We start from the raw sequence: 57,671 nt of genomic DNA, 5'->3' as shown, positions 1-57,671 counted from the left end.
CCGCAGCCGGGCTCGCCGAGCTGGCGGCCGCGGCCGAGCGGTACGTGCCCGCGGCGGTGCGCACCTACGTCGAGCTGCCGTGGGCGGACGTCACCGCCGCGACGACGGCCACCCTCGCCGCGGCCGGTCTGCGACTCAAGATCCGTACCGGTGGGGTGGCCGCCACCGCCTTCCCCGACGAGCGGCAACTGGCCGCGGTCCTGGACGCCGCGGTACGCGGCGGTGTCGCGTTCAAACTCACCGCGGGTCTGCACGACCCGGTCCGGCACCGCGACCCCGCCACCGGCTTCGAACACCACGGCTACCTCAACGTGCTGCTCGCGACCGCCTGCGCCGTTGAGGGAGCAGACGTCGCCGCCGCGCTGGCCGACCAGGACGGCGTACGCGTAGCCACCGCGATCGCCGGCCTCGACGGCTCCCTGGCCGGACGGATCCGGCAGCACTTCATCAGTTTCGGCACGTGCAGCATCATCGAGCCGGTCGACGGCCTGCTGCGCCACGGACTTCTCCCGGAGGACCCGCGTTGAGCACCGTCTCCACCCCGTTCGGCGTCGCGACCCTGCCCTACGGGGTGTTCAGCACGGCGCCGGGCAGCCGGGCCCGGGTGGGCGTGGCGATCGACGACCTGATCCTGGACCTGGCCGCCGCCGTGCAGCAGGTCGCCCCGGAGCTGGCCCCCGTCGTGGCGGGCCCGTCCCTGGACACCCTGCTGGCCGCCGGACCCGAGGCCTGGTCACGGGTGCGCGCCCTGGTGACCGGCTGGGTCGCCGACGACGCCTTCGCTGAGCGTTTCGGCCCGCATCTCGTGCCGGCGCGGGACGCCGTCATGCACCTGCCGTTCACGGTGGCCGACTACGTCGACTTCTACGCCTCGGAACAGCACGCGACCAACCTCGGCCGGATGTTCCGGCCCGGCCAGGACCCGCTGACCCCCAACTGGAAGCACCTGCCGATCGGCTACCACGGGCGTGCCGGCACCGTGATCGCCTCGGGCACCGACGTCGTCCGCCCCTGCGGCCAGCGCCGCGGCAGCGACGGCGAGATCACCTTCGGGCCGTCCCGGCGCCTCGACATCGAGGCCGAGCTGGGCTTCGTCGTCGGCACCCCGTCGGCCCTGGGCCGGCCGGTGCCGCAGACCGCCTTCGCGGCGCACGTCTTCGGGATCTGCCTGGTCAACGACTGGTCCGCCCGCGACATCCAGGCCTGGGAGTACGTGCCGCTGGGCCCGTTCCTGGGCAAGTCCTTCGCCACCTCGATCTCACCGTGGGTCGTACCGCTGGCCGCGCTCGCCTCCGCCCGGGTGGCACCGCCGGCCCGGACCGTGCCACTGCTGCCGTACCTGGACGACTCGCGGACGCCGCCGTGGGGGCTGGACGTCCGGCTCGAGGTCCGGCTGAACGGCCATGTCGTGTCCCGCCCCGGGTCCGGCGGCATGTACTGGACCGGCGCGCAGATGCTGGCCCACCTGACGGCTAACGGGGCGTCGCTGCGCACCGGCGACCTCTACGCCTCCGGCACCATCAGCGGCGAAAGGCCGGACCAGCGGGGCTCACTCATCGAGCTCTCCTGGGGCGGCGCGGAGCCGCTGCGGCTCCCGGACGGCAGCACCCGGACCTTCCTCGAGGACGGCGACGAGATCGTGATCAGCGCGAGCGCGCCCGGCGCGGACGGTGCCGTCATCGGGCTCGGCGAGGTGCGCGGCCGCATCCTGCCCGCCCTGGATCCATCCCGGTAGGCCCCTGTCCGGGCCCCGGCAGCCGTGCCGGATCATCTTCGGCATGGCTGTTCTGGTGGAGATCCACATTCCGATGACCGCTGACGGTGAGTGGATCGACGACGTCGGTGACTTCATGATCGATCTCGAGGACGAGCTCGGCATCGAGGAGCACGACGACGGCGAGGAGTACGGCGACGTCTACATCTTCTTCATCGCCGGCGCGAGCGAGCGGACGCTGCTGGCCGCGGCCTCCCGGGTGGCGACGCGGGAAGGTGTGCCCGCCGGTGCCTTCGCCATGGTGACCGACACCAACGCTCCGCAGTTCGGTCTGGGCCGCCGGGTGAACCTTCCGGTGCGGTGACCTCCTCATCCGAACGGGGGACCCCGGGCCGCCGATGATCGACTCTCCGTCATCATTCTGGTAACTACTCTGTGTAGTCGGCCACTGGTGGCCGGCCGGGCGAGATGCGGTAATTGACCCTGAAATCAGCGTGACGAAAAACCGTGCGTTACTCGCGGCTCTCACTCGCTGTGTCGGCGGCTCGTTCGCCCTTCAGGAGGCTCCCGTATGTCGCTCACCGCTCGCCTGCTCGGCGCCGGGCTCGCCGCTTCGCTGCTCGCCGGCGTCGTCGTCGCGCCGGCCCGCCCCGCCCAGGCCGCCCCGGCCACCGACGTGACCAGCCGGCAGGAGGCCGAACGCGTCGACCGGGTCCCGACCCCCGAGCTCAAGTGGTACACCTGCTACGGCAGCGCCCAGTGCGCCACCGTCCGGTTGCCGCTGGACTACGACGAGCCGGACGGCGCCACGGTGCAGATCGCCCTGCTCCGCGTGAAGGCGCGCAAGCAGGCGCAGCGGATCGGCAGCCTGTTCGTCAACCCCGGCGGACCGGGCGGATCCGGCACCGACATGGCCGCGCTGGCTCCCGCCTTCCTCAGCGACAGCGTCCTGGACCGCTTCGACGTGGTCGGCTTCGACCCGCGCGGCATCGGCGCCAGCGACAACCTCAAGTGCTTCCCCTCGACCCGCGAGCAGGTGCTGACCCAGGCGCCGCTGAACAAGTTCTTCCCGTACGGCGCGGCCGAGGAGGAGAGCTACACCAAGGCCGCCCGCGCGGTCGGTCAGGCCTGCTCCACCACCGGGGCCACGCTGGCCGGGGCGATGTCCACGGCCGAGGCCGCCCGGGACATGGACGTGCTGCGCCGCGCGGTCGGCGACCCGAAGCTGACCTACCTCGGGTTCAGCTACGGGACCCTGCTCGGCCAGTACTACGCGAACATGTTCCCCGACCGGGTCCGCGCGCTCGCCCTCGACGGGGTCGTCAACCCGAAGTCCTGGACCGGTGTCCCGGCGCAGGGCTCGCTGCAGGACAGCAGGCTGCGCTCGGCTGACGCCGCGTACCGGGCGTTGCGCACTCTGCTCACCCGTTGTGACCACGCCGGGAAGAAGCGCTGCGTGTTCGCCGCCGGTAACCCCGAGCGGCACTTCGCCGCCATCGCTCGCTCTCTGCGCACCAAGCCGCTGCTGCTCGGCCGGGACGAGAACGGCAAGGCGGTACGGCTGACCTACGCGGACTTCATCGGCCTCACGCTGTCGGGCCTGTACTCCGCCGACGCCGGCGAGTTCGTCACCTCCATCGCCGCCGCGGTCGAGACCTTGCGCGCCGCCCCCGCGGGCAAGAGCGCGAAGAAGCGGTCCGTCGCGCGGGCCGAGCTGCGTGCCCACCTCTCCCGTGTACGCACACCGGCCCGCGACTTCCCGTACGACAACACGCTGGACGCGTTCAGCGGTGTCATCTGCACCGACGCCGACCACCCCCGCGACACGAGCATGTGGCCCGCACTGACCGCCGCCGAGGACGCCCGCGCCCCGTACTTCGGCCGCGCCTGGGGCTGGGGCACCGTCCCCTGCGCCGCCGACACCTGGACCGTGCGGGACGAGGACGCCTATCGCGGACCGTTCAACCGGACCACCAGCGCGCCGGTGCTGTTCGTGGGCAACTACTGGGACCCGGCGACGAGCTACCGGCAGGCCGAGTCGGCGACCAAGCTGCTACCGGGCAGCCGCCTGCTGTCCAGCGACAACTGGGGCCACACCGCGTACGGCACCTCGGCCTGCGTGACCAAGGCCATGGACCGCTACCTGCTCGGTGGGGCTCTGCCCGCGGCCGGCACCGTCTGCCACTCGCCGATGCAGCCCTTCAAGCGCCGGGTGTCCACGGCAAGTGCCACGGCCCAGGCCGAAGCGAAGCAGCTTCCGCCGGTCGACGGCCCCTACGCTGCTTCGTCCCCACTGCCTCTGGAGTACCGACCGTGAGCCCCGACCACCGCGACGTCAGCGTCGTCATCCCGACCCACTCCGAACGGCGCTGGCAATCCCTGGTCCGTACGGTGCGATCCGCCCGTACTCAGCGGCACACCCCGGCCGAGGTGGTCGTCGTGGTCGACCACAACCCGGCACTGTTCCGCCGCGTCCGGCGCGAGCTGCCCGGCGTCACCGTGCTGGAGAACGTCTACGCCCGGGGCGCCTCCGGCACCCGCAACACCGGCGCGTTCCACACGGGCACGCCACTGATCGCGTTCCTCGACGACGACACCGTGGCCGCCCCGGACTGGCTCGGCCGGCTCATGGGACCGTTCGCCGACCCGGCCGTGGTCGGTGCCGGCGGCGGCATCCTCCCGGCCTGGTCCGGCGAACGGCCCCGGTGGATGCCCGACGAGCTGCTGTGGACCGTCGGCGTCTCCTACACCGGTATGCCGACGGCCACCGCGCCGATCCGCAACGTCTGGTCGGCCAGCATGATGGTCCGGCGCGACGCCTTCACCGCCGTCGGCGGCTTCCGGACCGGTTTCGGCAAACTGGGCGACCGCAACCGGCCCGAGGACACCGAGCTGTGCCTGCGGATGAGCGCCGCGGGCGGCGGGCGCTGGATGTACGTGCCGGGCGCGCTGATCGACCACGAGGTGCCCGCCGAACGCGCCACGTTCCGGTTCCTGATGCGCCGCTGCTACGCCGAGGGCCGTGGCAAGGTCCAGATGGCGCGGCTGCTGCCCCGCGTGCAGAAACTGGGCGTCGAACGCGACTACGTCCGCCGTACGCTGCCGCGGGCGGTGGTCCGTGGCTTCGTCGCGGCCGGCAACGGCCGAGGGGTCGCGCACGCGTTGCAGGCCGTCACCGTCGTGGCGGCGGTGGCCGCGGCCGGAGTGGGTGGCGGCCTGGAGACCCTGGCCGAGCTCGTGCAGACCGACTTGAGCGACAGCCGCAACTGATCGGGCACAGCCCGGCCCGAGATCCACTGATTGACAATCCCGAAACATGGGGATACATCTATGTGACCGTTAACAACGATGTCGTGTCCTCGCAGCGTCCGGTACGCGCTGCGGCCGCAGCCACGCGAAAGGCACATCATGCGTTCCTGGTCACCGCGCTTCTCCCTGCTCAAGATCCGTACCGTCGCCGTCGCCGCCGCCGCGGCGCTCGTCGCCGCGACCTTGTTCGGCCTGCCCGGGCCCGCCCGGGCGGCCGGCACCCTGCCCTGCGACATCTACGCCGGGGGCGGCACGCCGTGCGTCGCGGCGCACAGCACCACCCGCGCCCTGTCCGGTTCCTACAACGGCGCGCTCTACCAGGTGCGTCGCTGGTCGGACGGCGCCACCACCAACGTCGGTGTGCTCAGTGCCGGCGGCTACGCGAACGCGTCCACCCAGGACTCGTTCTGCTCGGGCACCTACTGCACGATCGTGCGCATCTACGACCAGACGACCCGGCACAACGACCTGACGATCGCTCCCGGCGGCGGCGCCAATCCGACGGCGGACCAGGGCGCGAACGCCGCGGCCCTGCCCGTCACGGCGGGCGGGCACAAGGTCTACGGCGTCTACATCTCCGCCGGCAACGGCTACCGCAACAACGCGACCAACGGTGTCGCCACCGGCAGCCAGCCCGAGGGCATGTACATGGTCACCGAGGGCACCCATGTCAACGACCGGTGCTGCTTCGACTACGGCAACGCCGAGACCAACAACCTGGACACCGGCAACGGTGACATGGACGCGATCTACTTCGGCACGCTGTGCTGGTTCTCGCCGTGCGCCGGTGGCCCCCGGGTGGCCGCGGACCTGGAGAACGGGTTGTTCGCCGGGGGCAACGGCTCCTGGACGGCGAACACCGGGCGCAGTTCCCCCTTCGTGACGGCGGTGCTGAAGAACAACGGCACGTCCACGTACGCCATCAAGGACGGCAACGCGCAGTCCGGCGGCCTGGCGACCCGGTACGACGGAGCGCTGCCGAGCCAGGCGGGCTACCGGCCGATGACCAAGCAGGGCGCGATCATCCTCGGCATCGGCGGGGACAACAGCAACGGCTCCGTCGGATCCTTCTTCGAGGGCGTCATGACCAGCGGCTATCCGAGCGACGCCACCGAGAACGCCGTGCAGGCGAACATCGTCTCCGTCGGCTACGGCAAGAACGTCAGCTTCCCGGCCAACGGCGGCACCTACCGCCTCACCAACCTGGCGAGCGGCAAGGTGCTCGACGCGGTGAACTGCGGCACGGCCAACGGCACGGCGGTCGACCAGTGGCAGCCACTGGGCAACACGTGCCAGCAGTGGCGCTTCACCAACGTCGGCGCCAACAAGTGGACGATCACGAACGTCAACGCCGGCAAGGTGCTCGACGCGGTGAACTGCGGCCAGGCGCTCGGCACCGCCGTCAACCTGTGGCAGTCGCTCGGCAACCTGTGCCAGCAATGGGCGGTCATCCCGGCGGGCAACGGCCGCTATGAACTCGTGGTCGAGAACAGCGGCATGGTGCTCGACGACGTCAACTGCGGCACGGCCAACGGCACCAGAGCCGACCTGTGGATGTGGCTGAACAACACGTGCCAGCTCTGGTCCATCGCGCCCTAGGCGGGGCTGTCCGGGCCAGGGTGCGGTGCGGGCCGGCGGCTGCTGAAGCCACGACGAAGCCGTGGTGAAGCCGCCGGCCCGCACTCTCTTCTGGTCGTGGCCGATCGGCGCCACGGTGACCGGAGGAGGGACATGGCCGGCATCGCACCCAGCCCGGCGATCGCGGTGAGCGGGCTCCGCAAGTCGTTCGGCGGCACCGCCGTGCTCGCCGGCGTCGACCTCGAGGTCCCGGCGGGCACGACCTTCGCCCTGCTGGGACCGAACGGCGCGGGCAAGACCACCGCCGTGCGGATCCTGTCCACGCTGATCGGATTCGACGGTGGCAGCGCGTCGGTCGGGGGACACGACGTGGCCCGGCACCCCGACGCGGTCCGGGCCGTGATCGGGGTGACCGGCCAGTTCTCGGCGGTGGACAACCTGCTGACCGGGGCGGAGAACCTGACCCTCATGGCCGACCTGCATCACCTGGGCCGGACCGAGGGGCAGCGCCGGGTCACCGCGCTGCTGGACCGCTTCGATCTCGCCCCGGCCGCCCGGAAGGCGGCGCTGACGTACTCGGGTGGGATGCGCCGCCGGCTGGATCTCGCGATGACGCTGGTCGGCCGGCCGCGGGTGATCTTCCTGGACGAGCCGACCACCGGTCTCGACCCCCGCAGCCGGCAGCTGATGTGGCAGATCGTGCGGGAGCTGGTGGCCGACGGCGTCACCATCTTCCTGACCACTCAGTACCTGGACGAGGCCGACGAACTCGCCGATCGGATAGCCGTGCTCGATCACGGCGAAGTCGTCGCGGCCGGGACGCCGGACCGGCTCAAACGCAGTGTCCCGGGAGGCCACGTGCGCCTGCGGTTCAGTGACGCGGCGAGCCTGGAGGCGGCGTTCCGCTCACTCGGGGGAGCGACCCGCGACGATGAGGCGCTGAGTCTGCAGGTGCCCGGTGACGGTGGAGTGCCGGCGCTACGGCAGTTGCTGGCCCGGCTGGATCAGCACGGCATCGAGGTCGACGAGCTCACCGTGCACACCCCTGATCTCGACGATGTGTTCTTCGCCCTCACCGGCCGCCCGGCCGGGACCGCGGAGGTGACCCGATGAGAGACGCGACGACCATGCTGCGCCGCAACGTGCGGCACACCCTGCGCAACCCCGGCGCGATGATCATGACGATCGGGCTGCCGGTCGCCCTGCTGCTGCTGTTCGTCGGCGTGTTCGGCGACGCCCTGAACGCGGGCCTGGCCCTCACCCCGCGCGACGGTGACTACATCGACTACGTCCTGGCCGGAATCATCCTGATGGCCGTCGGCTACGGGGCCACGACGACGGCGCTGGCCGTCAACCGCGACATGACCGAGGGCGTCATCTCCCGGTTCCGCACCATGGCGATCTCCCGCGCGTCGGTGCTGACCGGGCACGTCATCGGATCCGTGGCCCGCACGCTGGTGGGCGTGGCCCTGGTGATCGGTGTCGCGCTGCTGCTCGGATTCCGGTCCGGCGCCGGCCCGGCCCGGTGGCTGGCCGCGTTCGGCCTGATCGCCCTCGTGTCCCTCGCTCTCACCTGGCTGGGCGTCGCGGTCGGCCTGGCCGCTCGAACGGCGGAGGGCACCGGCCCGTTCACCCTGGTCGTGCAGCTGCTGCCGTTCCTGAGCAGCGCATTCGTCACCCCGGGAGCCATGTCCGGATCGGTCCGCTGGTTCGCGGCCCACGAACCCTTCACCCCGGTCATCGACACGCTCCGGGGGCTGATGCTGAACCTGCCGGTCGGCGACACCGCCGTGCTCGCCGTGGGCTGGTGCCTGACCCTGACGGCGGCGGGCTACCTGTGGGCGCGGCTGCTGTTCCGGCGTGATCCGGTGCGGTGAAAGGGCCTAATCCGCGTACGGGATGACGGTCTCGAAGGCCGGGTGCTGTTCGACATCGATGAGCAGCGCCCGGTTCTGCCGCGGCATCCACTGCGGCAGGGAGTGCTGGATCCGGTCCGGGCCGACCCGTGGGACGTCGCCGCCGGCCACCACGACCGACGAGACCAGCTCGTGCCGGGCGCGCAGGCCGAGGGCCTGCTGGAACCGGCTCGCCGACCGCCACCAGCCGATGACGTGCGTGCCCTGTCGCGGCCCCCGGTCGAGGACCCGGCGGAACTCGGCCAGATCACCGACCTCATCGGAAGGGTCGGGCCATATCTCGTCGACGGCGTAGAGGACGAGAAAGTGGGGCGTCGTCCCGCCCAGGGCGAGATCGAGGAAGAGGCCGAGATCCGCTGCGCCGCAGATGGCGATGTCCGGCCGGTCGGCGTCGCGCCGCAGGCGAATCGCTTCGGCATGCGAGACGTTGTCCGGGCACACCAGCGTGATGTGCGCTTCCCCGGCGGGAAACTGCCGGGTGAGCGAGCGTACCGCCGACCTGATGACAGCTCGGGCGATGTCGTCCCGGTTGCCCACCACGGCGAGGTTGCGACCGGAGCGCCGGTCGAGCCGCACGAAGGCCGGCCGATCGGCGACGTCGATCGCGTGGCCCACGGCGACCGCCGGCGCCATCCTCGATGCCGTGGTCAGCCGGCGGAACGCGGCCACCTCGTCGAGCCGCGGCACCACGTCGCCGTCGAAGACGACCGGTGGTTCCGCGTCGGGCGATCGCATCTGCCACAGCCGGTGGCGCAGGTCCGACCAGTCCTCGATGCCACTGGCGTACGGCACCCGGGTGACCCGGCTCGCCTCGGCCGCCCCGGATTCCTCGTTGAACGCGGCGTGATCCCGCGGGATGCGCTCCGCGAGCTGGTTCATCTCGGAGAGCACCCGTTGCGCCCTGGGCAACGCGATCCGCAGGCTGAGCTGTTGCACCAGCGCCGGTCGGCCCCACAGGGACTCGGTCCCCGCGATGTCCTGGCTGGCCAGCAGCAGATGGACACCCATGGCCCGCCCCCGCCGTGCTACGTCCTCGAGCAGTTCAGCGCACTCGCTCGCGTAGCCGTTACGGCCGGCCAGCATGACCTGGAACTCATCGACCACCGCGAGGATGCGTGGCCAGTGTCCCGTGGGGTCGTGCAGCCTGAGCTCCCGGATGGTGGTCGCGTCGAACTTCTTCGCCGCGGCCGCGCGTCGCCGCATCTCCCAGTGCAGGTGCCGGAGCATGGCGAGACCGAACTCCTGGTCGGAGTTGATGTTGATGCCGACCAGCCGGGCGTGCGGTAGCCACGGCTTGGTGCGGATGTCGGGGGCGAGCCGGTTGAAGGAGACACCCTCCTTGAAATCGAGCAGGTAGAGCTCCAGCTCGCTGGGCGAGTACTTCGTGCACAGGCCGGCCAGCAGCGCGAAGATCACGTTCGTCTTGCCGGAGCCGGAGGGCCCGCCGATGAGCCCGTGCGGCGGTCGGTCGCCGAGGCGTACGTCGACCGGGGCACCCAGCGCGTCGACGCCGACCCGCATGCTGAGCCCGTCGGCGGACGAGGCCGACCACCAGGTGCCGGCCACGAGGTCGGTGAACCTCAGGGCCTGGGCGACCGGTCCGTCCGGGACGGGTGCGGACGGATCGACCATCTGTCTGAGCCGGTCCAGGTAGCGCTCCAGCTGGTAGATCTGCCCGGACATCCGCCGGATCTCGCCACGGGCGTCGCCCAGCAGCTGGAGCATCACGTCCTGTGACTCGTCGGCGGGCACGTCCTGAGCCGGCATCTCGACCGGAGGCGGTGGCATGGCAGCCCGGGGCGGCGATGCGGGGGTTTCGTAGTAGCGCGGGGCGAGCCGGGTCCAGGCGCGTTCCCACTCCAGGTGGTCGTCGACCCCGACGCCACAGCAGGTCAGGAAGGCGATGAGAAAACCGCGTCGCGGGAATACGTTGCCATTCAGGAGCTGCCCGATCGTCGTTTTCGACAGCGGCAGGCCATGGTTCCGGGCTCGCGTGCTGAGTTCGCGATAGGACGGTTTGTCGGCGAGGATCCACAGTTTCTTGAGGCACCGGGCGAGGTCTTCCTTGCCGCTCACGGCATTGAGGGCCGCCGAGATCTCGTCCGTGAGCTCCACACCGTTCGATCCTAGCCGAGCCGCGGACCGGGGACCAGTGACGTCCGCGGTTGTCCCGAGGCGTCCGCGGACAGTTCCTTTCTGTCCGTCCCGGTGCCGAGAATGGCCGCGACAGCCCATTTCGCGGCGGCGGTTGCTTCACTTTTCGCAATGCCATTCATGCGAAGGGAGATGTCATGGTCGCGCCACTGACAATCGTCTGGATCGCCCTGTCGATCCTGGCCGCCACCATGGTCGGTGTCCTCGCCGGCGTGCTGGCCTGGTTGGATGACCGGCGGCCGGCCCGCGCGGTGCTCGTCGGCGGCGGCGCGGCGGGTGGGGTGCTGGTCTTCGCGGTGGCCGCGGGCGCCTTCCTGACCGACCTCAGCTAGCCCCGCAGTGCGGCCGATGCGGCGGCTCTCAGCCCGTCGTGGTCCAGGCCCGCGTACGACGACACCGCGTCGGTGTACGCGAGCAGGTCCGCGTTCCGGGCGACCTCCCTGATGCGGGCGGGGGACATGGTGGGCTGGAAGCCTCGCTGCCAGCCCAGCCGCTCGGCCAGCGCGATCAGCCGTACGCCGGAGACGGTGGCACCGGCGTCGAGGTCGGCCATCGCCAGCGCCAGCAGAAGCGAACCACAGGCGGGCAGGTCGACGGCGGTGGCCGAGGCGAGCGTGGCCGACATGATGTCCGGCAGCGTGGCGGTGAGGTCCTCGACCAGGGCGAGCCGGCCGTACCGGGCGTGGACGATCACGGCGACGGCCCGGACCTCCGACGCCCACGGTCCCGCCCCGGAAGGGTCGTCGGCGGCGAGCCCTTCGGCGGCTCGCCGCCAGAGGTGCAGGCCGCCGTCGATGTCGCCCCGTCCGAGCCGGATCTCCGCGCGGGCACAGACGTCGAACATCGCCAGATCGGCCGCCGCGGTGCCACCGATGAGCGCGATCTGCTCCAGCCCGCGCTCGGCGTCGGCGTACGCGCCGCGCTGCAGGTTCGCCAGCACGATCGCCCAGCGCGCCCGGTTCGCGCTGCCCCGGGCCCCGTGTTTCTCGACGATGGACAGCGCGGCGCTCAGGTGCCGGAAGGCCTCCTCGCCCGGTTCGACCTGCAGGCAGAACTCGCCGATGCGGGCGTGGGCGACGGCACGCATCCAGCCGTCGGATTCGTCGGCCAGGCAGTCGAGCATCCGCCGGGCCGCCCGCAGCGCACCGTCGAGGTCGTTGGCGCTCTCCAGCGCGGAGGTGAGCGCGTAGTTGGCGACGGCGGCAGTCATCGGGTCGTCATCGACGCACAGCTGACCCAGGGCACTGGCATCCGGGGCGGTCAGAGCGGCCTGGACCGCTCCGACGAAAGTGCCCGGTGCGGGCTGGGGCAGCCGGCGCAACGTCACCAGGGCCCGCAGCGGGCGGGGACCGCGCAGCAGAAAAGCACTCAGCGCGCAGAAGGCCGCCGCCGTACGGGTCACCTCGACCAGCGCGGGCTCCGGGCGGAGTCGTGACAGCACCGGCGGCACCTGCTCGGCCAGCACCGTCAGGCGGGTGAAGTTCGATTCGGTGAACCACACGATGCTCAGCACCGCCGCGGTGGCCGCGACCGTCGAGCCGTCGCCGCGATCCACGGCGGAGCGCCAGGCGTGCAGCAGGTTGTCCTGCTCGGCGCGGATCTCGTCCACGGACGCGCCGAAGTCCGCCGCGAAGGCCGCCTGCTGGTGCCGGATCCCGAAGTCGCGAGCCCACGCGAGGAAGTCGCCGACGACCCGTTCCTGCTCGCCGGCCGCCCGCAGGCGCGCCAGGCTGAACTCGCGCACGGTCTGCGCCATGGTGAAGCGCGTGCCCGGCCCACTGTCGGTCGCTCGCAGGAGCGACTGCTCGACCAGCCGCTCCAGGACAGCGTCGTCGCCGATCAGGTGAACCGCGGCGGCTGCGGTGAAGCCACCGGGAAAGACCGACAACGCGCGCATCGCCTGCTGCGCGGACGGCTCCAGGAGCTGCCAGCTCCAGTCGACGACGGCGTGCAGCGTGCGGTGCCGTGGTGGCGCGTCGCGGGCGTGACCGCGCAGCAGGCCGAACCGGTCGTCCAGCCGGTCGGTGATCTCGGCGACGGACATCGCCCGCACCCGGGCCGCGGCGAGCTCCACCGCGAGCGGGAGACCGTCCAGGGACCGGCACAGCCGCTCGACGGCTGCCGGGGGCAGGCCGATGTCGGGACGGGCCGCTCGGGCCCGCAGGCGGAACAACTCGACGGTCGTCGGCAGATCCAGCTCCCGCAGCTGGTACACCGATTCGGCGGACACATCGAGCGGGGCCCGGCCGGTCGTGAGCACCCGCAGGTCCGGCAGCGCCGACACCAGGGACTGCGCCAGCTCGGCGGCCGCGTCCACGACGTGCTCGCAGTTGTCCAGCACGAGCAGTGCGGGGCCGGGGACCAGGGCGTCGGCGATCAACGTGAGCACATCGGCCGGGCGGGCGCTCCGGCCGGCCGGATCAGGTCCGGAGTCGCGCGCGGACAGCGCCGAAGCGACCTCGCCGGCCACGTCCCCGCCGGCGTTGAGCCCGGCGAGCTCGACGAAGTGCACCGTCCGGTGCGACGCCTGCCGGCTGACCGCCTGCGCGAGCCGGGTCTTGCCCAGGCCGCCGGCACCGACGATCGAGGTGATCCGGGACGTCCGCAGCAGTTCCGCGACTGCGGCGATGTCCTCGTCCCGGCCGAGCAGCGGGTTGGGCTCGTGCCGGATGCCGCCGCGCACCCGGGGCGCGTCGGCCAGCAGCAGCTCACGGTGCACCTGCTGCAGGTCAGGCCCGGGGTCACTGCCCAGCTCGGCCCGCACCGCCTGCCGGTACGCGTCGTACCGGGACAGGGCCGCGGCCGGGCCGTGCGCCGCCATTTCCCCGCGCAGCACCTGCGCCAGGATCTCCTCGTCCCACGGGCATTCCGCAGCGAGCTCGTGGAGGGGCCCCGCCGCCTCGGCATGGTGTCCCAGCCGGGCCAACGCCAGCGCCCGGGCGCGTCTGAGCTGCCGCCAGGCCGGCAACCGGGCGACGCGCAGCATGGTCAGCGGATCAGCCGGCCCGCTGTCCCAGCCGGGGGCGCCTTCGCACAGCGCGAGACCGGCCTCGGCGTGGTGCAGGGCTGCCGCGTGGTCGCCGTCCCGGGTGCAGCGCCGGCTCGCGGCCGCGCTGAGCAGGACGGCGGAGGCGTCGACCTGATCGTCGCCCAGCGCGAGCCGGTAGCCGGCCGGCGTACTGGCGATGACGCCGGGGCCGAGCCGGGCGCGGGCCCGCGTCACCAGCACCTGCAGGGCCTTGACCGGGTGCTCGGGCGGCCCGTCCGGCCACAGCGCGTCCGCCATCCGCGCGGTGCTGCAGCCGGCGCGAAGGTCCTCGGCGAGCAGCGCGAGCAGAGCTCCCGTCCGGGCACCGGCGATCTCCTGGCCGCGATGACTCACCCTCGTCAGCAAGGTGAGCTCGATGTCCACAGTCGTACGGTAACGGAACCGGTCATCACCACGACGCCGGCGAAGGTGCCTTTCAGCGGGGGAACGGCGGCAGCGCCCGGCTGTCGAGCCAGGCGGCGAACAGGCCGTCCAGCGGCTCGCGGGCGAAGCGCTGCGCGTGCGCCCGGAACTGCTCGGTCGTCACAGTCGCGTGCCGGTGCTCGGCGACCCACGCGCGCAGCATCGTGAAGAACGGCTCCTCGCCGATCCGCTTGCGGAGGGCGTGCACCGTGAGGGCCCCGCGCTTGTAGACCAGCGGGTCGAACATCCGGTCGATGCCCGGGTCGGCCACGACGACGTCCCGCGGGCGGGCCGCGATGCGCTCGTACCACTGCGCCGCCAGGGCTTCGGCCGGCAGGTCGCCGGCGACGCCGGACCAGAGCCATTCCGCGTACGTGGCGAAGCCCTCGTTGAGCCAGATGTGGCGCCAGTCGGCCACCGTGAGGCTGTTGCCGAACCACTGGTGGGCCAGCTCGTGCGCGACGAGCCGCTCGTGCGTGCGCCGCCCGTCGAGGTGGTTGCGGCCGAAGATCGCCATGCCCTGCGCCTCGACCGGGTCGTCGAGGTCGTCGTCGGCGACCACGACGACGTACTCGCGGAACGGGTACGGCCCGAACAGCCGCTGCATCGCCGCCATGATCTCGCCGTGCCGGCCGAGATCGTGGGCGGCGTTCGCGCGCAGCGTGGGCGGGATCGCGGCGCGCTGCACCACGTCGCCGGCCGCCAGCTCGAGCAGCTCGTAGCGGCCGATCTGGACACTCATCAGGTACGGCGAGGTCGGCTCGGACCGCTCGTACACCCAGGTGGTGCTGCCCGCGCCGCGCCGCCGGGACACGGGATCGCCGGTCACCAGCACCGTGTACGGCGAAGGGGCCGTGACCGCCACCCGGAAGGTGGCCTTGGCGCCGGGCTGGTCGTCGCACGGGAACCAGGACGGCGAGCCGTTGGGCTGACTCGCCACGAGGACCCCGTCGGTGAGCTCGTCCCAGCCGAGGTCACCCCAGCGGCCGGAGATCGGCACCGGCTTGCCCGCGTACCGGATCTCCACCCGGAAGGTGTCCCAGGCGCCGATCGGGCGCTCCGGCCTGACCTGCAGCTTGTCCGGCCGGTGGGTGTACTTGACCCGGCGGCCGTCGACCCGGACGTCCTGCACCTGGAGGCGGCCGAGGTCGAGGGTGAACCGCGACAACGGCTGCTCGGCGATCGCGGTGACGACCGCCCGGCCGGCGAGCCGGTTGGACACCACCCGGTAGTCGAGGTCGAGGTCGTAGTGCAGGACCCGGTAGCCGCCGTTGCCGTGCCCGGGCAGGTACGAGTCGCCGGAGCGGTCGGCGCCGGGCGTGGCACCACGGGATCCCGGCGCCGGGGTCACGGCCGGCGGGGGGCCGGGGCCGGCCAGGTCGCGATCGGGTTGCCCCGCCACCGGCTGTCGTCCGGCACGGCGTCGCCGCGGGTCACCAGCGAACCGGGGCCGATGGTGGTGCGGGCGCCGATGCTGGCGCCGGGCAGCACGATGCCGTGCGGGCCCAGGGCGGCTCCCGCGCCCAGTGTCACCTCGTCCATGCTCATCACCCGATCATGGAACAGGTGGGTCTGCACGACGCAGCCGCGGTTCACCGTGGCGCCGTCACCCAGGGTGACCAGGTCGTACTCGGGCAGCCAGTAGGTCTCCAGCCAGACGCCGCGGCCGATCCTCGCCCCGAGGGTGCGCAGCCACGCGGTGAGCAGCGGCGTGCCGGTCGCGAAGCGGACCAGCCAGGGCGCGGCGAGGACCTCGACGAACGTGTCGGCGAGCTCGTTGCGCCACACGAAGGAGGTCCACAGTGCGCGCTCGGCGACCCGGAACCGCCCGACCAGCAGCCACTTCGCGGCCGTCGCGGTCGCGGCGGCGACGATCGCCGCACCGAGCAGCACCGGGCCGGCGGCGAGCGCGGCGACCCCCAGGCCGCAGCTCTGCCACACGAAGGCGAGCGCGGCCAGCACGCCCACCGCCAGGGCGGCGGCGCACATCACCGGGACGATGCGGCACAGCTCGATCGCGGCCCGGGCCAGCTTGAGCCGGAGCGGCGGGTCGAAGGTGCGGCTGGTGTCGGCCGCCTCGACGGTACGGCGCAACGGCATCGGCGGCGCACCGAGCCACGACGTGCCCTTCTTCGCCTTGCGCGGGGCCGACGACAGCACGCCGACGAGTCCCCGCTTGGGCACCGAACGGCCGGGTGCGGCCATCCCGGAGTTGCCCAGGAACGCCTGCTTGCCGATCCGGGCCGGGGCGACCCGCAGCCACCCGTGGCTCAGCTCGTACGTGGCCACCATGGTGTCGTCGGCCAGGAAGGCCCCGTCGGCCACCGTGGTCATCGCCGGCAGCGCGAGCACGGTGGAGGCTTCCACGCCGCGCCCCACCTTCGCGCCCAGCAGTCGCAGCCACACCGGCGTGAACAGGCTGGCGTAGAGCGGGAACAGCCCGACCCGGGCCATCCCCATCAGCCGCTCGGTCGTCCACACCTGCCACGCCACCCGGCCCTGCACGGGGTGGTATCCGGCGCGCAGGCCGATGCTGAGCGCCCGGACGGCGACGAGCACCACAAGCGCATAGCCCACGACGTAGGCGACCGTGCCCACCGCGACGGCGGCCAGCATCGTGCCGACGGCCGGGCGGACGGTCGCCGTCCAGCCGAGCAGGACGAGCCCCGGCAGGGCGGCCGCGACGGGCACCAGGCCCAGCAACTGCGCGGTGATGCCGTACGCGGCGGTCCAGAACCGGGACGCCACCCGGGAGCGCGGCGGACGCTGGGCCGGCCAGGCGGCCGCGTCCTTGGCGGCGGGGGCCGCCGGCGAGCCGGCCCAGCGCTGGTTCGCCGGTACGGCACCGGCCACGGTCGAGCCCGCGGCGATCCGCGCACCCTTGCCGATCCGGGCGCCGGGCATCAACGTGCTGCGGGACCCGACCCGGGCGCCCGCCCCCACGCGCACCTTGCCGATGTGGACGACATCGCCGTCGATCCAGTGGCCCGACAGGTCGACCTCCGGCTCGATCGCCGCGCCCCGCCCGAGCTTCAGCAGGCCGGTGACCGGCGGCGCGGAGTGCAGGTCGACGTCGGGACCGAGCTGCGCGCCGAGCGCCCGGGCGTACGTGACCATCCAGGAGGCTCCGGCCACGCTGGTGGCGCCGGACAGCTCCGCGAGCCGTTCGGCGGCCCACAGCCGCAGGTGCACGCGGCCACCGCGCGGATAGCTGCCCGGGCGTACGCCGCGCAGCAGCAGCCGGGCTCCCGCGGCGGCCACGGCGATCCGGCCGAGCGGGCTGAACAGCAGCGCCCAGCCCAGCGCCACCCACCACCAGGACACGACCGGCGTCCAGGACGCCGGGGCCAGCAGCGCCAGGACGTTGCCGAGGGCGGCCAGCACGGTCAGCCAGCGCAGCCCGATCAGCGCCAGCATCGGGACCATCAGCACGGCCTGGACGAGCCCGGCGCGCCGCGGCGTCGGCCGGACCTCCCGGCGGGTCGCCGCCGTGGTGTCGAGCGCGTCCAGCACCGCCGCCAGCCGCGACAGCCTCGGGTGCAGGTAGATGTCGGCCACCGAGACCCGCGGGTGCCGCCGGCGGATCCACGCCACCAGCTGCGCCGCGTTCAGGCTGCCGCCGCCGTGGTTGAAGAAGTCGGCGTCCGCCTCGGTGGGGCGCACACCGAGGATCTCGGCCCAGCCGCCGGCGAGCCACTCCTCGGTCGCGGTCAGCTCACCAGCCGCGTCCTCGGCGACGGCCAGCGGCCAGGGCAGCGCGGCCCGGTCCACCTTGCCGGACGTACGGGTCGGCAGCGCGTCCACCACGGCCAGCAGCGGCACGAGCGCGGCCGGCAGCTGCTCACGGATGCGCAACGCCGCCGCGGCGGCATCGAAGGTGACACCGTCGGCGGGCACCACGTACCCGACCAGCAGTTGATTGCCCGCGGCGGTCCGCTGCACCGCGGCGGCCGCCCCGGCGACCCCGGGCAACGCCTGCAGGGCGGCGTCGACCTCGCCCAGCTCGATCCGGCGCCCGCCCAGCTTGACCTGCTCGTCACCCCGGCCGACGAACAGCAGCCCCTCGGGCTCGGCCCGGACGATGTCCCCGCTGCGGTACGCCCGCGACCAGCCCAGCGACGGCAGGGGCGCGAACTTCTCGGCGTCCTTGGCGGCGTCCAGGTAGCGGGCCAGACCCACCCCGCCGATCACCAGCTCGCCGGTCTCACCCAGCGCCACCGGGTCGCCGGCGCTGTCGACCACCGCGAGCTCCCAGCCGGCCAGCGGCAGCCCGATGCGCACGGGACCGTCGCCGGTCATCCGCGCGGCGCAGGCCACCACGGTGGCCTCGGTCGGCCCGTACGTGTTCCAGACCTCGCGTCCCTCGACGGCCAGGCGCTGCGCGAGCTCGGGCGGGCAGGCCTCCCCGCCGAAGATCAGCAGCCGTACCTCCTCCAGCGCCTCGACCGGCCACAGCGCGGCGAGCGTCGGCACCGTCGACACCACGGTGATGCGCTGCTCGGCGAGCCACGGGCCGAGGTCGACGCCGCTGCGCACCAGCGACCGCTCGGCCGGCACCAGGCAGGCGCCGTGGCGCCAGGCCAGCCACATCTCCTCGCAGGACGCGTCGAACGCCACCGACAGCCCGGCCAGTACCCGGTCCCGCGGGCCGATCGCCTCACTGGCCTCGTCGGCGAGGAACAACCGGGCCTCCGCGTCGACGAAGGCCGCCGCGGCGCCGTGGCTGACCGCGACCCCCTTCGGGGTGCCGGTCGAGCCCGAGGTGAAGATGATCCAGGCGTCGTCGTCCGGCCCGGGCCGGGCGGACCGGCCCTCGGGGGTACGGCGCAGCGAGACGCTCAGCCCGTCACCGAGCACCGCGACGACCCCCGCCTCGCCGAAGACGAGCTCGGCCCGTTCAGCGGGATCGTCGGCGTCGACCGGCACGTAGGCGGCACCGGCCGCGAGCACGCCGAGGATCGCCAGGTACAGCTCGGCCGTGCCGGACGAGATCCGGACGCCGACCCGGTCGCCGGCGCCGATCCCGTGCCCGGCCAGCGTCGCCCGGATGGCCTCGACCTCGTCGGCGAGCTCGCGGTAGGTCAGCGCGGTGGTGCCGTTGTCGAGCGCCTGGGCGCCCGGGTGGGTGCGTACGGTGTCGTCGAAGATGTCGACCAGGGTGCAGGTGGCCGGCGCCGACGGGGAGCGGAACACCGCCGGGGGCACGGGTGCGGCGACGAACGGAGGGAGCGTGACCAGTTGCGGTTCAGTCGTCACGGTCACCGGGCGTGCACCATCTTCACCTCGAGGGTCGGCGTCAACCAGGCGTGCGGCATACGGACCCGCCCTGGGCAGCCCTCAACGTTACGTCGCCGTAACCCGGAATAACGGGCATACCAGCGACTTCGTGTCCACCACCACATCCGCGACCGCGCCGCGGCGCACCGCACGGCCCGGCGATGTTTTTCGCGCCGGGTGCCGGTACCGCCGGGCCGGGACCGTGGGCGTGACCTCGGCGGGGCGCAGTTCGCGGAGTATCGTCCAGCGCGATGAAGGCGCCGCTTCGATCCACTGACCCCCAGTTTCTCGGTGGCTACCGTCTGCTGGCCCGGCTCGGGCAGGGCGGCATGGGCACCGTCTATCTCGCCGAGGACCGGCACGAGCGGCTGGTGGCGATCAAGACCGTCAAGCCCGAGCTGGCGTACGAGGAGGAGTTCCGCGCCCGCTTCCGCAGTGAGGTCAACCGGGCCCGCCAGGTGCCGCCGTTCTGCACCGCCGAGCTGCTCGACGCCGACGCCGACCACGAGACGCCGTACCTGGTCGTCGAGTACGTGGACGGTCCCAGCCTGGCCGAGGTGGTCGCCGAGCAGGGCCCGCTGACCGGCGGCAGCCTGTACAGCGTGGCGGTCGGTGTGGCCACCGCGCTGGCCGCCATCCACGGCGCCGGCGTCATCCACCGCGACCTCAAACCGGCCAATGTGCTCTTCGCGCTGGGCACCCCGAAGGTCATCGACTTCGGCATCGCCCGGGCCTTCGAGGCGACCAGCCAGCACACGGGCACCGATCAGATGGTCGGCACGGTCGCGTACATGGCGCCGGAGCGCTTCGACAGCGACTCGCGGCGGATCGGGCCGGCCGCGGACGTCTTCGCGTGGGGCGTGGTCGTCACGTTCGCGGGCACCGGTCGTACGCCCTTCGGCGGCGACAGCGCGGCCGCGACGGCCGGCGCGATCCTGACCCGGCCGCCGCACCTGGAGGGTCTGCCCGCACCGCTGCGCGCCCTGGTCGCGCGGACCCTGGAGAAGGAGCCGGAGCTGCGGCCGACGGCGTTCGAGCTGCTCGACGAACTGGTCGCGGTGGGCGCACCGACGACCGTCAACCTGGCCGGCCGGCCGGCGTTGGCCCAGGCGGCCGAAGCGGCCCGGCAGGCGGGCCCTGACAACAGGTCATCGGTACGGCGGTGGCGGCGCACCGCGCCCGTCCTGGCGGCCGCGGCTGTCGTCGCGCTCGGCGCACTGGCCTTCAGCCCGGTCCGGCAGCTCCTGCCCGGTCAGGCGGCGGAGGACTCGGCGGCCGGCCCCTCGTCGGTCCTCGACCCGGGCGTGACGGCTCCGCCCACGCCGAGCGAGAGCACGCCGTCCCGTACCGATGCCGCTCCCAGTGCGGGCCCGGCGCCCGCCACCGGTCCGACCGCTCGCGGCGCTGACGGCGGCGCGGGCGGCCCCGCCGACGAACCGCAGGTGGCACCGACCCTGCGCAAGACGCCGCAGACCGGCCGGTGCGCCGACGGCGACCTGGAGATCGCGGTCACCGCGCAGAGCGACGACCCGACCGCGGTCGGACCCCAGCGCGGGCTCGTCACGATCGCCAACAACTCCGATGCCGCCTGCCGGGTCGACGGCCGCGTGTTCGTCAGCCTCTACAACGCCGCCGACGAACGCGTGCAGCTGCCGACCGCCGCGGTCGACGAGCCGGGGGAGTCCGTCGACATCCTGCTGCGGCCGGGCACCGGGGCGTTCCAGGGCATCAAGTGGGAGGCCTGCGACCGGGACGACTCGGACTGCCCGACCGGCAACACGCTGCGCGGCAGTCTCACCTCGTCGAAGCGGGGCGTGGTGATGACCCAGGAGAACTTCCCCGATCCCAGCCGCAGCCTCATCACCATGAAGTCGCTGAAGCTCGGCACCATCCAGCCGAGCACCCAGGGCGTCGTCGCCTGGTAGCTCCGGCCCGCCTGAGTGGTCAGCGGGCGAGCTCGTGGAGCGGCACGGCGGCGAACTGATCGCCGACATCCTGGCCGAGGCGGCGAGCGACGACCGGCGTCCGGCCGAGGTCGCGTACATCACCGGGATGCTCGCCGGCCTGGGCCGGGTCGCCGAGCCACGCCTGGCTCCCCGCCCCGGAGCGTGCTGCGTCGTGGTGCCCGATCCCGCCGCTCGCTGATCTCGATCTTTCCGCTTCCGGTCCGCCTTCTTGTGCTGACTTCGGCGTGTAGCCCGACGTAACAGTTATTCAGCACCGGGGAATCGCACTATTCGCACGGGGTCGCCGAGCGTTTCCGGGTAGCCCGCGCGACAGCGGAACAGCAGGTCAACCGAGTTCTGGAAGTTTCGACAACAAGCCGGTCGTTGCGGCCGGAAGGTTTCCGAGAAGCGTCGGCCGGGCCGGGTGAACCCGGTCCGGGATTGGTCTTGACCGGCTGGATACGAACTCGTAACGTGCCGAATTAGTTTCCGATTTATATCGATCAATCTATGAAAGTTTCGCGGCTGGGCTACCCGGCCGCCGGTCCACCGTGCGCCGGGAATGGCGCGCCGAAGGGGGAGTTGACCGTGAGAGATTCAGTGCGGTTCAGCCGCAGATCGGTACTCGGACTGGCCGCCGCGGCCTCGGCCGGCGCCGTCCTGGCCGGGTGCAGCGGCGACGAGGGCGGGTCGGGCTCGGGCAAGAAGATCCGGTGGTGGCACATCGCCAACGCCGATCCGATGCTGTCGGAGTGGGCCAAGATGGCCCGCCAGTTCGAGGCCGCGCACCCCGGCGTGAAGTTCGAGATCACGCCGCTGGAGAACGAGGCCTTCAAGACCAAGCTCACCACCGTCGTCCAGGCCGGCGACCCGCCGGACATCTTCCACACCTGGGGCGGCGGCGTTCTCGCCCAGCAGGCCGACGCGGGCATGGTCAAGGACCTGTCCGCGGACGTCGGCCAGTGGAAGGACACGCTGATCCCGACCGCGCTCGACGCGTACACGATCGAGGGCAAGACGTACGCGTCCGCGGTCGACACCGGCATGGTCGGCTTCTGGTACAACAAGGAGCTCTTCGAGCGGGCCGGGGTGAGCAAGCCGCCGGTCACCTGGGCGGAATACCTCGAGGCGGTCCGCAAGCTCAAGGCCGCGTCCATCACGCCGATCGCGCTGGCCGGCAAGGAGAAGTGGCCCGGCCACTACTACTGGGCCTACCTGGCCCTGCGGATCGGCGGCCTGGACGCGCTGCGGCAGGCAGCCGGGGACAAGAACTTCGACACGCCCGACTTCGTCGCGGCGGGCGCCCGCCTGACCGAACTCGTGGCGCTGCAGCCGTTCCAGAAGGGCTACCTGGCCGCGGGCTACTCCACGGCGGACGGTCAGGCCGCGACGATGGGCAACGGCAAGGCGGCCATGGAGCTCATGGGCCAATGGGCGCCGGTCGTCGAGCGCGACAACTCGGCCGGCAAGAAGGGCCTCGGCGAGCGGCTCGGCTTCTTCGCGTTCCCGGCGGTCGACGGCGGCAAGGGCAGGATCACCGACGCGTTCGGCGGCGGTGGCGGCTTCGCCGTCGGCAAGGACGCGCCGCCGGAAGCCGTCGAGTTCCTCAAGTTCATCGCCCAGCCCGAGAACGCGCGCATCGAGGCCAAGACAGCCGGCGTGCTGCCGGTCGTCAAGGCGGCCTCGGACGCCGTCACCGATCCCAACCTCAAGCTCGTGGCCGACACGATGAACCGGGCGACCGGCTTCCAGCTGTATCTCGACCAGGCCTACGCCCCGGCTGTCGGCCAGCAGGTCAACGACAGCGTGGCCGAGCTGCTGGCCGGCAAGTCATCGCCGGAACAGGTGGTCAAGGCCGTCACCACTGCGGCGAAACAGGGCTGAGCGGCGGTGCTCACCGACGAACGCCGGCCCGCGCCGGCTCCGCCGCAGCCGCCGGCCGGGCCCACCCCGCGCCGGCGGCGACCCTGGCCCACCGTGGTGGCGTTCCTGAGCCCCGCCCTGGTGCTGTTCGCCGTGCTCGTGCTCACCCCGATCGTGATCGCCGCGTACGGCAGCTTCTTCGACTGGAACGGCTTCGGCGCGCCCACCGCCTTCGTCGGCCTGGAGAACTTCCACCGGCTGCTGACCGACCAGATCTTCGCGGGCGACCTGCGGCGGGCGTTGCTGCTGGTGGTGCTCTCGCTGGCGATCCAGCTCCCGGTCTCGCTGGCCCTGGCCATGCTGCTCAACCAGCCGCTGCGGGGCCGGCGCGCCTACCGGATGCTGTTCTTCACCCCGTACGTGTTGTCCGAGGTGGTCACCGCGGTCCTGTTCACGATGATCTTCTCGCCCAACCAGGGCCTGGCCAACCACGTCACCCGGCTCATCGGGCTGGGCGACCTGGGCGCCACCTGGCTGGCCGACCCCGACACCGTGATGTACTCGCTGTTCCTGGTGATCTCGTGGAAGTACTTCGGCTTCCACACGATCCTCTACCTGGCCGGCCGCCAGGGCATCCCGCCGGAGCTGCACGACGCCGCGGCCATCGACGGGGCCGGGCCGTGGCAGGCGTTCCGGCGCATCACCCTGCCACTGCTGGGACCGACCATCCGGATCAGCGTGTTCCTGTCGATCCTGGGCACCATCCAGCTCTTCGACATGGTCTGGGTGCTCACCGGCGGCGGCCCGATCCGGTCCTCGGAGACCCTGGCCGTGTCGATGTTCCAGGAGGGCTTCAAGCGCTACCACGTGGGCTACGCCAGCGCCATCAGCATGGCGATCTTCCTGATCAGCCTCACCTTCGGCCTGCTGTACCAGCGTTTCGTCCTGCGCCGGGACCTCGAGGGCGCGATCACCACGATCGGAGACCAGCGATGAGCACGACCGCCGCCACCGGGCGAAGGCCTCGCAATCCCCGCCACGTCGCGCGGGCGGGCGCGCTGCACATCGTCAGCATCCTCGTGGGCGCCGTCGTGGTGGTGCCGATCATCTTCGGTGTCCTCGGTGGCTTCAAGGACAACGGCCAGCTGTTCGCCAACCCGTTCGGGCTGCCGGAACCGTGGGTGCCCGGCAACTATCTGGACACCCTCGGCTCGGGCGCGTTCTGGTTGCAGGCGGGCAACAGCCTGACCGTGGCCATCGCCAGCACGGTGCTGGTGGTGCTGGTCGGCGCGATGGCCGCGTACATCTTCGCCCGCTATGCCTTCCCGGGCCGGGAGCTGCTGTTCATGCTCTTCGCGATCGGGCTGATGTTCCCCTTCGCCGTGGCGATCCTGCCGTTGTTCGTCCTGCTGCGCGAGATGAACCTGCTGAACAACCCGCTCGGGGTCATCCTGCCGCAGGCGGCCTTCGGCCTGCCGATCACGATCGTCATCCTGCGCAGCTTCTTCCGGACGATCCCGGCGGAGGTCGAGGAGTCCGCGGTGCTCGACGGCTGCGGCCCGTTCCGGTTCTTCTGGCGCATCCTGCTGCCGATGTCCCGGCCCGCCCTGGGCACCGTCGCGGTGCTCGCCGTGGTCGGCAGCTGGAACAACTTCCTGCTGCCGCTGATCGTCTTCAACGACTCGCGCTGGTGGACGCTGCCGCTGGGCGTCCAGCAGTTCCAGTCGCAGTACTCGGCGGACACCGCGCGGATCCTGGCCTACGTCACGCTGGCGATGCTGCCGTCGCTGGTGTGCTACGCGTTCGCCGAACGCCAGCTCATCAGCGGTCTCACCAGCGGGATCGGCAAGGACTGAGGTCCAGGTCGCCCTGGACCTCAGTGCCCGCTCAGCCGGGGGTGCAGGCGGAGCCGTTGAGCGTGAACGCGCTCGGGGCTCCGCTGTTGCCGGTGTGGGTGGCCTGGAACCCGAGGCTGACCGAAGCGCCGGGGGCCAGGCTGGCGTTGTAGCTGACGTTGGTCGCCGTGACCGACCCGGAGGCCGGGGCGTAGGTGGCGTTCCAGCCGCCGGTGATGGTCTGACCCGCGGGCAGGCCGAAGGCCAGGGCCCAGCCGTTGATCGCGGCGCTGCCCGTGTTCGTGACGGTGATGCTGGTGGTCAGCCCGCTGTTCCAGGCGTTGACGGTGGCGGTGGTGCGGCACGCCGCGGGACCGCCCGGTGGCGGAGTGCTCGGCGGCGGGGTGCTCGGTGCCGGTGTGGTCGGCCCGGGAGTGGTGGGGTCCGGCGCCGGGCTCGACGGCGGGGTGGTGCTGCCGAACTGGGTGAAGAATCGCCACACCTCGGCCGAGACCCAGGACGTCGAGGCGTTGCGGTCCGTCGGCAGGGGCACGTGGTCACCGTCGTGCGCCGCCCACTGGACCGGATAGCCGGCCCGGCAGCCCGCGTACGCGGTGGTGATGTGCGTCCCGCTGCCCTGCGCCGGCTCGGGCGGGTTCTGGGCCGTGCAGCCGTTGGTCCGCACGAAGGTGTCCCGGATCGCCCGGCCCTGGGAGATGTTCAGGACGCTGTCGCGGACGCCGTGGATCCCGAAGTAGGCGACCGGCTGGGTGCCCCCGGCGCAGCCGCTGAGCTGAGCGCCGGCGATCGGGGCGACCGCCCGGAACACGGTGGGCCGGGCGCAGGCCAGGGCGTAGCTCATCGCGCCGCCGTAGCTGAAGCCGAGCGCGAACCGCTGCGCCGGGTCGACGCAGAGGTCGTTCTCGACCACCCGCAGGATGTCGTCGACCAGGGTGACGTCCCGCCCGCCGGTGTTGGCCCAGCCCGCGTCGAGGCCCTGCGGGGCCACGAAGATGGCGCTGTTCTCGGCGCGCTGCTGCAGGCCGTAGAAGCCGTTGCCGACCACGTCGTTGGCGCTGCCGTTGAGCCAGTGCAGCCCGACGACGAGCCGGTACGCCCGGCTGCTGCTGTAGTTGCCCGGCAGCCGCAGGATGTACGAGCGGTTCTGGCCGCCGCTCTGGATCGTGTAGGTCCCGTCGCGCAGGGTCGGGGTCTTGCCGCAGCCCGCGGTGGCCGCCGAGGCGGTTCCCCCGGTCAGCCCCACCACTCCCGCGGCGAGAAGGATCGTCCCGGCGGTGGCGGCCGCGGCGAGGAGCCGGCGCCATGGTCTCACTGTCATTGGTTTCCTCCTGACTGGTGCGTTCGGACGGCTCACGCGACGGTGCAGGGCGCGCCGTTGAGGCTGAACGAGGGCGGCCGCCCGGTGTCGCCGGTGTGGGTGGCCTGGAACCCGACGGTGACCGAGCCGCCGGGGGCGATGGCCGCGTTGTGGCCGACGTTGCGGGCGGTCACCTGGCCGGTGGCGGGGGAGTAGGTGGCGTTCCACCCGGAGGTGATGCTCTGGCCGCCGGGCAGGGTGAAGACCAGCGACCAGCCGTTGACGGCGGTGGTGCCGGTGTTGGTGACGGTGAGGTTCGCGGTCAGGCCGGTGTTCCAGGCGCTGATCGTGTCGGTGACCCGGCACGCCCCGGTCGCGGGCGGCGTCGACGGCGGCGACGGCGGGGTCGACGGTGGCGTGGCGGGCGGGGTGGCGGGCGGGGTCGACGGTGGCGTGGTGAGGCCGAAGAAGGCGATGGCGGCGGCGGCCATTCCGGTGCTGGGCAGGCTGTGCCCGGCACCCTGGATGCTGTACGCCTCGACCTGCACCGTGCCCGAGGCGTCGGCGTAGCGGCGGCGGTTCCAGTTCGCCTGCGGGGTGTCGGTGGACGACGGTGTCTGGCTGAGCCCGAACACGTTGGTCCACTGCTCGATCGACTCCTGGAGCAGGGAGTACGGCACCAGCGTGTCGTTCGTGCCGTGCCAGAGCTGCACCCTCGGCCGAGCGCCGGTGTAGCCGGGTGAGGCCTGGCGGACAGCGTCACCCCACTGCTGCGGCGTGCGATTCATGCTGCCGCCCGTGCACTGCCCGCCGGGCGGATAGTCGGCCGCGTTGGCGAAGCAGGTGAACGGCACGCCCATGAACGCCGCGCCGGCCTTGAACAGGTCGGGGTAGAGGGCGAGCATGTGCTGGGTCATCATGCCGCCGGACGAGCTGCCGGTGGCGTACACCCGGTTCTGGTCGCCGCCGTACCGCTGCCCGGCGTAGGCCACCATGGACGCGATCGAGACCGGGTCGCTGCCGCCGTTGCGCTGCTTGGCCGCGGCCGACCAGGTGTCGAAGCACTTGCCGAAGCCGGCCTCCTGCATCGCGGAGGGGTAGATCACGATGAACCCGTACCGGTCGGCCAGCGAGGCGAACTCGCTGCCGGAGTAGAAGCCCGGACCGGAGCCGCCGCAGCCGTGCATGGCCACCACGATCGCCGGATTGGCCGGGCGCGTGTCCGGGACGTAGATGTGCATGCGCATCCCGCCCGGGTTGCTGCCGAAGCTGGTCACCTCGGTCAACGAGGCCGCGTAGGCGGGCCGGGCCGCCGGGACGGCGAGCCCGATGAGGCTCAGCGAGACGGCGACGGCCAGCAACAGATGACGTCTGATCTTCATGCCTTGTCACTCCTGGGGAAGGCAGAACCGGTGCGCGCCGGATCATCACGGCGCGCAGCATCGTCGGAGACGTACGCGTGACTGCCCTGTGTCACGGCATCGATCGCGCGGCCCGGCGCAACCCTCGACATATGGCAGTTAGCGTGCACCCAGGACCGCAAACTGTCAATCGACGCAGGTCAATCGAACGGGACCGTCGGAGGCCGTTACAGTCGGCGCGTGACAAGTCCGTACGACATCGAGGAGATCTTCCCGGATGACGCCGCGGAGACGGTGCGGCTGCCCCGCCGGCAGGCGGGCAGCTCCCCGCAGGGCCTGACGGTGACCCTGCTGGCCGACTACACCCTGCGCGACCGGGCCTGGCTGCCGTCGGCGGCCATCGTCGCCCTGCTCGGCGAGGCCGGCGTCAGCCCGGCCGGCGCCCGGACCGCGATCAGCCGGCTCGCCCGGCGCGGCGTGCTGGAAGGCAGCCGGCAGGGGCGGCGCAGCTCCTACCGGCTCACCCCGGCCGCGGCCGGTTTCCTGTCCGTCGGGGGCAGCGCGATCGTCTCGCCCGTCGTGGCCGAACCGTGGGACGAGCTCTGGACGGTGCTCGCCTTCTCGCTGCCACGCGACCAGGCTGCGCAACGGCGCGGGCTCCGAGCGCAACTACGCTGGATGGGATTCGCCCCGCTGTACGACGGTCTCTGGATCTCCCCGCGCCGGTTCACCGGGAAGGCCCGGGAGCAGCTCGCCGCGTTCGGTGCCACCATGACCGTCTTCCGGGGCCGGCATCTGGACCTGGAAGCGGGGACCGGCCGCTCACCCCTCGACGCCTGGGACACCGCGGCCATCGACGCCCGGTACGAATCCTTCATCGCGACGTGGCGCCCGGTGCTGCCCCGCCTGCACGCCGGGTGGATCGGCGGCCCCGAGGCGGTCCGGGCCCGCACCGAGATCATGGACACCTACCGGCGGCTGCCGATCCTCGACCCCGGGCTGCCCAGCCGGCTGCTCCCGCCGGGGTGGCTGCGCGAGCCCGCCCGCGACCTGTTCGTCGCCATCTACGACGGGCTCGCGCCCAGCGCCCAGGATCACGTACGCGCCGTCGCCGCGGCCGGGGCCGGTGAACCGCCCAGCGGCATCGGTGCCCACACCGTCGCCGAGCTGGCCGCCGGCCTGCCGGCGTGACGCTCAGAGCGTCTCGGAGCCGGTCGCTCCGGCATCGGCCGTCGCACCGCTCTCGCCGTCCTGGTGAGACAGTCGTCCTGCGCCGCCACGCCCGCGGCGCTGTCTCCCTGGGAGCGGCCGGGCTCACCTCGGCCACACGCCTACGATTTGTTCCTGATACGGAGGAGGCGCCATGTCGGCTGGGCTGATCACCACACGCTCCCGGTCCGACGTCGCGACGACGGTGCGGCACCTGACCGCCGCCCTTCAGCGACGCGGCATCACGCTGTTCGCGACCATCGATCACGGGGCCGGAGCTCGGGGCGTGGGCCTGGAGCTGGCCGACGAGGTCGTGCTGGTGTTCGGCAACCCCGCCGCCGGCACGCCGCTGATGCAGGCCGATCCGCGCGCCGGCATCGACCTGCCGCTGCGCATCCTGGTGTGGTCCGGCGCCGACGGGACGCGGGTCGCGTTCCGGGACCCGCAGGCCATGGCCGAGGACTTCGAGCTGGCGGGACAGGCCGAGACGCTGGCCCGGCTCCGCGGTGTGCTGGACGCTCTGGTGGCCGAGGCCGGCGGCTGACGCCGACCGGCGGACCGGGCCGCGTTTCGCGTCCGGTCAGCTCAGCGTCCGGAACGGGGCGAGCGTCGCCCGGATCCGGTCGGCCGCGCCCCAGTCGTCGTCGAACTGGGCCAGCACGGCCAGGTGCTGCCGCAGCTGGATGATCGGCATCCGGGCCGGCCAGCCGCTGTCGAGTGCGGTCAGCTCGGCGTAGCGGGCGAAGAACCGCTCCGCCTCGGGCGGCGGCGCGGTGGACCACACGTGGGCGAGGTCGACCTCGGCCCACGTGTAGGACACCGCCGGGTCGATCAGCGCGGGCCGGCCGTCCGCCGTGGCCAGCACGTTCTGGGTCCACAGGTCGCCGTGGGTGAGGCAGGGCGGCCGGTCCGGCAGCAGGTCGGGCAGGCGCCGGCACAGCCGCTCCAGTGCCGCCCGGTCGCCCGCGTCGAGCGCCGCGTCGACGCGGGGCTGTCCGAGCCACCGCAGCAGGCGGTGCTCGGCGAAGAAGGCGAAGCCGTCCTGGCTCCAGGTGTTGATCTGCCGGCGGCGGCCCAGCCAGTTGTCGCGGTGCCACCCGAAGCGCCCGTGGACGGTGCTCCGGTGCAGGTGGGCCAGCGCCTGCGCGAACTGGTCCCAGAAGTGCTCATCCCGCGGCCGCGGCCGCAGCACCGACAACACGAGCACTTCCCGATCGGCCCGGATCACGTCGGGGGTCGCCACGCCGCCGAGCTCGCGCAGAGCTGTCAGCCCCTCGGCCTCCGCGGCGAAGACGTCGTCATCCGGCGGGTCGTCGAAGGCCTTGACGAACACCGGCGGCGCGTCCCGGCGGGTCGCTATGCCCGCGCGTGCCGCCAGCCCGCCGGTCACCGGCTCGACCGTGACGACATCGCTGATCCCGGCCCGCTGCAGGCGGTCGAGGAGGAACGTCGCCGAGTGCGTCACAGAAGCTCCTCAGGTCCGCAGTGCCCGGTCGTGCGATCGTACTCATCTTGAACATTCAAGCTCGGAGTGTCATAGTTACCTTGAATGTTCAAGCAGGATTGAGGAGAGACCATGTCTGTGCTCCGGATCGACGGCAGCATCCAGGGCGACCGCTCGGCCAGCAGTGCGCTCGCCGACACCGCCGAGGCCGAGTGGCTGGCGGCCCGCCCGCAGACCACGTTCGTGCGCCGGCACCTCGGTGCCGAGCCGCTCCCGTCGGACGCCTGGGCGCAGGCCGCGTTCGGCACCTTCGCGCCGGCCGAGGAGTGGACCACCGCCCAGCGCGAGGCCATCGCACTGGCCCGGACGCTGGCCGCCGAGCTGCGGGACGCGGACGGCACCATCCTCGCCCTGCCGCTGTACAACTGGGGCGTCTCGCAGCACGTCAAGATCTGGATCGACCTCGCGATGGCCGGCGGTCACCACGGCGAACGCCTGCTCGACGGCAAGCCCACCATCCTGGTGACCTCGCGCGGTGGCGGTTACGGGCCCGGCACCCCGCGCGAGGGCTGGGACCACAACACCGGTTATCTGCGGCGCATCGTCGCCGACGTGTGGGGAGCGGAGCTGACCGTGATCGAGCAGGAGCTGACGCTCGCCGCGGTCACCCCGGCGATGGCGTCCCTGCTGGAGACCGCCGACACGTTGCGCCGGGACGCGCACGAGGCGGCCGCCCAGGCCGGGCGCAAGCTCGCCGTCTGACCGGCCTGATCGGCGGGAGCCATACTGGTGCGGTTCGTTCCCGCCGACGTGCCGAAGAGGTCCAGGACGTGCCAGACGACCGAGTACCGTGGCTGACCGCCGAGGAGACCGCCACCTGGCTCTACACCGCCGGCGTGCTGATGGCGCTCCCGGCCGCGATCGACGCGCAGCTCAAGCGGGACGCCGGGGTCAACTTCTTCGAGTACTCGATCCTGGTGACCCTGGCGCGGGAGCGGGACCGGACGGCGCAGATGACCACGCTGGCCACGCTCACCGGGGGATCGTTGTCCCGGCTGTCGCACGCCGTGGGGCGGCTGGAGAAGCAGGGCTGGGTCCAGCGCACAGGCAAGACGCGCTGCATCGAGGCGACTCTCACAGACGCCGGCCTCGACCACCTGACGGCGGCGGCACCCGGGCACGTCCGCGAGGTGCGCCGGATCTTCATCGACACGATGACCCCGCGCCAGGTCGGCCAGCTGCAGACGATCTTCCGCCAGGTGCTGACCGTCGCGTCCCCGGCCACGGCCGCACTGCTGCGTGAGCACCTCGACGAGGCCGAAGGCTAGCCGGTCCGATCGGCCGCCGGCGGCAAGCTCCAGCCGGGCTGCCGCCGGCGGTTCGCCGCACCACGGACGCCGGCGTGACTGTCCCTGTGACTCCCAGGATCACCGGAGCTCTGCCTGCGGCGCGGACCGGGTCGCACCCTTGACCCCATGACAGAGAACCTCGGTGGATTATTCGAGATCAAGAACGGCCCGTCCCTGGTACGGATGGGCTACGGCGCCATGCAGCTCGCCGGGCCGCGCGTCTGGGGCCCGCCCCGGGACCGCGCGGAGGCAGTGGCGGTGCTGCGGTCGGCGGTCGAGGCGGGCGTCAACCACATCGACACCGCGGACTTCTACGGCCCGCACGTGACCAACGAGATCATCCGCGAGGCGCTGGCGCCGTACGGCGACGACCTGCACATCGTCACCAAGGTCGGCTCGGTGCGCGACGAGGACGGCGGCTGGCCGCACGCCCGCTCGCCGCGGCAGCTGCGCGAGCAGGTCGAGTCGAACCTGCGCACCCTCGGGGTCGGGGCGCTGGACGTGGTGAACCTGCGCGTCGGTGGCGGCGCGGACGGGCACTCGCCGGTGCCCGGTTCGCTGGCGGAGCCGTTCGGTGCGCTGGCCGAGCTCCGCGACCAGGGCAAGGTCCGGCACCTGGGAGTGTCGGTCGTCGACGCCGGGCAGATCCGCGAGGCGCAGTCGATCGCGCCGATCGTGACCGTGCAGAACTGGTACAACATCGCCCACCGCGGGGACGAGGCGATCATCGCCGGCCTGCACAGCCAGGGCATCTCCTACGTGCCGTTCTGGCCGCTGGGCGGCTTCGACCCGCTGCAGTCGGGCGTGCTGGACACGGTCGCGGCCCGGCTGGGCCGGCCGGCGAAGGCGGTCGCGCTGGCCTGGTTGCTGCACCGCTCGCCCAACATCCTGCTGATCCCGGGTACGTCGTCAGTGGCCCACCTGCGGGAGAACCTCGCCGCCGCCACCCTCCACCTGGACGCCGCGACCATCGCCGAGCTCGACGCCGTCGCCGGATGAGTGGGGGTCGCAGGACCAGGCACCGGTTCCGGCCGCGGCCTACCGTGAACCCATGAGCGTCGAGTCGAACCCGCTGGGCGACTACCTGCGCGCCCGCCGCGAGCTCGTGACCCCTGAGCAGGCCGGCCTTCCCATGCTGGGCCTGCGCCGGGTGCCGGGGCTGCGCCGCGAGGAGGTCGCGATGCTGGCCGGGATCAGCGCCGACTACTACCTGCGGCTGGAACAGGGCCGCGACCGGAACCCGTCCGTGCAGGTGCTGGAAGCGCTGGCCCGGGTGCTGCACCTGGACGACGACGGTACGGCGTACCTGCTCGGCCTGGGGGCGGAGAAGCCGCGCCGCTCGCGGCGCCGCCCGCGGCGCGAGAGTGTCCCGGCCGGCATCGCGAAGCTCGTCGCCACGCTGCCGCTGCCCGCGTTCGTGGAGGGCCGCTACTTCGACGTCCTGGCCGCGAACGCGCTGGCCACCGCGTTGTCCCCGCGGCTGGTGGTGGGCGGCAACCGGCTGCGCGACGTCTTCCTCGAGCCCGCCGAACGTGAGCTCTACCCGGACTGGGACGCCGACACCGAGCGCCTGGTCGCGGGCTTCCGTGAATCCGTCGGTACCGACACCGACGACCCCCGCTTCATCGAGCTCGCCGGTGAGGTGTCGCTGGCCAGCCCGCGCTTCCGGCAGCTGTGGGGGCGTCACGACGTACGGGTGCGCGAAGGTGCCCCGATGCACCTCGACCACCCGCAGGTGGGTGAGCTGCGCCTGAACCGGGAGAAGCTCGGCATCAGCGGCACCGCCGGCCAGATGCTGGTCATCTACCACCCGGACGCGGGCACCGACGCGGCCGACAAGCTGGCGCTGCTCGCCTCAGCGACGTTGGCGCCCGCCGGGGGCCCCGGCGCGGGGGGCAGCTGAAGGCTCTCGATGTATCGTCCTGCCCGTGACTGATCCACTCCTGCCGGGCGACCCGGTCGAGCTGGGCGGCTACCGGCTGCTCGGGCGGCTCGGCCAGGGCGGCATGGGTGCCGTCTACCTCGGGCGGGACGCCGGCGGCCGGCTGGTCGCCGTCAAGATGATCCGGCCCGAGTACGCCGGCGACACAGAGTTCCGCGGCCGGTTCCGCAGTGAGGTCAACCGGGCCCGGCAGGTCCCGCCGTTCTGCACGGCCGAGGTGCTCGACGCCGACCCCGACCATCCGACGCCGTACCTGGTGGTCGAGTACGTGGACGGGCCGAGCCTGTCCGAGGTGATCGCCGAGCACGGCCCGCTCGGTGGCGGCAGCCTGCACAGCGTCGCGGTCGGGGTGGCCACGGCCCTGGCCGCGATCCACGGTGCCGGGGTGATCCACCGCGATCTCAAGCCGGCCAACGTGCTGTTCGCGCTGGGCACGCCCAAGGTGATCGACTTCGGTATCGCGCGGGCCTTCGAGGCGACGAGCCAGCACACGCGGACCGATCAGATGGTCGGCACGGTCGCCTACATGGCGCCGGAACGCTTCGACACCGACCATCGGGGTGTGGTCGGCCCGGCCGCCGACGTGTTCGCCTGGGGCGCCGTGGTCGCGTACGCGGGCACCGGTCGGACCCCTTTCCGGGCGGATTCGCCCGCGGCGACCGCGGCCCGGATCCTGACCCAGCCGCCGGAGCTGGCCGGGCTGCCGGAGCCGCTGCGCCGGGTGGTGGCCCGCACGCTGGCCAAGGACCCGGTGGAACGGCCCACCGCCCACGAGCTGCTCGACCTGCTGCTGGACCTGGACGCCGACGAGAAGTCCGAGATGATCCGCCCGGAGCTGCTGGAGGTGGCCACGGCCGCGCAGCACACCCACCGGATCTCCCGGGGTGGCGCACGAGCGGGCCGGACCCGGCGGATGGTCCTGGCCGCCGCGGCCGTGCTGGCCCTGGCCGTGGCGGGCCTGGTCACCGCCCAGATGCTGCCCCGCCTGGGCCTGGCGGCGAACCTGCAGGCCGGCTCCCCGCCCGGTGACGGTCCGCTCCCCGCGCCGACCTGGGAGCGGCCCGCCGGTGGCCTGGCCATCGTCGACCGCCTCGACCGGCCCGGCCAGTGGCGGGACACCCGCTCCGACCCCGACGGGCGCTGCATCTTCGACCAGGGCCGGCTCGAGGCCCGAACCGGGATGTCGCCGGTCTACCGCTGCGAAGGGCCGGCGGAGAAGTTCGCCGGGGACCAGGCGATCACCGTCGACGCGGCGATCCTCACCCCCGGCGCCTGCGCCGTGATCTGGTTCCGCGTCGCCGGCGCGAAGGCCTACCTGGTGTCGGTCTGCGAGAACGACGTCCGGCTGGGCGTGGACACTCCGGACGGCGTCACCGGCGAGGTGCGGGCCGGGCTCACCGGTACGGCGCTGGGCGGTGCCCGCCCGGTCGAGATTCTCGTACGGGGCGAGCAGGCCACCGTCTCAGTCGCGGGTGCGGCGCTGCTCACCGCCCGGCTCGACCAGGCGGCGCTCGCGTCCGGCCGGGTCACGTTCGGCGTCATCGACGATGTCATCAGCGGCGACGCCCGGGCCGCGTTCACCCACGCGGAGGTCGTGAAACTGTGAAGCGGAAACTGCTCGCCGTGCTGCTGGTGCTCGTGGCCGGCGGGTGCGGCACCAACCCGCCGGAGGTCTCTGCCTCGCCCCGGCCGGTGCCCGCCTCGTCGGCACCGTCGGCGAGCAAGGCCGCGCCGCAGCCCCGGTTCGCCGACCTCACCCAGGGCAGCACCACATCGGTGGTGAAGCTGCACGGGTACGACCCGGCGAACGCGTCCGCCGTCGTGGAGCCGATCATCTTCATGACCGGCGACGCGTACTGCCGCGCCTTCAAGATCAAGCGTACGGACGGCCGGTGCGTGCACGCGGAGTACGTGACCGAGGAGAGCCACACCAAGGTCACCGTCCCGATCGCGGCGACGGTGAAGTACTACACGTGGGAGGACTCCAACGGGGACGTGTGCATCGACGCGCCCGAGAAGGGCGGGACGTGCCCGATGTCGCAGCGCGAGTTCGCCGGGTGGTTCAAGCTCAACAAGGAGGCCATGGTCGCCGTGGCCACCGAGAACGGCGAACTCACCCGGATGGCTGTCGTCTACACCCCCTGAGGCCGGGTCAGCCCGAGTTCGGTCCGAGCTTCAGGTGGCTGGTGATCTGGTAGCGGTCCCCGCGATAGATCGAGCGCGTGAACTCGGTGACCCGGCCCGCCCCGTCGCGGGTGGTGCGTTCGAACAGCAGAGCCGGTGAGTACAGCGGCACCCCCAGCACCCGGGCCTCGCCCGCGTCGGTGACCGTCGGCGCGATCGTCTGCACCGCGTCCGTCGGATCCACCTGGTAGCGCTCACGGAGCAGCCTGTACAGCGATCCGGAGACGAAGTCGCCGGCGGCCATGCCGGGGACCAGCGTCGCGGGCAGCCTGATCTCCTCCAGGGCCATCGGCTCGCCGTCGACGATCCGCCGGCGCTTCACGTACAGCAGGTCGTCGCCGGGGGAGACGTGCAGCCGCTGGCCGAGCCGGGCGCCCGCCGACTCGGTGCGGAACTCGAGGACCTCGCTGAGCCAGTCCCCGTCGGCCGGGGGGACCGGCAGGCCCGACGCCGCCGGGATCTCCTGGGAGATCTTCTGGGGACTGGTGAACGTGCCCCTCCCGTGCTGGCGGACCAGCAGGCCGTCGCGGGCCAGGTCGTCGATGGCGGCCCGGACGGTCGGCCGCGAGACGCCGAGGTGCTCGCAGAGGGAGCGCTCCGACGGCATCGGGTCGCCGGGGGCCCGGGTGTCGATCAGCTCGCGCAGTCTGTCCCGTACCTCAGCACGCCGCACCGCGTCCCCCGCAGAAGTTGTCCAGTGGTCTGCCTCGGACAGTGTCGCGGTTGCGGGCATGTCCTGTCGAGTACCTGATGGCGTGCAAAGAGGAAACCGGCACGAGCAGGTATTGACGTGGACCACTGGCATGGACCACGGTACTCGGGCGGTCAATTTTTTGACCACTGGTCAGTTCGGCCGCGCAGTATCCCGGCGGGCACCCCCATCAGGCCCGCCGGCGCCTCTCACCCGAAGGAGCCCACCCCCCATGGGTCTGACGTCAACCCGCAAGGTCGCCATCGGTGCGACCGTCGCCGCGACCGCCGCGGCCCTCACCGGCATCGGCATCGCCGCCGCGCCGAGCAGCAGTGCCGCCGCCGGCTGTGGCGTGCTCTTCGACGACTTCAACTACTCCTCGCGGACCGACGCGGCGCTGGGCCAGCGCGGCTGGAGCATCCGGAGCAACACCGGCGGCCCCGGCGTGGCCGGTGCCCGCTGGCTCGCCGACAACGTGTCCTTCCCCACCGTCGACGGCCAGAAGGTCGCCCAGCTCAAGGCGGTCACCGACGGCACCGCCGGCGGTACGTCGCACGCCGAGTTCTCGCAGAGCAACCGGCGGTTCTTCGAAGGCACCTACCTCGCCCGGATCAAGTTCTCCGACGCCCCGGCGAGCGGCTCCGACGGCGACCACGTGAACCAGACCTTCTACACGATCTCCCCGCTGGCCGCGCCGATGGATCCGACCTACTCCGAGCTGGACTTCTCCGAGTACCTGCCGAACGGCGGCTGGGGCGAGGCGGGCCCGATCAACTACCAGACCACCTGGTACACCTACGTCGCCGACCCCTGGTACGCCGACAACCAGCACAGCCAGCAGGCCCGCAGCATCAACGGCTGGCACGACGTGATGGCGACCGTCTCCGGTGGACACGTGAAGTACTACATCGACGGCGCGCTGGTCGGCGACCACTCGGGCAAGGTCTACCCGCGGCAGAACATGTCGATCGACTTCAACCAGTGGTTCATCGACCTGGCCGGGCACGCCGGTGGCACCAGCACCTGGCTGCAGTCCGTCGACTACGTCTACCACGCCAAGAAGCAGGTGCTGAGCCCGGCGCAGGCCACCGCGGCGATCAACAGCTACCGGTCGGCGGGCACCGCGCACGCCGACAACGTCGTGACCACCAACGACTGTGACCCCGGTGTACCGCCGACGACCAACCCGCCGACCACCACGCCACCGGCCACCGGCGCCACGATGCTGCAGTCGAACTTCAGCGGCCGCTGCATCGACATCCCGGGTGGGGTGGCAAACGCCGGCGCGCTCCTGCAGACGTGGGAGTGCAACGGCAGCGACGCGCAGAAGTGGGCGTTCCAGTCCGACGGCACCTTGCGGGCGATGGGCAAGTGCATGGACCCGGCCGGTGGCGCCCTGGCCAACGGCACCCGCATCCAGCTGGCCGACTGCAACGCCAACCCGGTGCAGCGGTTCACCCTCACCTCCGCCCGGACCCTGGTGAACGTCTCGTCGGGCCGGTGCGTGGACATCAAGGACTGGGTCGGCAGCAACGGCGCCGCCCTGCAGCTCTGGGACTGCGCCGCCACGGCCAACCAGATCTGGGGCAAGATCTGACCGGACCACGACCCCGGTGACGGCCGGGCGTCCGAGGACGCCCGGCCCGTCCGCTTTACCGGTACGCCGGTGACGTGCAGAATCGGTCTCCGTCAATCGAACAGATCACGGGGACAGTCATGCCGTTCGACGGGTTCATCTCCTACAGCCATGCCGCCGACGGGCGTCTCGCCCCCGCGGTCCAGCGTGGTCTGCACCGGCTGGCCAAGCCGTGGCACCGGCGCCGCGCACTGTGGATCTTCCGGGACCAGACCGGGCTGGCCGTGACGCCCGCGCTGTGGAGCTCCATCCAGCAGGCCCTGGACGGCTCCAAGTACTTCGTGCTGCTGGCCTCGCCCGAGGCGGCCTGCTCACCGTGGGTGAACCGGGAGATCGAGCACTGGGTGGCGACGAAGTCACCGGACCGCATCCTCCCGGTGGTCACCGACGGCGAGTGGCGCTGGGACGCCGACGCCCGGGACTTCGCCGCCGATTCCACGGCGGTGCCGGCTGCGCTGCGCGGTGTGTTCAGCGAGGAACCGCTGTATCTGGACCTGCGCTGGGCTCGTGACGACGTACACCTGAGCCTGCAGCACATCCGCTTCCGCGACGCGATCGCCCAGCTGGCCGCCCCGATGCACGGGGTGAGCAAGGACGAGCTCGAGGGCGAGGACGTCCGGTACCACCGGCGGGCCCGGCGGTTGTCGGTCGTCGCGGTGGCGACGCTGGTGCTGCTCACCCTGCTCGCGTCGCTGGCCGGCGTCGTCGCCACGCGCAACGCCGGCCGGGCCAACGCCGCCGCGGCGGAGGCCGTCCGGCAGCAGCGGGTGGCGACCGAGCAGCGCGGCACGGCCGAACGGGCCACGGAGGAGTCGCTGCGCCAGCAGGAGAACGCCCGGGTGCAGGAGGTGAAGGCGCAGGACGCGGTGGCCGAGACCGAACGGCAGGCGCACCTCGCCGAGGAGCAGCAGGCGCTGGCCGAGGACGCCGCCGCCGAAGCGAAGCGCGAGCAGGCCAACGCCGAGCGGTACCGGGCCAACGCCGACCGGCAGAAGGCCAACGCGGAACGGCAGCGGGCGGCGGCGCAGGACGCCTCCGAGGACGCGGCGCGCCAGCGGGAGAACGCCGAGCACCAGCTGGCCAACGCGCGGCGGCAGGAGGAGCTGGCGAAGCAGTCGACGGCCCGCGCGAAGAAGCAGGAGAAGCTGGCCCGGCACTACCAGGAGCTGGCCCGGAAGGCCAACGAGGAGCGCATCAAGCAGGAGAAGATCGCCCGGGACGCCGCCGAGGACGCCCGCCGCCAGCGCGAGGAGATGGCCCTGCAGCAGCGCATGGTGATCAACCGGCGGTTGATGGGCCGGGCCCGTGCCATGATCACGGACGACCCGAAGAAGGCCCTCATGCTCGGCGTGGCCGCGCAGCGCCTGCACACCGACGACCAGACCCTCGAGGAGCTCAGCCACCTCGCCATGTCGACGCACTACGCCGGCGCCCTGGCCGACGCGGTTGATGCCGTGTCGGTCGCCGGCCAGGTGGTCGCCGTCGCCGGGCCCGGCGGGACGGTGACGCTGTGGAAGACGGCGGACCCGGCCAAGCCGGTCCGGATCGGCCCGCTGCCGGCCGGCGCGACAGCGGACAAGACGCTGATGAGCAGCGCGGACGGGCGGATCCTGGCCGTCTGCGACGGCAGCCCCCAGGCGGTGCTGTGGGACGTGACCGACCCCGCCCATCCGGTACGGAAGGCGGCCCTGACCGACGCCGCGGGAATCGTGGCCGTCACGTTCAGCCCGGACGGGCACACCGTCGCCACGAGCAACCGCGACAAGAACACCGTTCTCTGGGACCTCGCCCCGGCGACTCCCTCGACGCTCGGCACGCTGCCGGGGGCGTACCCCCTGAGGTTCAGCCCGGACGGGCGCACCGGAGTGACCAGCGGCACCGCGGTCACCGTCTGGGATCTGACCGATCCGGCCCACCCGGTCCGCGGGGCTGAGCTCACCCAGCTCTGGGGCGACCCGGTCGTCGACGCCGCCGTCGAGTTCAACCCGAAGCTGCCGGTGGTGGCCGTCGAGGAGTACGGCGACTACCTGCGGCTCTGGGACCTGACGGACCCGGCCCGGCCCCGCCGCGGCTCCTCACAGGTGGCGGCCTCCGGTGAGGCTCACCTGAGCACGATGAGGTTCAGCCCGGACGGAGGCATGCTGGCCCTGGGTGACTCGGACGGGTCGACCACGCTGTGGACGGTCGACCAGAATGACGGTTGGCCGTGGCTGCCGACGCAGGTGGCCACCGTGACCGCCCGCGGCGGCCCGGTCGAGTCGATGTCCTTCAGCCAGGACGCCCGCACGCTGATCACGGTCGGCGACCGCCGGACGGCGACACTCTGGAACACCCGGGGCCGCTTCGCCCGCGACGCGATCGCCGAGCTGCCCGGGCCGTACCCGGGCAGCATCGTGGGCCTGACGTACGGGGCGGACGGCCGCTCGCTGCTGGTCGCCGGCCACCAGGGAACCGCCGTGCCGTGGGACCTGACCGAGCCGGCCCGTCCCGTGCGGCGGGACGGCGTGCCGCTGAGCACCGGCAAGGTCGAGGCGATCACGCTCAGCCGGGACGGCCATACGCTGGCGGCCACCGGCGCGGACAAGACGGTGACGCTGTTCGACATGGCCCGTCCGGCCGCGCCGGTCCAGCTGTCCACGATCACCGAGGAAGGCGACCTCGTGTACGCGGTGGCGTTCAGCCCGGACGGCCGTACCGTGGCCATCGGGCGCCGCGACGGCAAGACGTCGCTGTACGACCTGACCGACCGCCGGAAACCCGTGCTGCTGGCCACGCGCGCCCTGCGCAAGACGTTGACGGCCATCACGTTCAGCCCGGACGGGCTCACGATGGCCGTCGCCGAGGGCTACAACGTGTCCCTGTGGGACCTGGCCGACCGTTCCGCCCCGGAGCGGCTCACCTCGATCGCCCTCTCCGAATTCGTCGGCTACACCGCCAACGCACTCGCGTTCAGCCCGGACGGCCGCACCCTGGCCGCCGGCACGGACAACGAGGCGGCGGCGATGCTCTGGGACGTGGCCGACCCGTCCGCGCCCAGCCGCATCGCGACGCTGATCGGCCACACCAACGAGATCCTCTCGCTGGCGTTCACCCCGGACGGGCGCACGCTGGCCACGGCCAGTCTGGACGATGCCATCATGCTGTGGGACATCGCCGACCCGGCCACCCCGATCCGGTACGCCACGATGAAAACTCCCGGACTGCAGAGCTTCTACACGGCGCTGAGCCCGGACGGCCGCACCCTGGCCGCGGGCGGCACGTACGGCGACCCGAGCACCGCCGTGACGCTCTGGGACACCACGGTGCCGAAGGACGTCGCGGCCGACCCGGCCCGGCAGGCGTGCGCCATCAGCGGTCGCGGCCTCAACGCCGACGAATGGGCCCGCTACATCCCCGAGATCCCCTTTGAGAGCACATGCTGATAGCTCCACAAGCACGGCGGCCGGTGGGCCTCGAAGTGCGGCCTGGTCTCGACGGTGAGCGTGAGCAGCTCCTCGGCGGGACCAGTCCATCGTGACGGGCACGTCGCCGGCGGTCGGTCGGGTGTCCGATCCTTGACGCCGGTGGTGCGGCGCAAGCGCGGCCCCGTGCGCGTTGGTGCACGCCGTACGGGTTGTTCGGTCGGCTTTGCGCCGTTGGGGTGTTGATCGCTGGTGTCTCGCCCTAACGTCGGATTTGCCTCAGCCCGGGCTTTCGCGCCGAGGGAACCCACTGATCGGAGTGCCTTCCGTGCTGATCGACGCTGTCCGGTTGTTGCGCCGGCCGGAGTGGTCGCGGGACCGCCGTACGGATGCTGTCCGGCCCGGGAAGGTGGTGGCCGGCAATGCCGAGCCGATGGTGGTCTTCCTGCTCGGGATCAGGATCAACCGGTGGCGCGGGATCCGGCACTGGCTGCCGCTGTTGCTGGCGATGCCCGGCATGCTGCGCGAGCTGACCAGCGCCCCCGACGGGGGCCTGCTGGGCTATCGGCTGCTGTTCGGGCCCGGTCCCCGGCAGGCGATGCTGGTCCAGTACTGGCGCCGGCCGGAGGACCTGCACCGCTTCGCGAGCGACGCGGCGAAACCGCACCGCCCGGCTCAGCGCCGGTACTGGTGGCATTACGGGTCGAGTGACTCCGTCGGCGTCTGGCACGAGATGCTGATCTCCGCCGCGGGTTCGCATCACGGGATGTACGGCAACATGCCGCCGACCGGCTTCGGGGCGTGGCGCCAGGTCCGCGATGCGCGCTGGTGGGCCGAAGGGCGCTGACGGCCGGCGGAAACCGTCAGCCGGTCTGCATGCGCTCGTACAGGGCGCGCAGCTCGGTGCCGCCGGCCTGGCGGCGGGAGCGGTCGAGCAGCACCCGGAGGGTTTCGGCGACCTCGGCCGACGTGCGCACGTGCTGCGGCGCGATCCGTTCCGCGGTGAGCAGGAAGCGGACGGCTTCGCGATCCTGCCCGCCGATGCGGGTCAGCGCCCGGGCGGTGTCGGCGTAGTAGAAGACCTGCCGGACGCCGGCCGGGATCGCCCGCGGGTCGGTGCGCCGGGCGATCTCCACCACCCGGACCGGGTCGCCGTCGCCGGCCTCGATGCTCATCCGCCAGATGTCCACGTTGGTGGGTCCGAAGAACATGCCCATCGTGTTCGTCTCGCCGGTGCGGCGGGCCAGCCCGGCCGCCTCGACCAGCCAGTCCCGGCTGTCGTCGAGCCGCTGCCGGCACCGGCTGGCCAGGGCGGCGACCAGGTGGAGGGAGCCGAGCACCTCCGGTCCGCCGGGCAGCCCAAGATGCCGGCCCAGGTCGTCCACGGCCCGCTCGGCGAGGGTCTGGCCTCGCTGGTACGAACCGCAGGCGGTGGCCGCCCGGGCCAGCGCGTACGCCGCGTGTCCCCGCAGCACCGGGTCACGGGTCGCGTTCGCCGCGTCGCGGCACCGCTCCGCGGCCAGCCAGGCGTCCGCCGGATACCCGAGACCGCGCAGCACCGTGGACGCGATGTGGGTCGCGTCGCACAGCAGTCGCAGCGCCTCGAGCTGGTCCGGGCCGGCCGTCTCGGTGTGCAGGTCACGCAGCAGGTCCGGGAGCAGGCGGGAGGCGCCGGCGTAGTCGCACGCCTGGTGCAGGGCGTCGGCCAGGGCGACGCTGCGGCGCAGCTCGGCCACCGGCGGCGCGGGCCGGGCGGGTGGCTCGGTCAGGTCGATGTCGACCAGGGCCCGGCGCAGGTCGAACACCCCGGCCCGGGCGGACGCGGTGGCCCGGTCGAGTGCGGGCACGCCGGTGCCGGCCAGATCGGCCGGGGCACAGTCCAGCGCGCCGGCGATGTCCGCCAGCATGAACCGGTTGTCGGCCGTCTGCAGCCCCCGTTCGATCCGGCTCCAGGTGGCGTGCGAGACACCGGCCCTGCTGGCGGCGTACCGGACACTCCACCCACGAAGCAGGCGGCGGGCGCGGATCTGCTCGCCGACCGCGGGGTCGGCGATCCGTCGGAGGGTCATAGGGGCGACGGTAGTCGCGCCGCTCCCGGGGGTGGTCCATGCGTGTACCAGCGCGACTGCTTGCCTTTCACGACAACCTGTCGTAATCTTTACGACAGGTTGTCGCCAAAACTGCCTGGGGGTTTCCATGACTGATCGTGCCGAACTCATCGAACTGCTGAGCCGCTATGCCGACATCGCCGACCTGAAGGACTTCGCTGAGCGCCCCCGCCTCGTCTTCACCGACCCGCTCACGATCGACTTCGAGTCCGTCGCCGGCATTCCGCCGATGACCGTGCCGCTGCAGGACTACGTTGGGAACCTCCAGGCCTCCTTCGCGTCGTTCACGGCGACTCACCACGCCATCACCGGCCACGTGATCGCCCTCGACGGCGACCGCGCGACGATCCACGCCCACGTCCGTGCCGAGCACTGGCTCCCGGCGGAGCTGGCCGGGGACGGGCCCGACCGCTGGCTGGTGGCCGGCTTCTACGACAACGAGGCGGTCCGCACGCCGGACGGCTGGCGGCTGAGCCGCGTCAAGCTGACCGCCGCCCACCAGGAGAATCCGCAGCTGGCCGGGATCGCCGTGGCTGCCGGGCAGGCGGGCCGGCAGTAAGGGCGCGCCCGCGACGATGGGAACGCCCGGGTGGGGGAGGATGAGCGGATGCCGCGGATCCGGGGAGCCAGCATCGACGAGCACCACGAGATGGTGTGGGCCGAACTCGCCGGGGCGACCCGGCAGCTGCTGCTCGAACGCGACTACGACTCGATCACCATGGGCCACATCGCGGCCCGGGCCGGCCTCGCGCGCAACACGCTCTACAACTACGCCGCCGACAAGGGTGCGCTGGTCCTGGCGCTGACCGAGCGGGCCGGCCGGCCGACGGTCGAGCGGGTGACGGCGATCGCCGCCCGATCCGCGGAGCCGGCCCCGGAGCGGCTGCGGGAGATCATCGAGGCGGTGCTGGAAGCGTTCACGGACCCGGCCCTGCAGATGATGTTCCGGCCGGGCTCCGGCCCGCCGGACGCCGCGGCGCCGAAGGGGCCGGGCAGCCCGTTCCACGCGATCGTGGTCGAGGTGGAGAACGTCGTACGGGACGGCATCGCCCGCGGCGAATTCCGCGAGGTCGGCGACGTACCCCTGGCGGTGGAGCTGTTGTCCGGCGTCATGCGCGCGGGCGCGGAACGCCTCGGCCGCGATCCGGCGGCCTCGGCGGCCACAGTCCGGATGGCGCGGGAGATGATCCTGTCGTCCCTGGCGCTGGTGGACTGAGCGGTCGGTACCCCTGGGGCCGCCGGTGGCCAGGGCTTTTCCCTGGTGCGACCCGGTGGCTGAGGGCGCAAGGCTCATCGCATGAGCACCGCGGAGCAGTTCCACGTCAACAAGGTGTCACCGTCCTACTGGCGGGTGACCTTCGACAACGGCCCGGTCAACCTCCTGGACCCCGACACCGTCGAGCAGCTCGGCGCCCTCATCGGGCGCATCGAGAACGACCCGGATCTCACGGTCGTCGTCTTCCGCAGCGACCGGCCGGGCTACTTCATGGCCCACTGGGACTTCCTGGCCGACAGCGCCCGGGTGGCCCGGATGCCGCCCGGACCCACCGGCCTGCACCCCTACCTGGACAACTTCGTGCGGCTGAGCCGGGTGCCGGTGGCCACGATCTCCGAGATCCGGGGCCGCACCCGCGGCGCGGGCAGCGAGTTCGTGCTCGCCACCGACATCCGCTTCGCGTCCGAGCAGGCGGTCCTGGGCCAGTTCGAGATCGGTGTCGGCGCCGTCCCGGGCGGCGGGCCGATGGCCCGGCTGGGCCGGTTGGCCGGCCGCGGCCGGGCCCTGGAGATCCTGCTCGGTGGCGAGGACATCTCCGCCCGGACCGCCGCCGAGTACGGCTACGTGAACCGGCTCGTCCCGGACGCCGACATCGAAGCTGTCACCGACGCGTTCGCCCGGCGGATCGCGGCCTTCGACAAGGTGGCCGTCACCGGCATCAAGGAGCTGGTCGACCGGGCCACGCTGCCGGCCGACGAGGAGCTGGCGGCGGGGCTGGCCGCGTACTTCGCGACCGCCGGACGGCCGGAGCACCGGCCGTTCGTCCGGCTGTTGCTCGACAAAGGACTGCAGCAGCCCGGGGGTGTCGAGACACACCTCGGTTCCGCGATCGGGGAGCTGTTGAAGAATCCCGCTTCAGAATCGCCGGTGGTGGGTAAGCCGTTGTCCGCATTGGACAATGAGGAGGGACCATGGAAGCGCAGCCGATGAATTCCCCGACCCAGCAGCACGCCGGCGGAGCGGTGGCCGGCACCAACGTGATGGCGATCCTCGCCCTGGTCTTCGCCTTCATCTTCGCGCCCCTGGGCATCGTGTTCGGCGCCGTGGCCAAGCGGCAGATCCGGCAGACCGGCGAGCAGGGCGCCGGCCTGGCCAAGGCGGGCTTCTGGCTCGGCATCGTCTTCACCGTGCTGTCCGTGCTCTGGGTCGTCTTCGTCTTCATCCTGGCGGCTTCCCAGACCACGGCGTGACCGGCTCGGCCCCTCGGCGTTGATCACCGCCGGCCGCAACCTGGCCGGCCGTGATCAACGCCGAGGTCGTTGCGGTACGCGGTACGTTGACGGCATGGTCACGACGCGACTGGATCTCGCCCGGGTCCGCGCGGCTCGCCGGGAGATCAACCCGATCTTCCTCGACACCCCGCTGTACGAGTGCGACGCCCTGGGCCGCGAGCTCGGCTGCACGGTGAGCATCAAGCTGGAGACGGCGAACCCGGTGCGCTGCTTCAAGGCCCGGGGGACGGAACTCGTGGCCGGCCTGCTGACCGGCCAGGGTCGTACGGCCGTGGTGTGCGCCAGCGCCGGCAACCTCGGCCAGGCACTCGCCTGGTCCGGTCGTCGCCGTGGCCTGGACGTCACCGTCGTCGCGACCCGCCGGGCGCCCACCGCGAAACTGGATCGCATCCGCGCCCTGGGCGCGGAGTTGCTGCTGACCGACGGCGACTTCGAGACCGCCCGGGAACGGGCCCGGGACGTCGCGCGCGAGCGTCGCATCAGGCTGGTCGAGGACAGCCTCGACCTCGAGACCTGCGAGGGCGCGGCGACCATCGGCCTGGAACTGGCCGAGGCGGGCTCATCGGTCGACACCGTCCTGATCGCTCTGGGCGGCGGCGCGATGGCCACCGGCGTGGGCTACGTCCTCAAGACACTGTCACCGGACGTCGAGGTGATCTGCGTGCAGCCGTACGGCGCACCGGCGATGACCCGCTCCTGGCAGCAGCGCCGGGTCGTCACCACCGACTCGACCGACACCATCGCCGACGGGGTCGCCGGCCGGTTCCCCATCCCGGAGGTCCTGGACGACCTGCTCGCGGTGGCCGACGACGCGGTGTTGGTGCACGAGGCGTCGATCGTCGCCGGCCTGCGGATGCTGCTGCACCACGCGGGCCTGGTCGTCGAACCCTCCGCCGCCCTGGGCGTCGCCGCGATCCTGGAGGACCGCGACCGCTTCGCCGGCCGCCACGTCGCCACGATCATCTGCGGCGGCAACGTCGACCTGGACGCCCACGCGCGCTGGGTGCGCAGATAGGAAAGGTGTCGGGCCGGCGTTCCGCTACTGTGACCGTGGTCACCGTTGACACCGGAGGAACCCATGCTGGCCTGGTCGACCATCGTCCACGGTGCTGTTCTTTCGGCCGTGGCGGCGGCCGGGCTGACCGCCCTGTTCCGGCCGCGACGCCTGCCGGTGATCGTCATCGCCGCCCTCGGCGCATTCGCGGGCCCCGTCGCCTGGAACGCGGTGCTGCGTGCGACCCATGCCGGCACCTTCTTCGTCGATGCGCCTGTGACCCTGCTGCCCGCTTCCTGGCAGGACACCGGCGGCGGCGTCTTCGCGACGGCCGTCACCGCGCTCGCGCTGGGTCTCGGGCCGCTGGCCGCGGGACCCGGCCGGCGTGTCGCAGGGGTGGCGCTCGGGTCCGGCCTCGCGGCCTTCCTCGTCGATGTCTACCTGTAGTGACCCTGCACGTCAGCCTCCGCCACAGCGTTCTTCCGCGTTCCGCGCACAACGCAGCCGACGCCGTGAGACCGTCAGAATGCATCGGCCGCCGGACCATTTGATCATGCCCGCAGACGACAAGGACAGCGCCTTGAAGTGGACCGTCGCACGCCGCCTCGCCGCCATCGGGGCGCTGTCCATCGCCGCGTCGCTGGCTGTCGGGACGATCGGCTTCACCCAGGCCCGATCGGCCAGTGACCGGGCCGACCGGGCTTTCCGGGTCGCCGAGGCGCTGGCCACGACGATCGACTCCCAGCACACCGCCTCGGTGGTGCTCGCCGACGCGGCGATCCTGACGCAGGACGTGTCCGCCGACCGGCGGGCCGAGGTGATCGACCAGCTCACCGAGCACGCCGGTGAGCTGAAGGAACAGCAGGCGATGTTGACCGACGTCGACCTGGACGCCGAGATCGACGCCTCGGTCGCCGCGTACCTGCCGACGATCGGGCCGGTGCTCAGCGATGCGGCCCAGTTGGCGCAGGTGTCCGGCGTGCTGCCGCAGGCCGCCTTCGACACCGCGCAGGAGCACTGGGACGACCTGGACGCCGGCAGCGACGCCCTCAAGACGCTCCTCGCCGAGATCTCGGCCGCCGACGTGGTGGCCGCCCACGACGGCAGCAGCCGCACCACGCTGGTGCTGACCGGGGTGACGCTGCTGTCCGCTCTGCTGGTCGGCGTCGTCATCTGGTTCATCGCCAGGTTGATCGCGGCGCCCGTGGCGGCCACCAAGGCGCTGCTCGAGCGGGTGGCTGCCGGTGACTTCCGGCATCGGCTGACGGTGCGGACCGACGACGACCTCGGCGAGATGGGTACGGCCCTGAACACCACCGTCGACCGGGTCGGCCAGGCCATCACCGACATCTCCCGCAACGCCACCACGCTGGCCGAGTCGGCGCAGGCGCTGACCGAGGTCAGTCAGCAGGTCTCCGCCGGCGCGCAGCGGGCCTCCGTCGAGGCCACCTCCGCGGCTGACAGTGCCACCCAGGTCAGCGAGGATGTCCAGGCGATCGCGACCGGTACCGAGGAGATGCGGTCGGCCATCTCGGAGATCGCCGGCAACGCCACTTCCGCGACCACGATCGTCGCCAACGCCGTCACCGCCGCCGAAGGCGCCAATCAGACCGTGGTGAAGCTGTCCGGCTCCAGCGCGCAGATCGGCCAGGTCGCCAAGGTGATCGCGGCGATCGCCGAGCAGACCAACCTGCTCGCGCTGAACGCCACCATCGAAGCGGCCCGGGCCGGCGAACTGGGCAAGGGCTTCGCCGTGGTGGCGGGCGAGGTCAAGGACCTGGCCAGTGAGACGGCCAAGGCGACCGAGGACATCGCCCGGCAGATCGCCGCGTTGCAGGCCGACAGCACCGACGCCGCCGCCGCGATCAGCGGAATCTCCTCGACGATCAACGAGATCGCCGACATCCAGCAGGGCATCGCCGCCGCCGTCGAGCAGCAGTCGGCGTCCGCCCAGGAGATCGGCCACCGGGTGTCACGCGCGGCCGGCCGCACGGGCGACATCGCCGAGCGCGTCACCGCGGTGACGACCACGTCGCAGCAGGCCACCCTGTCGGCGTCCCAGACCCAGCAGGCGGCCCAGGAGCTGGCCGTCACCGCGGCCAGCCTGCGGTCGGTGATCGGTCAGTTCAAGCTGGCCTCCTGACGCCGTTCGCCGGTCAGAGCCCGCGGGCGGTCAGCGCGAAGGCCAGCATGCCGGTCGCGGTGAAGTCGATCGACGGTTCGGTGGTGGCCGACACCTGCTCGTCGTCGGTGTAGTGGACGTCGTCGCGGTCGTAGGCGGCGAAGCCCTCGGTGGCGCACGCGCTGTCCCGGCCGGTCTCGATCAGTTCGTGGATCCGCTCGGCCTTGTTGGGGCCGTTGACGACCGCTCCCGTCATGCCGGGGGCGGGGGAGCCGGTGGTGAGGCCGGCGATCTGGTCGTGCGGGCACCGGGGATACGTCGTACCCGCGGCGACCACCAGCGACGTACCCCAGGCGTTGGCGCCCAGCGCGACCCCGCGCTGGGCCGTGCCGAATGCGGCGTAGCGGTCGTCCCCGGTGAGGTCGCGGTAGAGCGCCGCGGTGGCGACGTAGCCGAGCTGGCGGGAGGCGTAGTCGTAGCCACCGTTGCCGGCGGCGGCTCCGAAGAGGTTGACGCCGGCCGCCCGTACCCCGGCGTCGAGGCGCTTGCGCAGGTCCTGCCGCAACTCGTCGGGACTGATCGCTGCCCCGGTGACCGGCGTGGCGGTCAGCACGTGGCTCAGCTCGGCGTCGGCGACCGCGCTGAGGTCGTAGACGTTCAGGGCGTCGGTCCGGCCGGTGCCGGCATTGACCTCGGCCCAGCGCGCCGCCCGCAGGGTCCAGTCCCGGAACCGCGGATCCCGCAGCAGGATGCCGGCCCGGGCCAGCTCGCTCCCACCGGTGGCGAGGTCGTCGGCCCAGCTGTCCTCGGGATAGAAGCTGTGCGGCTGAGCCGTGACCAGGTCACCGACCTCGGAGGTGGCGGCCTGGTCGAAGATCTGCGCCGCCGCGGCGAGGTGGCGGCGGGCCCGGGCCGGATCGGAGGCCGCCTCGACCTGGGCGGCCAGCGCGAAGGCGGCGGCCACCCGGCCGGCCAGATTGGGACTGAGCTGCGCGCCCGGTGCGGCAGCCCGGAACACCGGCCGGTAACGCTGGTAGTAACGCGCGTCGCCCGGCTCGACAGCGAGCTGGTCGTCGGCCTGCGGCAGCCGCCAGGTGTCATGGTCGCCGAGGAAATCCGCGGCGACGCCGCTGCCGATCCCGACCTGGGTGTAGAGCGTACGGGTGCGCTCGTCCCACATCTTGTCCAGCCAGTCGATGCCGTGCCGGGTCTCCTCGGCCAGGCCCGCCGGGGCCGGCCCGTCGCGCTGCACCAACAGCATCGCGACCAGGGCGTACGCGCTGGTGTGGGTGAACTTGAGGTAGTCGCCCGCGTCGTACCAGCCGCCTTCGACGTCCACTGGACCGCCGGTGGGCTCCAGCGCCGCGATCATCCGGCCGTCCTCGTCGTAGCGGGGGTCGGCGTAGACGGTGGCCTCCCGGTCGGCCAGGTGCGCCGGCGTACGCCGCCAGGCGCCCGCGACCTGATCGGCGCCGTCGCGATGAGCTTGGAAGTACGCGAGCGAGTTGGCCACGAGCGGACCGAACAGCTCAGCGGGGGGAGCGACCCGGAACGCAGGGGACTCGGCGGTGACCGGGCCCTGCACCCGGAGCCGGTACGTGCCGGGCCGGGTCAGTGCGGTGAGATCGATGGCGTGGACCGCCGGGAACCTTGCGTTCCACTCGCCCCGGCCGTCGCCGATCCTCGGGGACAGCACGGTCCGGCCGGCGGTGTCGATGACGGTGGCGTGGGCGCCACCGGCGTCGCGCGGTGCCAGCAGGGTCGCTGTCTTGGCTTCGTCGATGCCGTAGCCGAGCTGATCGAGCCGCAGCACCGCGTCCTGCTCCGGCAGCACGGCGACCGGACCAGGTGGCGGCACGGCCGGGCTGGTGGGCGGCGTCACGCGGGGTTCGGCCGGACCGTCACACGCGACCACGCCCAGGGCGGCTGTCAGCAGCATCGCCACGAAGCGGCGGCGGGTGCCGGGCACTGATCGGGTCACGGAGGCCGAGTATGGGCCAGCCCGGAGCGCATGATCCGGACCCGGTGTCCGTCGCTCGTCCGGGACGGCGGACTGCTCCCGACGGGCGGCCGACCGCCACGGCTGGTTAACTACGAGGATGGCCGCGTACCCGTTCCGGATGCTCCGGCCCGGCCCTGCCCGGCCGATGCGGATGGCCGGCGCGGTCCTCGTCCTGCTGCTGCTCGCCGCGGGCCTGCTGTTCTCCGCGGGTAGCGCCCATCACGGTCACGATGCCGGCGCGGGGGAGCGGCTCACCGCTGCGGACCTCGCGTGCCTCCCGCACGCGCACACCGGCGACACCCCCGCCCACCAGCACGAGCACGGCGACAACTGGACCGCCTACTTGTCACCGCGCGCCCGTCCGGCCTCGGACGCCACCCTGGTCGCCACGGTCGCCGTGGATGCGCCGGCCCTGTGCCCGGATCTGCGCGGGTCGCACACCGGCGCCGCCGCGCGCGACGCGACGCTGAGTCAGCTGGGCGTTCTGCGGGTATAGCAGCCTCTTCCCTGCTCACCGCACCACTGCACGCCATCGCGTTCACCGGCTGTCGCGCCGGCGGCGTCTGTTTCGTGTCCCGCAGCCCCCCAGGAAGACGATTCCCTGTGCACCCGCAACCGCCTCGCCGCACCACCCACGCCTACGGAACTCCGAAGAACCGGCTCGTCTACGACCGCTGGGGCCGCTTCGGCCGGCCGGTCGTGTTGCTGCACGGATTGTTCTACGACCGCACCATGTGGTGGCCGGTCGCCGCCGAACTCGGCGACAGCTGCGCCGCCGTCGCCGTCGACCTGCCGGGCCACGGCGACTCCGCGGCCCGCGACGACTACGACGTCACCCAGCTGGCCGAAGACCTGGCCGTCCTGATCAACGGCCTGGCCCTGCACCGGGCCCCGGTGATCGTCGGGCACGCCGAGTCGGCCCGCCTGGCCGAGACGTTCGCCGCCGCGTACGCCACCCAGGCGGTGCTCACCTTCCAGGACACGCCGGCCGAGCCGCCCGGGACCGCGCGGGAGCTGGCCGCGGGCGATCTGAGCGGCGTACCGGAACTCTACCGGCAGTTCGCCGTCGCCCGGCACGACGACGCGCTGCTCGCCGGCTACCGGTCCTGGTTCAGCCCGCCCTCGCACAGCGAGCCGCGGCCGGACACCACGCCCCTGAGCCTGGGTGCCCAGGGGCGGCTGGGCGGACGGTTCCCGCACCTCTGTGACGCGGCCAGCTTCGCGGACCTACTACGCACCCTGCACTGAATCCAGGGGTCCACCTGTCGCGATCACCTGGCACACGCGCGTCGCACAGTTGCCCCGTCACTCGGTGGCCGCGTCCACGTCGGCCTTGTCGCCTTCGCCGACCCAGACCGCCTTGAGGTTGCAGAACTCGCGGATGCCGGCCGACGACAGCTCCCGGCCGTACCCGGAGTTCTTGACGCCGCCGAACGGCAGCTGCGGGTACGAGGTCACCATCCCGTTGATGAACACCGCGCCCGCCTCCAGCTCGGTGATCAGCCGCTGCTGCTCGTCCGGGTCGGCGGTCCAGGCGTTCGCCCCGAGGCCGTACGAAGTCGCGTTGGCCAGCTCGATCGCCTCGTCGATGGAGGCGGCCCGGTACACCCCGGCCACCGGCGCGAACACCTCCTCGGCGTACATGCGCATGTCCGGCGTGAGGTCGGTGACCACGGTCGGCGGGTACCACCAGCCGGCACCTTCCGGGGCGCGGCCGCCGCACCGTACCGTCGCTCCCTTGCCGACCGCGTCGGCGACCTGCTCCTCGGCGTCCTTGCGGCCCTGCTCGGTGGCCAGCGGCCCGACGTCGGTGGTGTCCTTCATCGGGTCGCCCACGGTCAGGGCCGACATGTGCCCCACGAACGCGTCGACGAACTGGTCGTAGACGTCGGTGTGCACGATGAAGCGTTTCGCGGCGATGCACGACTGGCCGTTGTTCTGGCAGCGGGCGGTGGCGGCGACCTCGGCGGCCCGGTCCAGGTCGGCGGTCGGCAGGACGACGTACGGGTCACTGCCGCCCAGCTCCAGCACGGTCTTCTTCAGCTCGCGCCCGGCGATGGCGGCGATCGACCGTCCGGCGCCTTCACTGCCGGTCAGCGTGGCCGCCCGTACCCGGGGATCGGTGAGAATGCGCTCCACCGCGTCGGAGCCGACCAGCAAGGTCTGGAAGGCCCCGGCCGGGAAGCCGGCCCGGGTGAAGAGCTCACCCAGGTGGAGGGCGGTCTGCGGGACGTTGGACGCGTGCTTGAGCAGCCCGGTGTTGCCGGCCATCAGGGCCGGCGCGGCGAACCGCATCGCCTGCCACAGCGGGAAGTTCCACGGCATCACCGCCAGCACCGGCCCCAGCGGCTGGTACCGGGCGTACGCGCGGACGGCCCCGACCTCGGACGCCTCGGCCGGCTCGTCGGCCAGGAAACGCTCGGCGTGCTCGGCGTAGTAGCGGCAGGCGGTGGCGCACTTGGCCACCTCGGCCTTGGCCGCCGCGAAGGTCTTGCCCATCTCGAGCGTCATCAGGGCGGCGACGTCGTCGCGGTCGGCGTCGAGCAGGTCGGCGGCCGCGGTCATCCAGGCGGCCCGCTGGGCGAAGGTGGTTCGCCGCAGTTCGTGGAAGCCGGTCAGCGACCGGCCGATGGCGACATCGATCTGCTCCTCCGTGAGCGCGTCGAAATTCTTGAGCACTTCACCCGTGACCGGGTTGATCGTCGCGATCGGCATGGTCGCACCCCCTTCAGGTCTGCCCCAGGGCCTACCCGGCTGCGGTTCTGCTAACCGCCGCCGGGCGTAGCGGCGGGGCCGGCGGGGTAACGGTGCCGCGTGACGGATCGACGCTTCCCGCGGTTGGTCGCAGTGGCGTGGCGCCGGCTGCGTCACCGTGTCGGCTGGCTGGACCACCTCGTCCGGGCCGGGCTGCGGTACGACGAGGCCGACGGCGGCCGCCTGGCCGCGGCCGTGACCTACTACGCGTTCTTCGCCACCTTCTCGCTGGGCCTGCTCGGTTTCGCCGTCTTCGGGTTCGTCCTGGACGACCCGGCGGTGCTGCGCGCGGTGGAGCGTTACGCGGCGGAGAACCTGCCCACGGTCGACGTGCAGACGTGGCGCAACGCCCGCAACACCGCGGGGGTCGTCGCGTTCATCGGGTTGCCGATCACGGGCTGGTTCTGGGTCGACGTGCTGCGGTCCTCCATCCGCAAGATCTGGGACCTGCCCGAATATCCCGGCAAGCTGGTCGTTCGGGTGCTCCTCGACCTGCTCGTGCTGGTCGGGCTGGGGGTGCTGCTGGCCGCGTCGCTGTCGGTGGCGTACGTGACGACGACCCTGGCGAACCGGGCGGTCGACGCGGCGGACACGGCGGCCACCCCGTCGCGGTGGGTGCTGGCCACGGTCGGACTGCTGATCGGCCTCGCGGTGAACACGGTGCTGGCGGCCGGCATGCTGACCGGGCTGCCCCGCCTACGGATGCCGGTGCGCCGGGTGCTCGGGCCGGCGCTGCTGGCGGCGGCCGGGCTGGAACTGCTCAAGACCATCGGTCGCCTGTACGTGCAGAACACCGCGGCCAATCCGACGTACCACCTGGTCGCCGGCTCGGTGGGGCTGCTGGTCTTCCTCAACGCGGTCAACCAGCTGGTGCTCTTCGCCGCCGCGCTGACGGCGACCAGCACCGCCGGGCGCCCGGCCGACCTCGCCGCCGAGGGCGACAGCGACGAGATCCCGGATGAGGACCCGCCGGGCTGAGGCTCGTCGAGCGCTTGCGGCTCGGTGGCGTAGAGGTTGAGCGCCCCGGCGGCCGAGTGTCTCGCCCGAGGCGAGGGCGTCGAGGCACGGTCCGTGGCCCTGCTCGTACTGTCTTTCGTCCAGGTCGAGCGTCAGGCCGCCGGTGAACGCAGCGGTATGCGCGCCCTGGCCCCGGCTGAGGGTCACGGAGACCTCCGCCGTGCCGGGGACGGTGCGCTTGGCCAGCTCGGCCAGCTCGCGCAACAGGCCGTCGATGTGGGTCTCGCCGAACGGGAGGAGACTGCTCTCGTGGAAGGCGTCGGTGGGATCCGTCGGGTGTGCGCCGGTCATGGCAGGTGTCCTCAGGGACGGGGTCGCTGCGAGAACCCCCTCGGGGGATCCGGGACCCACACCGCTGCATGATGCAAGCACGCCGACGTCATAGTGGCGCCGACTACAGATTCTGTCGGACCGTGTGACCTCGGGCGGTCCGGCGGCCCGCCCAAGGCCGAAAGTAACCAGCAAACTATCGGAATGTTTCGGCGTTGACACCGAATGTTTCACGCTATTACGTTGGCGTGGTCTCGTCCGCCGACGGCTCCTGGGGGCCGGACGCCAGAAGGGCTCTGCCGACAATGACCTTCGTCCTGCATGTGGCGACCAGTGGTTCCGACGACGCCGACGGCTCGGAGAAGCAGCCGTTCCGCACGATCAACCGGGCAGCGGCCGCGGCCCGCCCGGGCGACACGGTTGTCGTGCACGGCGGCGAATACCGGGAGTGGGTCGCGCCACCGCGTGGCGGCCTGAGCGACACCCGCCGGATCACCTACACCGCGGCCGACGGCGAGCACGTGGTCATCAAGGGCTCGGAGCGGGTCACCGGCTGGGTGCCCGACTCCGGCACCGTGTGGCGGGCCGAGGTGCCGAACGCGCTGTTCGGCGGGTTCAACCCGTTCGCCGAGGAGGTCGCCGGCGACTGGATCGTCTATCCCGAGGGTGCGCCGCCCAAGCACCTCGGTGACGTCTACCTCAACGGCCGCAGCTTCTACGAGGCCGGCGACCGCGCCGAGCTCGACGACCCGCCGCTGCGCACCGAGGTGGTGGACCACTGGACCGGCCTGGCCGACCAGGTCCGGGACCCGGAGCAGACCCGGCTGGTCTGGTACGCCGAGGTGGGCGCCGAGCACACCACCATCTGGGCCAACTTCCAGGGCGCCGACCCGAACACCGAACTGGTCGAGATCAACGTTCGCCGGTCGGTGTTCCACCCGCTCGTCCCGCACGTGGACTACATCACCGTACGCGGCTTCGAGCTGGCCCAGGCCGCGTCGCCGTGGACCCCGCCGACCGCGGACCAGCCCGGCCTGATCGGCCCGAACTGGGCCAAGGGCTGGATCATCGAGGACAACGTCATCCACGACGCCAAGTGCTCGGCGATCTCGCTCGGCAAGGAGGCGTCCACCGGGCACAACTACGCCACCGAGCGCGGCGACAAGCCCGGCTACCAGTACCAGCTCGAGTCGGTGTTCGCCGCGCGCCAGATCGGCTGGGACCGCGAGCACATCGGCTCGCACATCGTGCGCCGCAACACCATCTACGACTGCGGGCAGAACGGCATCGTCGGCCACCTGGGCTGCGTGTTCTCCACCATCGAGGACAACCACATCTACAACATCGCGCTCAAGCGCGAGTTCTACGGCTACGAGATCGGCGGCATCAAGCTGCACGCGGCCATCGACGTGGTGATCCGGCACAACCGCATCCACGACTGCTCGATGGGCACCTGGCTGGACTGGGAGACCCAGGGCACCCGGGTCACCCGCAACGTCTACTACCGCAACAACCGGGACCTGTTCGTCGAGGTCAGCCACGGCCCCTACCTGGTCGACCACAACCTGTTCGGCTCGCGCGCGTCGTTCGAGTCGTTCAGCCAGGGCGGCGCCTTCGTCGGCAACCTGTTCGCCGGGACGCTGCGCCTCGAGGCCGTGATGGACCGGGCCACGCCGTACCACCGGCCGCACAGCACCCAGGTCGCCGGCTACGCGTTCATCCGGGGCGGCGACGACCGCTACATCGGCAACGTCTTCCTGGGCGGCGACACCGCCGAGGCGTACGGCGACGGCGGCCAGGGCGGAAGCGAGCCGGGCTACGGCCTCGCGGGCTACGACGACTACCCGGCGTCCTTCGAGGAGTACATCGCCCGCATCCAGGCGCAGCCCCCGGGCGACCACCAGCGCTACCTCGACGTGCTCCAGGCGGTCTACGCCCGCAACAACGTCTACGCCGCCGGCGCCCGGCCGTTCGCCGCGGAGACCGACCCGCAGGTGCTCGGCGACGCGACCGTGTCGGTCGTCGAGGAGGGCGACGCGGTCTACCTGCAGACGACCTTCCCGGCCGGGTTCGACGAGGCCCGCATCGGTCCGGTCGGCGGCCGTGACCTGCCGCGCGTCCGCTTCGCCGACGCGGACTTCGAGGAGCCGGACGGCAGCCCGGCGGTCATCGACGTGGACCTGACCGGGCAGCGGCGCAACCCCGGCGAGACCGCGGCGGCCGGTCCGGTCGCCGCGCTGACCTCGGGCGATTCCCGCGTACGGGTCTGGTGACGTCATGAATCGGCGGGGCGGGGCCGCGGGGGGGGGGGCGCGCTC

47 protein-coding genes (1 of these 47 running past the window's edge) are annotated in these 57,671 nt (G+C 72.3%); 36 read left to right on the top strand and 11 right to left on the bottom strand.

Annotated features, from left to right (window positions below):
• The 8 genes from ACWEOZ_RS29215 to ACWEOZ_RS29180 all read left to right on the top strand — a co-directional run.
• Window positions 1-527: the 3' portion of a hypothetical protein gene (locus tag ACWEOZ_RS29215; protein ID WP_451913870.1), read on the top strand. 307 nt of this gene lie to the left of the window's left edge; the window shows 527 of its 834 coding nt (coding positions 308-834); the start codon falls outside the window, past its left edge; its stop codon occupies window positions 525-527.
• Entirely contained in the window at window positions 524-1,735 is a 1,212-nt protein-coding gene (gene fahA, locus ACWEOZ_RS29210) for a fumarylacetoacetase (RefSeq protein ID WP_451913869.1), read from the top strand. Before ACWEOZ_RS29215 ends, fahA begins: the two co-directional genes overlap by 4 nt.
• 43 nt (window positions 1,736-1,778) lie before the next feature.
• Window positions 1,779-2,078, top strand: coding sequence for a hypothetical protein (locus ACWEOZ_RS29205; RefSeq protein WP_451913868.1), 300 nt, complete (start codon window positions 1,779-1,781; stop codon window positions 2,076-2,078).
• Window positions 2,079-2,285: 207 nt separating this feature from the next.
• A complete protein-coding gene (locus tag ACWEOZ_RS29200) occupies window positions 2,286-4,031 on the top strand; it encodes an alpha/beta hydrolase (protein ID WP_451913867.1) in 1,746 nt (581 codons plus the stop codon).
• Complete coding sequence (locus tag ACWEOZ_RS29195; protein WP_451913866.1) at window positions 4,028-4,984, top strand: glycosyltransferase family 2 protein; 957 nt, start codon at window positions 4,028-4,030, stop codon at window positions 4,982-4,984. Before ACWEOZ_RS29200 ends, ACWEOZ_RS29195 begins: the two co-directional genes overlap by 4 nt.
• 138 nt (window positions 4,985-5,122) lie before the next feature.
• The gene (locus ACWEOZ_RS29190) at window positions 5,123-6,622 is read left to right on the top strand and encodes an arabinofuranosidase catalytic domain-containing protein (protein ID WP_451913865.1); all 1,500 of its coding nucleotides are present in this window, start codon (window positions 5,123-5,125) and stop codon (window positions 6,620-6,622) included.
• 132 nt (window positions 6,623-6,754) lie between these two features.
• Window positions 6,755-7,714: an ATP-binding cassette domain-containing protein gene (locus ACWEOZ_RS29185; protein ID WP_451913864.1), complete on the top strand. Its 960-nt coding sequence runs from the start codon at window positions 6,755-6,757 to the stop codon at window positions 7,712-7,714.
• Window positions 7,711-8,478 carry an ABC transporter permease gene (locus ACWEOZ_RS29180; RefSeq protein WP_451913863.1) on the top strand — a complete coding sequence of 256 codons (768 nt, stop codon included), beginning with the start codon at window positions 7,711-7,713 and terminating at the stop codon, window positions 8,476-8,478. Before ACWEOZ_RS29185 ends, ACWEOZ_RS29180 begins: the two co-directional genes overlap by 4 nt.
• A 6-nt stretch (window positions 8,479-8,484) precedes the next feature.
• Here the strand turns inward: ACWEOZ_RS29180 and ACWEOZ_RS29175 are convergent, their stop codons facing one another.
• The gene (locus ACWEOZ_RS29175) at window positions 8,485-10,632 is read right to left on the bottom strand and encodes an FtsK/SpoIIIE domain-containing protein (RefSeq protein WP_451913862.1); all 2,148 of its coding nucleotides are present in this window, start codon (window positions 10,630-10,632) and stop codon (window positions 8,485-8,487) included.
• A 176-nt stretch (window positions 10,633-10,808) separates the two neighbouring features.
• On the opposite strand from ACWEOZ_RS29175, the gene ACWEOZ_RS29170 reads away from it, so the two are divergent.
• Window positions 10,809-11,003, top strand: coding sequence for a hypothetical protein (locus ACWEOZ_RS29170; RefSeq protein WP_451913861.1), 195 nt, complete (start codon window positions 10,809-10,811; stop codon window positions 11,001-11,003).
• Here the strand turns inward: ACWEOZ_RS29170 and ACWEOZ_RS29165 are convergent.
• Genes ACWEOZ_RS29165 through ACWEOZ_RS29155 form a run of 3 tightly spaced genes read right to left on the bottom strand, consistent with a single transcriptional unit; the run spans window position 11,000 to window position 19,378 of the window.
• The gene (locus ACWEOZ_RS29165; RefSeq protein ID WP_451913860.1) at window positions 11,000-14,083 is read right to left on the bottom strand and encodes an ATP-binding protein; all 3,084 of its coding nucleotides are present in this window, start codon (window positions 14,081-14,083) and stop codon (window positions 11,000-11,002) included. The two genes, ACWEOZ_RS29170 and ACWEOZ_RS29165, sit on opposite strands and share 4 nt — an antisense overlap.
• A gap of 52 nt (window positions 14,084-14,135) precedes the next feature.
• Window positions 14,136-15,473 carry a M1 family metallopeptidase gene (locus ACWEOZ_RS29160; RefSeq protein ID WP_451913906.1) on the bottom strand — a complete coding sequence of 446 codons (1,338 nt, stop codon included), beginning with the start codon at window positions 15,471-15,473 and terminating at the stop codon, window positions 14,136-14,138.
• Window positions 15,470-19,378, bottom strand: coding sequence for a Pls/PosA family non-ribosomal peptide synthetase (locus ACWEOZ_RS29155; protein ID WP_451913905.1), 3,909 nt, complete (start codon window positions 19,376-19,378; stop codon window positions 15,470-15,472). Before ACWEOZ_RS29155 ends, ACWEOZ_RS29160 begins: the two co-directional genes overlap by 4 nt.
• Before the next feature lie 272 nt (window positions 19,379-19,650).
• Here ACWEOZ_RS29155 and ACWEOZ_RS29150 point away from each other — a divergent pair, with 272 nt between their 5' ends.
• The 5 genes from ACWEOZ_RS29150 (at window position 19,651) to ACWEOZ_RS29130 (ending at window position 25,064) form a co-directional block, all read left to right on the top strand.
• Window positions 19,651-21,324 carry a protein kinase domain-containing protein gene (locus ACWEOZ_RS29150; RefSeq protein ID WP_451913859.1) on the top strand — a complete coding sequence of 558 codons (1,674 nt, stop codon included), beginning with the start codon at window positions 19,651-19,653 and terminating at the stop codon, window positions 21,322-21,324.
• 34 nt (window positions 21,325-21,358) lie between these two features.
• Window positions 21,359-21,544: a hypothetical protein gene (locus tag ACWEOZ_RS29145; RefSeq protein WP_451913858.1), complete on the top strand. Its 186-nt coding sequence runs from the start codon at window positions 21,359-21,361 to the stop codon at window positions 21,542-21,544.
• A 389-nt stretch (window positions 21,545-21,933) separates the two neighbouring features.
• Window positions 21,934-23,229 (top strand): extracellular solute-binding protein, encoded by a 1,296-nt coding sequence (locus ACWEOZ_RS29140; RefSeq protein ID WP_451913857.1) that lies wholly within the window; start codon window positions 21,934-21,936, stop codon window positions 23,227-23,229.
• A 6-nt stretch (window positions 23,230-23,235) separates the two neighbouring features.
• On the top strand, window positions 23,236-24,204 hold the full coding sequence (locus ACWEOZ_RS29135; RefSeq protein WP_451913856.1) for a carbohydrate ABC transporter permease: 969 nt from the start codon (window positions 23,236-23,238) through the stop codon (window positions 24,202-24,204).
• The gene (locus ACWEOZ_RS29130; protein ID WP_451913855.1) at window positions 24,201-25,064 is read left to right on the top strand and encodes a carbohydrate ABC transporter permease; all 864 of its coding nucleotides are present in this window, start codon (window positions 24,201-24,203) and stop codon (window positions 25,062-25,064) included. Before ACWEOZ_RS29135 ends, ACWEOZ_RS29130 begins: the two co-directional genes overlap by 4 nt.
• Window positions 25,065-25,095: 31 nt before the next feature.
• Here ACWEOZ_RS29130 and ACWEOZ_RS29125 read toward each other — a convergent pair whose 3' ends face one another.
• Window positions 25,096-26,382: a cellulose binding domain-containing protein gene (locus ACWEOZ_RS29125; protein ID WP_451913854.1), complete on the bottom strand. Its 1,287-nt coding sequence runs from the start codon at window positions 26,380-26,382 to the stop codon at window positions 25,096-25,098.
• A gap of 32 nt (window positions 26,383-26,414) precedes the next feature.
• Entirely contained in the window at window positions 26,415-27,743 is a 1,329-nt protein-coding gene (locus ACWEOZ_RS29120) for an extracellular catalytic domain type 1 short-chain-length polyhydroxyalkanoate depolymerase (RefSeq protein WP_451913853.1), read from the bottom strand.
• 219 nt (window positions 27,744-27,962) lie between these two features.
• Between ACWEOZ_RS29120 and ACWEOZ_RS29115 the strand changes: the two genes are divergently transcribed.
• Both ACWEOZ_RS29115 and ACWEOZ_RS29110 read left to right on the top strand, forming a co-directional pair.
• Window positions 27,963-28,913, top strand: coding sequence for a PaaX family transcriptional regulator (locus ACWEOZ_RS29115; protein WP_451913852.1), 951 nt, complete (start codon window positions 27,963-27,965; stop codon window positions 28,911-28,913).
• A 172-nt stretch (window positions 28,914-29,085) separates the two neighbouring features.
• On the top strand, window positions 29,086-29,475 hold the full coding sequence (locus ACWEOZ_RS29110) for a DUF302 domain-containing protein (protein WP_451913851.1): 390 nt from the start codon (window positions 29,086-29,088) through the stop codon (window positions 29,473-29,475).
• 36 nt (window positions 29,476-29,511) lie between these two features.
• Here the strand turns inward: ACWEOZ_RS29110 and ACWEOZ_RS29105 are convergent, their stop codons facing one another.
• Complete coding sequence (locus ACWEOZ_RS29105; RefSeq protein WP_451913850.1) at window positions 29,512-30,396, bottom strand: fructosamine kinase family protein; 885 nt, start codon at window positions 30,394-30,396, stop codon at window positions 29,512-29,514.
• Window positions 30,397-30,507: 111 nt separating this feature from the next.
• Between ACWEOZ_RS29105 and ACWEOZ_RS29100 the strand changes: the two genes are divergently transcribed.
• From ACWEOZ_RS29100 to ACWEOZ_RS29075, 6 genes are all read left to right on the top strand, one after another.
• Window positions 30,508-31,137 (top strand): FMN-dependent NADH-azoreductase, encoded by a 630-nt coding sequence (locus tag ACWEOZ_RS29100; protein ID WP_451913849.1) that lies wholly within the window; start codon window positions 30,508-30,510, stop codon window positions 31,135-31,137.
• A 68-nt stretch (window positions 31,138-31,205) separates the two neighbouring features.
• The gene (locus ACWEOZ_RS29095; RefSeq protein WP_451913848.1) at window positions 31,206-31,703 is read left to right on the top strand and encodes a MarR family winged helix-turn-helix transcriptional regulator; all 498 of its coding nucleotides are present in this window, start codon (window positions 31,206-31,208) and stop codon (window positions 31,701-31,703) included.
• Between the two features lie 147 nt (window positions 31,704-31,850).
• Entirely contained in the window at window positions 31,851-32,723 is an 873-nt protein-coding gene (locus ACWEOZ_RS29090) for an oxidoreductase (RefSeq protein WP_451913847.1), read from the top strand.
• A gap of 52 nt (window positions 32,724-32,775) precedes the next feature.
• The gene (locus ACWEOZ_RS29085) at window positions 32,776-33,627 is read left to right on the top strand and encodes a helix-turn-helix domain-containing protein (protein WP_451913846.1); all 852 of its coding nucleotides are present in this window, start codon (window positions 32,776-32,778) and stop codon (window positions 33,625-33,627) included.
• 25 nt (window positions 33,628-33,652) lie between these two features.
• Complete coding sequence (locus ACWEOZ_RS29080; RefSeq protein WP_451913845.1) at window positions 33,653-35,272, top strand: serine/threonine-protein kinase; 1,620 nt, start codon at window positions 33,653-33,655, stop codon at window positions 35,270-35,272.
• Window positions 35,269-35,811 (top strand): hypothetical protein, encoded by a 543-nt coding sequence (locus ACWEOZ_RS29075; protein ID WP_451913844.1) that lies wholly within the window; start codon window positions 35,269-35,271, stop codon window positions 35,809-35,811. Before ACWEOZ_RS29080 ends, ACWEOZ_RS29075 begins: the two co-directional genes overlap by 4 nt.
• Before the next feature lie 7 nt (window positions 35,812-35,818).
• Here ACWEOZ_RS29075 and ACWEOZ_RS29070 read toward each other — a convergent pair whose 3' ends face one another.
• Window positions 35,819-36,523: a GntR family transcriptional regulator gene (locus ACWEOZ_RS29070; protein ID WP_451913843.1), complete on the bottom strand. Its 705-nt coding sequence runs from the start codon at window positions 36,521-36,523 to the stop codon at window positions 35,819-35,821.
• 250 nt (window positions 36,524-36,773) lie between these two features.
• Here ACWEOZ_RS29070 and ACWEOZ_RS29065 point away from each other — a divergent pair, with 250 nt between their 5' ends.
• From ACWEOZ_RS29065 to ACWEOZ_RS29055, 3 genes are all read left to right on the top strand, one after another.
• The gene (locus tag ACWEOZ_RS29065; protein WP_451913842.1) at window positions 36,774-38,138 is read left to right on the top strand and encodes an RICIN domain-containing protein; all 1,365 of its coding nucleotides are present in this window, start codon (window positions 36,774-36,776) and stop codon (window positions 38,136-38,138) included.
• Window positions 38,139-38,257: 119 nt separating this feature from the next.
• A complete protein-coding gene (locus ACWEOZ_RS29060) occupies window positions 38,258-41,599 on the top strand; it encodes a TIR domain-containing protein (RefSeq protein WP_451913841.1) in 3,342 nt (1,113 codons plus the stop codon).
• Between the two features lie 307 nt (window positions 41,600-41,906).
• Entirely contained in the window at window positions 41,907-42,425 is a 519-nt protein-coding gene (locus tag ACWEOZ_RS29055) for a DUF4188 domain-containing protein (protein WP_451913840.1), read from the top strand.
• A 16-nt stretch (window positions 42,426-42,441) separates the two neighbouring features.
• Here the strand turns inward: ACWEOZ_RS29055 and ACWEOZ_RS29050 are convergent, their stop codons facing one another.
• Window positions 42,442-43,647, bottom strand: coding sequence for a helix-turn-helix domain-containing protein (locus ACWEOZ_RS29050; protein ID WP_451913839.1), 1,206 nt, complete (start codon window positions 43,645-43,647; stop codon window positions 42,442-42,444).
• 127 nt (window positions 43,648-43,774) lie between these two features.
• Between ACWEOZ_RS29050 and ACWEOZ_RS29045 the strand changes: the two genes are divergently transcribed.
• From ACWEOZ_RS29045 to ACWEOZ_RS29015, 7 genes are all read left to right on the top strand, one after another.
• Window positions 43,775-44,245 carry a nuclear transport factor 2 family protein gene (locus ACWEOZ_RS29045; RefSeq protein WP_451913838.1) on the top strand — a complete coding sequence of 157 codons (471 nt, stop codon included), beginning with the start codon at window positions 43,775-43,777 and terminating at the stop codon, window positions 44,243-44,245.
• Window positions 44,246-44,293: 48 nt separating this feature from the next.
• Window positions 44,294-44,902 (top strand): TetR/AcrR family transcriptional regulator, encoded by a 609-nt coding sequence (locus tag ACWEOZ_RS29040; protein WP_451913837.1) that lies wholly within the window; start codon window positions 44,294-44,296, stop codon window positions 44,900-44,902.
• 81 nt (window positions 44,903-44,983) lie between these two features.
• Entirely contained in the window at window positions 44,984-45,892 is a 909-nt protein-coding gene (locus ACWEOZ_RS29035) for an enoyl-CoA hydratase/isomerase family protein (protein ID WP_451913836.1), read from the top strand.
• Window positions 45,874-46,152 carry a DUF4190 domain-containing protein gene (locus ACWEOZ_RS29030; RefSeq protein WP_360831096.1) on the top strand — a complete coding sequence of 93 codons (279 nt, stop codon included), beginning with the start codon at window positions 45,874-45,876 and terminating at the stop codon, window positions 46,150-46,152. The genes ACWEOZ_RS29035 and ACWEOZ_RS29030 overlap by 19 nt, the downstream gene beginning before the upstream one ends.
• A 94-nt stretch (window positions 46,153-46,246) precedes the next feature.
• Window positions 46,247-47,209, top strand: coding sequence for a threonine ammonia-lyase (locus tag ACWEOZ_RS29025; RefSeq protein ID WP_451913835.1), 963 nt, complete (start codon window positions 46,247-46,249; stop codon window positions 47,207-47,209).
• A gap of 63 nt (window positions 47,210-47,272) precedes the next feature.
• Complete coding sequence (locus ACWEOZ_RS29020; RefSeq protein ID WP_451913834.1) at window positions 47,273-47,635, top strand: hypothetical protein; 363 nt, start codon at window positions 47,273-47,275, stop codon at window positions 47,633-47,635.
• A 106-nt stretch (window positions 47,636-47,741) separates the two neighbouring features.
• Complete coding sequence (locus tag ACWEOZ_RS29015) at window positions 47,742-49,331, top strand: methyl-accepting chemotaxis protein (RefSeq protein ID WP_451913833.1); 1,590 nt, start codon at window positions 47,742-47,744, stop codon at window positions 49,329-49,331.
• A gap of 13 nt (window positions 49,332-49,344) precedes the next feature.
• Here ACWEOZ_RS29015 and ACWEOZ_RS29010 read toward each other — a convergent pair whose 3' ends face one another.
• A complete protein-coding gene (locus tag ACWEOZ_RS29010; RefSeq protein ID WP_451913832.1) occupies window positions 49,345-51,291 on the bottom strand; it encodes a glycoside hydrolase family 9 protein in 1,947 nt (648 codons plus the stop codon).
• 118 nt (window positions 51,292-51,409) lie between these two features.
• Here ACWEOZ_RS29010 and ACWEOZ_RS29005 point away from each other — a divergent pair, with 118 nt between their 5' ends.
• Window positions 51,410-51,808: a hypothetical protein gene (locus ACWEOZ_RS29005; RefSeq protein ID WP_451913831.1), complete on the top strand. Its 399-nt coding sequence runs from the start codon at window positions 51,410-51,412 to the stop codon at window positions 51,806-51,808.
• A 107-nt stretch (window positions 51,809-51,915) separates the two neighbouring features.
• Entirely contained in the window at window positions 51,916-52,560 is a 645-nt protein-coding gene (locus ACWEOZ_RS29000; RefSeq protein WP_451913830.1) for an alpha/beta fold hydrolase, read from the top strand.
• A gap of 57 nt (window positions 52,561-52,617) precedes the next feature.
• Here ACWEOZ_RS29000 and ACWEOZ_RS28995 read toward each other — a convergent pair whose 3' ends face one another.
• Entirely contained in the window at window positions 52,618-54,027 is a 1,410-nt protein-coding gene (locus ACWEOZ_RS28995; protein WP_451913829.1) for an NADP-dependent succinic semialdehyde dehydrogenase, read from the bottom strand.
• Between the two features lie 99 nt (window positions 54,028-54,126).
• Here ACWEOZ_RS28995 and ACWEOZ_RS28990 point away from each other — a divergent pair, with 99 nt between their 5' ends.
• Entirely contained in the window at window positions 54,127-55,044 is a 918-nt protein-coding gene (locus ACWEOZ_RS28990) for a YihY/virulence factor BrkB family protein (protein WP_451913828.1), read from the top strand.
• A gap of 614 nt (window positions 55,045-55,658) precedes the next feature.
• Complete coding sequence (locus ACWEOZ_RS28985; RefSeq protein WP_451913827.1) at window positions 55,659-57,626, top strand: right-handed parallel beta-helix repeat-containing protein; 1,968 nt, start codon at window positions 55,659-55,661, stop codon at window positions 57,624-57,626.
• The last annotated feature ends 45 nt before the right edge of the window (window positions 57,627-57,671 follow it).

It is taken from the genome of Actinoplanes sp. NPDC004185, assembly GCF_053603475.1.
Note: the sequence above shows the minus strand (reverse complement) of the source record. Positions and strands in the feature narration are given on the sequence as shown.

Coding starts and splice junctions, on each gene's coding strand:
- ACWEOZ_RS29190 (WP_451913865.1), top strand. CDS start 5,123: ATGCGTTCCTGGTCACCGCGCTTCTCCCTGCTCAAGATCCGTACCGTC.
- ACWEOZ_RS29060 (WP_451913841.1), top strand. CDS start 38,258: ATGCCGTTCGACGGGTTCATCTCCTACAGCCATGCCGCCGACGGGCGT.
- ACWEOZ_RS29040 (WP_451913837.1), top strand. CDS start 44,294: ATGCCGCGGATCCGGGGAGCCAGCATCGACGAGCACCACGAGATGGTG.
- ACWEOZ_RS29005 (WP_451913831.1), top strand. CDS start 51,410: ATGGCCGCGTACCCGTTCCGGATGCTCCGGCCCGGCCCTGCCCGGCCG.
- ACWEOZ_RS29170 (WP_451913861.1), top strand. CDS start 10,809: ATGGTCGCGCCACTGACAATCGTCTGGATCGCCCTGTCGATCCTGGCC.
- ACWEOZ_RS29130 (WP_451913855.1), top strand. CDS start 24,201: ATGAGCACGACCGCCGCCACCGGGCGAAGGCCTCGCAATCCCCGCCAC.
- ACWEOZ_RS29120 (WP_451913853.1), bottom strand. CDS start 27,743: ATGAAGATCAGACGTCATCTGTTGCTGGCCGTCGCCGTCTCGCTGAGC.
- ACWEOZ_RS29150 (WP_451913859.1), top strand. CDS start 19,651: ATGAAGGCGCCGCTTCGATCCACTGACCCCCAGTTTCTCGGTGGCTAC.
- ACWEOZ_RS29025 (WP_451913835.1), top strand. CDS start 46,247: ATGGTCACGACGCGACTGGATCTCGCCCGGGTCCGCGCGGCTCGCCGG.
- ACWEOZ_RS29015 (WP_451913833.1), top strand. CDS start 47,742: ATGCCCGCAGACGACAAGGACAGCGCCTTGAAGTGGACCGTCGCACGC.
- ACWEOZ_RS29110 (WP_451913851.1), top strand. CDS start 29,086: ATGTCGGCTGGGCTGATCACCACACGCTCCCGGTCCGACGTCGCGACG.
- ACWEOZ_RS29090 (WP_451913847.1), top strand. CDS start 31,851: ATGACAGAGAACCTCGGTGGATTATTCGAGATCAAGAACGGCCCGTCC.
- ACWEOZ_RS29200 (WP_451913867.1), top strand. CDS start 2,286: ATGTCGCTCACCGCTCGCCTGCTCGGCGCCGGGCTCGCCGCTTCGCTG.
- ACWEOZ_RS29045 (WP_451913838.1), top strand. CDS start 43,775: ATGACTGATCGTGCCGAACTCATCGAACTGCTGAGCCGCTATGCCGAC.
- ACWEOZ_RS29100 (WP_451913849.1), top strand. CDS start 30,508: ATGTCTGTGCTCCGGATCGACGGCAGCATCCAGGGCGACCGCTCGGCC.
- ACWEOZ_RS29050 (WP_451913839.1), bottom strand. CDS start 43,647: ATGACCCTCCGACGGATCGCCGACCCCGCGGTCGGCGAGCAGATCCGC.
- ACWEOZ_RS29035 (WP_451913836.1), top strand. CDS start 44,984: ATGAGCACCGCGGAGCAGTTCCACGTCAACAAGGTGTCACCGTCCTAC.
- ACWEOZ_RS29180 (WP_451913863.1), top strand. CDS start 7,711: ATGAGAGACGCGACGACCATGCTGCGCCGCAACGTGCGGCACACCCTG.
- ACWEOZ_RS29020 (WP_451913834.1), top strand. CDS start 47,273: ATGCTGGCCTGGTCGACCATCGTCCACGGTGCTGTTCTTTCGGCCGTG.
- ACWEOZ_RS28995 (WP_451913829.1), bottom strand. CDS start 54,027: ATGCCGATCGCGACGATCAACCCGGTCACGGGTGAAGTGCTCAAGAAT.
- ACWEOZ_RS29030 (WP_360831096.1), top strand. CDS start 45,874: ATGGAAGCGCAGCCGATGAATTCCCCGACCCAGCAGCACGCCGGCGGA.
- ACWEOZ_RS29065 (WP_451913842.1), top strand. CDS start 36,774: ATGGGTCTGACGTCAACCCGCAAGGTCGCCATCGGTGCGACCGTCGCC.
- ACWEOZ_RS29085 (WP_451913846.1), top strand. CDS start 32,776: ATGAGCGTCGAGTCGAACCCGCTGGGCGACTACCTGCGCGCCCGCCGC.
- ACWEOZ_RS29205 (WP_451913868.1), top strand. CDS start 1,779: ATGGCTGTTCTGGTGGAGATCCACATTCCGATGACCGCTGACGGTGAG.
- ACWEOZ_RS29125 (WP_451913854.1), bottom strand. CDS start 26,382: ATGACAGTGAGACCATGGCGCCGGCTCCTCGCCGCGGCCGCCACCGCC.
- ACWEOZ_RS29185 (WP_451913864.1), top strand. CDS start 6,755: ATGGCCGGCATCGCACCCAGCCCGGCGATCGCGGTGAGCGGGCTCCGC.
- ACWEOZ_RS28985 (WP_451913827.1), top strand. CDS start 55,659: ATGACCTTCGTCCTGCATGTGGCGACCAGTGGTTCCGACGACGCCGAC.